The sequence below is a fragment of the Solibacillus sp. FSL W7-1464 genome (assembly GCF_038004425.1).
Lineage (GTDB): Bacteria > Bacillota > Bacilli > Bacillales_A > Planococcaceae > Solibacillus.
In genome coordinates, this window is record NZ_JBBORC010000001.1 from 744042 (window position 1) to 801712 (window position 57671).

The following is a 57671-nucleotide window of genomic DNA, read 5'->3' on the forward strand; positions in this document are numbered from 1 at the left end:
TGGTTCGAGCTTAAAAGGTGCGAAAGAAGCGGCAAAAGCGGTCCTTACCTCCAACTCAATTAACCCGATCATGATTCCGAGGTCTCCGCTAGTTCATATTTGGTTTCCGACAGAGGCAATGCGAAATATGGAAAATTGTCTGTATTTTGCATTGCATCATGTCCACGATATTGAACCATATACGGAAAATCAATCAATCGTCGTTTTAACGCATAATGAAAGAATTAAAGTGCCTGTATCGTACAGTAAACTGAATAAACAGTGGACTAAAGCAAAAAGCTATTATGCGACTGCCTTATTAAAACAATTTTACAGTCGTCATCAATATTCAACTGCCGAGCAGCAAATAATATTAAAATGTGCAGAAATAAATGAACAATATGTAATCCATTAATAGGCATAGAGTTTTACGCAACGGAGCATCCCAATGTGTGAAACTCTTTTTGTTTCTCAAATTTTTATCGGTTGCACAATCTTTTATTGCAAAAAAATAAAATTCCGGTTCGATTGTCATGAGTTTGAAGTCACAAATTCTCCTTAAAATAGCAATTAAGCACATAGACATTTAATCGCATATTGCATCATAATGTGGGTATATAAATTGTAGCAGGAATGGCTAGGAGGAACGGTTATGGCGTTTAAACGCACAGAAGGATTCCGCTTTACTTTTGGAGTCCCGGTCGAAGCAAATTTTACAGAATTGATCAATGGAAAACAGGAACAATTAGAGGTGATAAAATACCCCTGTGAAATCATCGATGTGAGCCCGCATGGCATGAAAATGTTTTCTTCTCGGGAAATTGGTGAAAATAATAATAACCTGGTGCAGTTGGAACTGGAATTCATTTTAGACGAAGTATTGATTAAGGCCATTGGAGACATCGTATGGAAGAAGAAGTACGGCAATAAGTTTCAATATGGTTTGATCTTCGAAAATCAGCCAGGTATTGAAGAACTGATCGTCAGTGAATTAAAGGTTCGCCGTAGAAAAGAAGTCGGGCGCAAGTAAATTGGTTGGTTGCGATTAGCTTAATCTATCGATGCGGTGTCTTTCTTATCGATATGTAGGACAACTTGTCGAAAAATGAAAAAAGTTTCAAGTTGTAACAGGATTTTATTTATGTATGTAGAATTAGATTAGTAAGAGCAGTAATAAAGGAGGAGTTCACATGCTAAAGTTTAACATTCGTGGTGAAAATATCGAGGTAACTCCAGCGATTCGTGATTATGTGGAGAACAAAATTGAAAAGGTAGAACGCTATTTCAATGAGGATCTAAACGCGAACGCTAACGTCAATTTGAAAGTTTACAATGATAAACAAACAAAAGTAGAAGTGACGATTCCGATGAAAAATTTAACGCTGCGTGCCGAAGAGCGTCATAATGACATGTATGCGGCTGTTGACTTAATTGTCGACAAGCTTGAACGCCAAATTCGTAAACATAAAACAAAAGTAAACCGTAAATTCCGTGATAGAGAAGGTACAGGCATCTACTTCGCCAATGTGGCATCCCAAATGGAGGCGAACACAGAATCTTCAGAGGATGAATATACAATCGTTCGTACGAAGCAATTTGATCTGAAACCAATGGATCAGGAAGAAGCAGTTTTACAAATGAACATGCTCGGTCATGATTTCTATATCTTCACAGATGCAGAAACAGACGGCACGAACATCGTCTACAAACGTAAAGACGGAAAGTACGGTCTGATCGAAACGAACTAACTCGCGAACGGATCGCCTCTAACAGGGTGGTTCGTTTTTTTAGTGTGTGGCTCGGACCAGGAAGATACTTGTAAATTCCGATTAATTATTTGCTTTTCCCCACTATTTGTAAAAACAGCGATATGCAATGCACGGGACCAAATGGTATGCCTTATTTACTGGAATAAGGGTTCATTTGCGCCTAATGCATATATAATGGTAAAATCAAGATTGAAACTATTTATTGGGTAACGAAACAGTTACAAAAAATGTATAGAAATTGATTTTTAATAATATAGATTGAACAACTGTTTTACCCTGCGTATCGTGTGAGCGGTGCGTACTCGGTGTTAATTGCTTTGAACCCCTAAAGCCTTACAACCAAAGCGGAACTAGAAATGGTAAACGTTATGGTGCGAAAGCAGAAAAAATAATAAGGATGGCATAGGCTGAAAAAAACCTCTTAGTGTCTATCGACGGGTAATCGTGAAAGATAGGAAACGGAGTGCTACGTGCTAATACAATGGGTGTTTAGCAGGGAAATCCCTAAGTCTAGCATGGATATGGGACACCTTCAACGACTATCTCCTTGAGGGAGAGTAAAGCCGCAAGCAAATGGCGGAAGAAAAATACCGCACCCCTAGTTGTAGAGGTGAACAAATAGTCTGCGCTTATGTGAAAGCATAAGAAGTCTACTCGTAAGGGAAAGACTGCGTAAAAGGTTGCGCTTTTACGTGAACGAGAAAAATTTATCGGAACAGAACATACGTTTGTATTTAGGCAAGCCTCCATGCTATATTTATGTAAATAGAGCGTGGAGGTGATACATGTGGAAATAACATCCACTGGAAAAGTCGCGAAACAAGAGAAGGTTCATTCTTCTACGATGATTCTATCGATGAAGATAAAACTGAAACCAACAAAACAACAGGAACTTTTATTTTGGCAATTTGCTGGAACGGCTCGTTGGGCTTACAACTTCTTTCTTGCTGAAAGTGAACGGCATTATGCAGAATATCTTGAGGGTAAGCATGAAAAGAACACCATTAAAGAAGGCGACGTCAGAAAATATATTAACAATGTATTGAAACCGACAACGCATTTATGGTTAAAAGAAGTTAGTAGCAACGTCATGAAACAAGCTGTAAAAGATGCAGACGCCGCTAGAAAGCGCTGGTTTGCAGGTCTATCAGATAAACCAAAATTCAAAAGTAAACGAAGAGGTAAAATAAGTTTTTACGTAAATTATGAAAGTCTTAGTCGTACAAAAGAAGGTTTTAGAGGAGAAAAGTTGGGTGTTGTGAAAACGTATCATCCACTGCCAAAGCTACCTAAAGGTGAAACCTATTCAAACCCGCGAATCTCGTATGATGGGCAAAATTGGTTTTTATCGATTGGCTATGAGGTAAGATGTGAAAACGTAGAATTAACTGGTGAGTATTTAGGTATTGATGTGGGGATTAAGGAGCTAGCGGTCTGTTCAGATGGCGCAGTCAAAAAGAACATCAATAAAACAAAAGAAGTGAAGCGATTAGAACAAAAATTAAAACGAGAACAACGTAAGCTAACTCGTAAAATAGAAGCCAATACTATTGGTCATACTAAAAATCGCAAACCACTCTACCAAAAACCATTGAAATCCTTGAAAAACATTCAAAAACAAAACGCTAAGATTAGAATGATTCATAAAAAACTAACGGATATCCGAACAAACCATCTTCATCAAGTATCCATTGAGATTGTGAAAACCAAACCATCTCGTATTGTAATGGAAACATTGAATATTAAAGATATGATGAAGAATAGGCATTTATCAAAAGCGATTGCGAAACAATGCTTATTTGAGTTTAAAAGACAGATTCAATATAAGTGCAGAAAGTACGGCATTGAATTTGTAGAGGCGGATAAATGGTATCCCTCTTCAAAAATGTGTTCTTGTTGTGGAAGTATAAAGAAAGACCTGAAATTATCTGACCGTATCTTTAACTGTTCGTGCGGTCATAAAATGGACAGAGACTTGAATGCTTCCATTAATTTAGCGAATTATCCAATCTAAAGGCTTTTCACAAATCTGAAACCTTAGATATGTACGCAACGATACTGCGGAATTGAAGCCTGTGGAGAGTCCTAGCAAATCGTAGTAGCTTCGGTGAAACGAGACTCGAAAAGTAATAATTGAAGCAGGAAGGCACAAGACGAAAATTGAAAGATATAAGTCGTGCCACAGTAAAAATTGTTTCTGTGTAGATATAACTCTATTTTGACAAATTTTTCGTATCGGAAGTGACCAATTCGATGGCAAACATATTAAATAAATTATTTGATTTCAATAAAAAAGAAGTAAAGCGTTTAGAAAAGACTGCAGATAAAGTAGAAGCATTGGCAGGGCAGTTTGAAAGCCTTTCTGATGATGCTTTAAAAGCGAAAACAGAAGAATTTAAAAACCGTTATCAAAACGGTGAAACAGTGGACTCTTTGCTGCCTGAGGCATTTGCGACAATTCGTGAAGCATCTCGCCGTGTTCTTGGCATGTTCCCGTTCCGCGTTCAGATTATGGGGGCGGCTGCATTAAATGAAGGTAATATCGCGGAGATGAAAACCGGTGAAGGTAAAACGTTAACGTCGACAATGTCCGTTTATTTAAATGCGCTTACTGGTAAAGGTGTTCATGTCGTAACGGTCAACGAATATTTGGCAAGCCGTGACGCGACAGAAATGGGAGAGTTATATAATTGGTTAGGCTTAACGGTCGGACTGAACCTGAATAGCCTGTCAAAAGAAGAAAAGCGTGAAGCGTATGCTGCGGATATTACATATTCGACGAACAATGAGCTAGGTTTCGACTATTTACGTGACAACATGGTGTTATACAAAGAAGACCGTGTACAGCGTCCGCTTTATTATGCGGTAATCGATGAGGTTGACTCAATTTTAATCGATGAGGCGCGTACACCGTTGATCATTTCCGGACAAGCAGGGAAATCTGCACAGCTTTATGTACAGTCAAATGCATTTGCCCGTATGTTAAAGCAGGATGAAGACTACAACTATGAAGAGTCAACAAAAGGCGTAACGCTGACAGAGCAAGGGATCGAAAAAGCGGAGCGTGCATTTGGCATCGACAACTTATTCGATCTGGCACATGTCCGCTTAAACCATGCAATCAACCAAAGCTTAAAAGCCCATGCATCGATGCATAAAGATGTCGACTATGTTGTGCAGGACGGGGAAGTTGTAATCGTTGACGGCTTTACTGGTCGTCTAATGAAAGGCCGCCGCTATTCGGATGGCTTACACCAGGCGATTGAAGCGAAGGAAGGTCTCGATATTCAAAATGAATCGATGACAATGGCGACCGTTACATTCCAGAACTATTTCCGTATGTACGAGAAACTTTCTGGTATGACAGGTACAGCGAAAACAGAGGAAGAGGAATTCCGCAACATCTACAATATGCAGGTTGTAGCGATTCCTACGAATAAACCGATTGCCCGTGATGACCGTCCTGATCTGATTTTTGCAACGATGGAAGGCAAGTTTAAAGCGGTTGCGGAAGATATTGCAGAACGTCACCGTAATGGCCAGCCGGTACTGGTTGGTACGGTTGCAATCGAAACATCGGAAATCATTTCAAAATATTTAACGAAATTTAAAATCCCGCATAACGTGTTAAACGCGAAAAACCATGAGCGTGAAGCGGATATTATTTTAAATGCCGGTCAAAAAGGCGCCGTTACGATTGCGACAAACATGGCAGGTCGTGGTACGGACATTAAGCCGGGTGAAGGTGTCCTTGAAATTGGCGGTTTAGCGGTAATTGGTACGGAACGTCATGAATCACGCCGTATTGATAATCAGCTCCGTGGTCGTTCTGGTCGTCAAGGGAATCCGGGGGTAACGCAATTCTATCTTTCTTTGGAAGATGAATTAATGCGCCGCTTCGGTTCTGATAAGATGAAATCGATGATGACAAGACTTGGTATGGACGATACACAGCCGATCCAGTCAGGTATGGTTTCAAAAGCGGTAGAATCAGCACAGAAACGTGTCGAAGGGAATAACTTCGATGCACGTAAACGTCTATTGCAATATGATGATGTACTTCGTCAACAGCGTGAAGTGATTTACAAAGAACGTGAAGAAGTATTGGATTCGGAAAACATGCGAGCATTGGTTGAGTCGATGATTTCTCAGGCAATCGAAAATCAAGTAGCCCTTCATACACAAGGTGAGAAGGAAAACTGGACACTGGATGCATTGGAAGACTATATCGCAGCGAATCTTTTAGATGAAGGCGATATTACGAAAGATCAGCTGGAAAATAAATCACCGGAAGAAATGATTGCACTCATCTCTGAAAAAGTGACAGCACGCTATGATGAAAAAGAAGAAGCGATGACACCAGAGCGTATGCGCGAATTCGAAAAGGTTATTTTACTGCGATCAATCGACTCGAAATGGATTGATCATATCGATGCAATGGACCAGTTACGTCAAGGGATTCACTTGCGAGCTTACGGTCAAAACGATCCATTGCGCGAATACCAGCAAGAAGGTTTCGCAATGTTCGAAGATATGGTCGCAGCAGTACGTGAAGATGTGGCGAAGTATGCATTAAAAGCGGAAATCCGCAGCAATCTGCAACGTGAAGAAGTAGCAAAAGGCCAAGCTGTCAACCCGAAAGAAGAAGGTGCAGCGAAACCGAAAAAACTGCCAACACGCAGAGCAGAAAACATTGGACGCAACGACCCATGCCCATGCGGCAGCGGCAAAAAATACAAATCATGCCACGGCGTAGGCCAATAAAAGCAACAAAACCGAGGTCATTGAAACTATGCTCAATGACCCGGTTTGTTTTATAATGATTTATATGATCTAGCGTAAATAAAGAAATGGTTTATTCAATTTACTCTAGTTGGTCGGAGTGGAAGGGTGGCGACTCCTGGGGGAATAGCGTGACGCCTGAGACTACAGGCTCAGGCCACGCCCCCGGAAAGCGTCCACCCTGGAACGGAGACCAACGGGTGACGAAGGACGATTACTTGACGCTTCAATACGGAGGAAAATATATGATGGAATTAGCAGATGTGCGTAATGCACTCGAAAATACAGCTACAAAACTAGCGGACTTCAGGGGGTCTCTTTGACTTAGAAAACAAAGAGGCACGTATCCAGGAACTAGATGAACTGATGCTTGAACCCGAATTCTGGAATGACCAGAACGGTGCACAGGCAATTATTAACGAAAGCAACGGCATAAAAGCAGTTGTCAATGAATTCAAGGACTTAGTCGACACACAGGAAAATCTAGAAATGACGCTCGAACTTTTACGCGAAGAACCAGATGCAGAACTGCAGGAAGAACTAGGCAATGAACTTGTTGAATTCCAATCGAAAATGGAAGAATTCGAACTGCAGATGCTTTTATCAGAACCATACGATAAAAACAATGCCATTTTAGAACTGCATCCAGGTGCAGGTGGTACAGAGTCACAGGACTGGGGCTCGATGCTATTACGCATGTATACACGCTGGGCAGAGAAGCACGGCTTTAAAGTAACGACAATCGACTATTTGCCAGGTGATGAAGCCGGCATCAAATCGGTAACACTGCAAATTTCAGGCCATAATGCATATGGCTATTTAAAAGCGGAAAAAGGCGTACACCGTCTCGTGCGTATTTCACCGTTCGATTCTTCGGGCCGCCGCCATACATCATTCGTATCATGTGATGTCATGCCGGAATTCAATGATGAAATCGAAATCGATGTACGAACAGAAGACCTGAAAGTCGATACGTACCGCGCAACGGGTGCAGGTGGTCAGCATATTAACACGACCGACTCGGCTGTACGTATTACCCATCTTCCTACAGGTGTCGTTGTACAATGTCAGTCAGAACGTTCACAGATTAAAAACCGCGATGCAGCAATGAAGATGCTGAAGTCGAAACTTTATCAGCTGGAAATCGAAAAGCAGCAGGCACAGCTGGACGAAATTCGTGGAGAACAGAAAGAAATCGGCTGGGGCTCGCAAATTCGTTCATACGTCTTCCATCCGTATTCAATGGTAAAAGATCACCGTACAAGTGCCGAAACTGGAAACGTAGGCGCTGTAATGGATGGGGATCTTGATATTTTCATTACTGCCTATTTACGCTCAAAAATCTCATACTAGCATCTTGTGGTTATCCGCCCAAGAAAGTGAAAGCCGTGCCTTAGTAAAAAAGCTAAGGCACGGTTTTTTTAGTGAAATTTAAGCAAGGTATTCATTTTCCACTTGTCAAATGTAAAAAAATATGTGAAAATACATATACAAACAAACGTTCTTATTAAATGGAGGTATTCGTATGCTGCAAATTCCTTCTAAAACGATTCCGTATTATGAGGCTGGGATTTATTTGCCGTTGCTGTTAATTATTCTTGGGAAAGATTACACAATAGTGGAGCAAAGTCCTGTCAAATTTAAAAATCCCTATTTGCAATTAATCGATGCTGTACGAATCAAAATAGAGCATGACTTAAAAGAAACGAAGGACTATTTTAAACTTCATCAGATGCGCTTAGTGAGAGGCAAAACGGATGATTTGTTTACCGAGTATCATTTTTACTTTGGGGGGATCATGGAGTGTAGAAGATATTCGAATATTCGCCTTCGTAATCAATGTGAGTTACTTCTTGCTGAATATTTTAAAAAAAGCTGATGCTATCATAAGATGGCATTGCGCTGTAAAAGCAGATATTTATAGTACATCGCAGCGCGTACATATTGCTGGTTGAACGATTTCATATTGATATCCAGACTAATCTCAGTATTATCCACAAAAGTAACGAGCGTTTGATCACCGTCCTCACTAATATTAATAATAGGGTTTAAGGATAACCAAATATTTTGAGGTGAATACGGCGAAAATAGCGGAAATAAAATGCACGGATCTCCGAAATCATAGGCAACCATTATCGGCAATTTATGTTTATTCTCTCCGAAGAATCGCCTCGCCTGATATTTGCTGGCGTCATAGGAACTTCCATGCAGGCGACACGTATCGCGAATAATTTTTAAAGGTTTATACGGAGAAGCAGATTGACCGTACTTGTCCGAAATGGCAGTATGAATTTTATCCCGATACTGATAGGACCTCAAACAGAAGGTAGAGTTAGAAATAATGTAATTGGATTTTTGTGTTAAATTACTAATCATTTTGTATCCCCTATCTTTCCTACTTTTTTAATCGCTTAAATTTTCACTATACATCTAAACTACTGCATAAACTGTCAAAAATCAACATTATATTTAGAAAATTCTGTCATATGATAATTTTTCAGAATATATTGCAAATTGTATGATTGTTAATTTATAATGGTTAAAAGAGGTCGAGGTGATATCGATGGATAAATATTATTCGTATACAGACTTTTTAAAGGCGGTTAGTCAGCAGTCCACTGAACATCATGCAGAGAAGCTATTGAATGAAATTTATTTAGATTTATTTATTAGTCGGTTGCAGCGGATGCAACGTATTGAACAATTAAAGTTACTTATCGATACATCGTTAGATCAAAAGAACGAACAAGCATTTCACAGCTATACTACAGAGTTAAAAGAGTTATTGGAAACCGTTTCTTAAGAGCCGCCCAATTCAGGTGGCTTTTTTTTATGCGTAAGATGCGGGTTCCGGTTATCTTCTAATAAATGATGGAAAGTTTCCAATAAAATTAAAATAGTTCTAATAAACTGGATATTTTATAATAAAAAGGATAATTCTTCTAATAAGTGCCCGGGATTTTCGAATAACCGCCCCCGATCTTCAAATAAGCATCCGATCATTTCTAATATCCGCGACAAAAGTTCTAATAAACCAAGCCCGCCGAAAACCCGCCGAAAACGACGCCAACACACAAAATTCGAATGTACGTTCGCGATTTTATCGTAAATTAAAAACGGGTATGTTAAAATAGAACATAATATAAGCGACAGAAAGGACAATCTGACTATGACAGAAACTTTTACAATACAGTCCGCCTATCAGCCTGCCGGGGATCAGCCGGAAGCGATTAAACAGCTCATACAAGGGGTTAAAGAAGGCAAGCGTCACCAAACATTGCTTGGGGCGACAGGAACGGGTAAAACATTTACGATTTCCAATGTAATTAAAGAAGTAAATAAGCCGACGCTCGTGATGGCACACAATAAAACACTCGCCGGCCAATTATATAGCGAGTTTAAAGAATTTTTCCCGGACAATGCGGTTGAGTATTTCGTCAGCTACTATGATTATTTCCAGCCGGAAGCGTATGTACCGCAAACCGATACGTACATTGAAAAGGATTCAAGTATTAATGAAGAAATCGATAAGTTGCGCCACTCGGCAACGACTGCGTTATTTGAACGAAAAGATGTCATTATTATCGCGTCCGTCTCGTGTATTTACGGTCTCGGTAATCCGGAAGAATATCGCGAAATGGTCGTTTCCATTCGTACAGGGATGGAAATCGAGCGCAATCAGCTACTGCGAAAGTTGGTCGACATTCAATATGAACGTAATGATATTAACTTTACACGCGGTACATTCCGAGTGCGCGGGGATGTTGTCGAAATTTTCCCGGCATCACGCGATGAACACTGTATCCGTATCGAGTTTTTCGGAGATGAAGTAGACCGGATCCGTGAAGTGGATGCACTGACAGGCGAAATTCTAGGGGACCGTCAGCATGTGGCTATTTTCCCGGCATCCCACTTCGTTACCCGCGAAGAGAAGATGAAAGTTGCCATTGAAAATATCGAAAAAGAGCTGGAAGAGCGTCTTGCCGTATTGCGTTCGGAAGACCGATTACTGGAAGCACAGCGTCTGGAGCAACGGACAAACTATGATCTGGAAATGATGAAGGAAATGGGGTTCTGCTCAGGTATCGAAAACTACTCACGCCATTTGACATTGCGTGAAGCAGGTGCGACACCGTATACACTATTGGATTACTTCCCGGAAGACTTTTTGCTTGTCGTTGATGAAAGCCATGTTACATTACCGCAAGTACGTGGTATGTATAATGGGGACCAGGCTCGTAAAGGGGTACTGGTCGAGCATGGCTTCCGTCTGCCGTCCGCACTGGATAACCGACCGCTCATGTTTGATGAGTTCCAGTCAAAAGTAAACCAGGCAATTTATGTATCGGCAACACCGGGCCCGTACGAATTGGAGCATACACCGGACATGGTGGAGCAGATTATTCGTCCGACAGGGTTGCTTGATCCGACAATTGATATCCGTCCGATTGAAGGGCAGATTGATGATTTGATCGATGAAATCCATGAGCGTATTCGTCGTAATGAACGGACACTCGTTACGACATTGACGAAGAAGATGTCTGAAGATTTATCAAGCTATTTAAAAGAAATGGGCTTGAAGGTCGAATACCTGCACTCGGAAATCAAGACGCTCGAGCGGATCGAAATTATCCGGGAACTTCGTAAAGGGACATATGATGTGCTGATTGGCATTAACTTATTACGGGAAGGTCTTGATATTCCGGAAGTATCCCTTGTCGCGATTTTGGATGCGGATAAGGAAGGGTTCCTCCGTTCGGAACGTTCACTCATTCAAACGATTGGGCGTGCTGCACGTAACTCGAACGGTCATGTCATTATGTACGCCAATAATATGACGGATTCAATGACGAAAGCGATCGGTGAAACGAAACGCCGTCGTGAAACGCAAATGGCCTACAATGAAAAACATGGTATTACACCGAAAACTATTATTAAAAAGATTCCTGATATTATCCGTGCTACACAAGCTGCGGAAGGGGAAGAAACATATATTACAAAAGTGACAGGCGGCAAAAAGCTGACAAAAAAAGAGCTGGAGAAGCTTGTTGCGACATTGCAGGTAGAAATGAAAGAAGCCGCAAAAGCGCTTGACTTTGAACGCGCGGCTGAATTACGTGACATGATATTTGAATTGAAAGCAGAAGGGTGAACAATGTGAAAAATACAGAAATTGTCGTACAGGGTGCACGAGCGCATAATTTAAAAAATATTGATGTCACAATTCCTCGCGATAAAATTGTCGTTGTGACAGGGCTTTCAGGTTCCGGTAAATCATCACTGGCATTCGATACGATTTATGCGGAAGGGCAGCGCCGTTATGTCGAATCATTGTCTGCATATGCACGACAATTTTTAGGGCAAATGGACAAGCCGGACGTCGATACAATTGAAGGACTGTCACCGGCAATCTCGATTGACCAGAAGACGACGAGCCGTAACCCGCGCTCGACGGTCGGGACAGTAACAGAGATTTATGATTATTTGCGACTGCTTTTTGCGCGTATCGGAAAACCGTATTGCCCGACACATGGGATTGAAATCACATCACAGACAGTTGAGCAAATGGTCGACCGTCTGATGGAATATCCGGAGCGCACGAAAATGCAGCTGCTTGCTCCAGTTATCGAAGGGAAAAAAGGAACGCATGTAAAGCTGCTGGAAGACTTGAAAAAGCAAGGATTTGTAAGGATTCGTGTAAACGGGGCACTGCGTGATCTCGATGACAATATCGAGCTCGATAAAAATAAGAAGCACACAATTGAAGTAGTCGTGGATCGTGTTGTCGTAAAAGAGGGCAATGAAACACGATTTAGTGATTCCCTTGAAGCCGCGCTCAGAATTGCGGATGGTCGAGTTCTGGTCGATGTAATCGATCATGAGGAGCTGTTATTCAGTGAGCATCACGCATGTCCGCTTTGCGGCTTTTCAATCGGAGAACTCGAACCGCGCATGTTTTCATTCAACAGTCCGTTCGGGGCCTGTCCTACATGTGACGGACTTGGAAGTAAGGCAAAAGCCGATATCGACCTGGTTATTCACAACTGGGATTTAACATTGCTAGAAAATGCGATTGCACCATGGGAATCCGTATCGTCCAACTATTACCCGCAGCTGCTGGCATCTGTGTGCAAGCATTACAATATACCGATGGATGTACCGGTAAAAGATATTCCTAAGGAGAAAATGGATAAAATTTTATACGGTTCAGGAAAAGAAAAGATGCTATTCGAATATACGAATGATTATGGCAGTGTGCATAAGAAAAATATTGAATTTGAAGGTGTCATCGCAAATATCGAGCGCCGCTTCACAGATTCATCTTCGGATTATGTGCGTGAATCGATGCGAAAGTACATGACTGAACAGCCGTGTGCTACTTGTAAAGGGCACCGTCTGAAAAAGGAAACGCTGGCAGTGAAAATTAAAGACCAGAACATTTCGGAAGCGACACGCCACTCCATTCAGGAAATGTATGATTTCTTTAGTTCAATAGAGTTAACGGAGAAAGAACGCCAGATTGCGAAATTAATTATTCGTGAAGTTATTGAACGATTGAAGTTCCTATTGGACGTCGGTTTAAATTACTTAACACTTGCACGATCTGCCGGAACTTTATCCGGCGGGGAAGCACAGCGTATTCGACTGGCGACACAGATCGGCTCCCGTTTAACAGGTGTTCTTTATATTCTGGACGAGCCGTCAATCGGGCTGCACCAGCGTGATAACGACCGTTTAATCCATACACTTGTAAATATGCGCGACCTCGGTAATACATTAATTATCGTTGAGCATGATGAAGATACGATGATGGCAGCGGATCACCTGATCGATATCGGACCGGGTGCCGGTGTACACGGCGGTCAAGTCATTGCACAAGGTACGCCAAAGCAAGTAATGAAAAACAAAGAGTCGATTACCGGCCAATATTTGAGCGGGAAGAAATTTATTCCGCTGCCGCTTGAACGCCGTAAATCCGATGGCCGAAAAATAAAGATTAAAGGTGCTTCCGAAAATAACCTGAAAAATGTCAGTGTCGATATTCCATTAGGGCAGTTCATTGCTGTAACAGGTGTATCAGGTTCCGGTAAATCAACATTGATCAATGAAATTTTATATAAATCGCTCGCCTCAAAACTGAACCGGGCAAAAGTGAAGCCGGGCAAGCATAAAACAATAGAAGGTCTGGAACAGCTGGAGAAAGTAATCGATGTGGACCAATCGCCAATCGGCCGTACTCCGCGTTCTAATCCTGCAACCTATATTGGTGTATTCGATGATATTCGTGATGTTTTTGCCATGACGAATGAAGCGAAAGTGCGCGGCTATAAAAAAGGACGTTTTTCGTTTAATGTAAAAGGCGGACGTTGTGAAGCCTGCCGCGGGGATGGCATTATTAAAATCGAAATGCACTTCCTGCCGGATGTTTATGTGCCATGTGAAATTTGTCACGGGAAGCGTTACAACCGTGAAACACTGGAAGTAAAATACAAAGATAAAAATATTTCCGATATTTTAGAAATGACAGTAGAAGACGCGTTGGAGTTTTTCGGGAACTTGCCGAAAATCCAGCGTAAACTGCAAACGATTGTCGATGTGGGGCTAGGGTATGTGAAACTTGGCCAGCCTGCGACAACATTATCCGGCGGGGAAGCACAGCGTGTAAAATTGGCGTCGGAGTTGCACCGTCGTTCAACCGGGAAGTCATTTTATATTTTGGATGAGCCGACGACCGGTTTGCATGCGGATGATATTTCCCGTCTGCTGCTTGTACTGCAGCGCTTAGTTGAAAACGGGGAGACCGTGCTTGTTATTGAGCATAATCTCGATGTGATCAAAACAGCCGACCATATTATTGATTTAGGTCCTGAAGGCGGTGAAGGTGGCGGTACGATTTTAGCGACTGGTACTCCGGAAAAAATTGCTGAAGTGGAAGAAAGTTATACAGGACGCTACTTAAAGCCGATTTTGGAACGCGATCGTGAGCGGATGGAATCAAGAATTAAAGAAGCGCAAAATAAATAGATTGAAAAACTAAGAGCGCAAACGAAACTTTTCGTCCTCCCTCCTCGTATAATAACTATATACGAAGCAGAGGGAGGAATTTTTTTATGCAAGAAGAACGTAAACGCATTTTAAAATTAGTTGAAAGCGGCACAATTACGGCAGAAGAGGCAATTGTATTATTGGAAAAATTGTCGTCGGAAAAGGAATCCACTCCATCACAAGCAGCACCAGTTGAACAACCGGTTTTTGAAGAAAAGTTTGAGGAAGAACCGCATGAGGCAGAACCGGTTTTTGAAGAGCAAAAAGAAAGACGTAAAACAACAGGATTTGAAGATGTTTTCGGCAAGTCATTTAACGATAAAGAATTCAATAAAAAAATGGACGAGTTCATGGGCGATATTAAGCAGGATTTATCACAGTTCAGCACGCGCATGACAGGATTAGTCGGTGCGGCATTGTCGAAGTTTAAAGAACTTGATATTGATACACCGTTTGGAGAGAAAGTGGAATTCACTAAAACGTATGCGTACCCTGTAGCAGATGTAAAAGGGGTAGAGCTAGAAATCGCCAATGGTAAAGTTGACATCGTACGTGCTACGGATGACTTAGTTACTGTAAATGTGACGGGGAAAACACCGTTAAAAGGTACTGAGGAAGAAACGATTACACAGGCAACGGAAAATATGTCGAAGCTGACAAATGACAAATTATTTATCCAGTCTACGAATAAATTTGCGCAAGTGAAGGTGCAAGTTGCTATTCCAGAAAAACATTATGATGTAGTCATTGCGAAATTATTAACAGGCAGTGTTTCAATCGAACAGATTGATGCGAAGCTAGTTAAAGCGCGTACTCATAACGGCGTAATCCGTCTGGAAAATGCGACATTTGACCATGCGGAACTGCAAACGAGCAATGGTGCAGTAGAAGCACGTCAAATTAAAGGTGAAGATTTGGAAATCGGTACAGCGAATGGTCGTATTTACGTTGACGGCGAATTAAAAGAAGTCGAAGCTGAATCGATGAACGGACATGTTGTCATTACAACAACAAGTGCGGAAGCGCATAAAATCAAGGCCCGTGCACTATCGGGTTCAGTAGAAATTTACGTGCCGAAAACAGTCGCACTGGATGGTCAGGTATATTCTAACTTCGGAAAAGCAGATATCGGTTTAAGTGATGTACTGGTTACAGAAGAAGAGGAACAATTCCTGTCAAAATCGGTACGCTTCACAAAAGAAGTGGAAGGCGCGAAACTCCTGAAATTAGTAGGAGAATCCCGCACAGGTACAGTTCTGGTACGCTATACGCTGCAATAGGCACCGGATTTTAGTTTCAGTTTTTCAGTAAGGTTTTAAAGCAACAAACTCCTTTATAAAATCAGGCATCCATCTTCTCATAAAGAATTTGGGTGCCTTTTATTTTGTTTTTCGCCAAATCTCCAATAAAAAGTCACAAACTGCCGCAATCCTACATAGAAAAATGCTCTTTCTAAAATATCTCCTTTAAATTCCAAATTAATCCAAATAGTGAGAAGGGTTTTCACTGAAAACGTCGAATAATTAAAAATAGTGTAGAGTATTTTATTATATTAAGAACATTTCATACTTTAACAAATACATTACGAAAACCAAAAAATAAGCGTATTTCCATGAAAATTTAGCTACAAACGAATTTTTATAATGTTGTCATGGCAGTTCCGAGAGCTAGAAAACGAGACAGGGCTTACATTGAAAAGAAAATGTAATAAATTTTAAGCCTGAAAATGCTATAATGGGTAAGACTAAAATATAAAATTCTAGATTTAGAGCTTAGGTGGTTTCGTGAATGATAGAAATGAATAATGTAGTGAAGAAGTATCCTAATGGGGTTGTCGCCGCAAACGGGATTACGGTTCATATAAAAAAAGGTGAATTTGTGTATATTGTCGGCCCGAGTGGAGCAGGGAAATCGACATTCATCAAGTTGATGTACCGTGAAGAAAAACCGACTTCCGGCGATGTCATCATTAATGGCATCAATTTGAGAACGCTAAAAAATAACCGCGTACCCCATTTGCGCCGTCATCTTGGTGTTGTCTTCCAGGACTTTAAATTATTGCCGCGCTTAACAGTGTATGAAAATGTAGCGTTCGCGATGGAAGTAATTGAAGAACAGCCAAGCGTCATCCGTAAACGAGTAATGGAAGTACTCGAACTGGTTGGCCTAAAGCATAAAGTGCGAATGCTGCCGAATGAACTGTCAGGCGGGGAACAGCAACGTGTAGCCATTGCCCGTTCGATTGTAAACCGTCCGAAAGTGATGATTGCGGACGAGCCAACAGGAAATTTAGACCCGGAAACTTCATGGGAAATTATGAATATTTTTGAGGAAATCAATCGACAGGGTACGACGATTTTGATGGCAACACATAACCGTGAAATCGTAAATACAGTGCGTAAAAGAGTTATTGCCATTGAAGGCGGAATGATCGTCCGTGATGAATACGGAGGTGACTACGGCTATGAAAACTAGAACAATTGCCCGTCATTTCCGTGAAAGTTTTAAATCATTAGGCCGTAACAGCTGGATGACACTGGCTTCGATCAGTGCGGTAACGGTCACATTATTATTGGTTGGTGTATTTGCTGCGATTATGATGAATTTAAACAAAGTCGCTTCCGATCTGGAAAACGATGTAGAAATTCGTGTCATGATTGATATTATTCCGGAAGCGGAAGAAGCAAAGCTTGCAGAAGAACAGCTACTTGGCAAGATTCAAAATATGCCGGATGTCGAGGAAGTTACATATTCTTCAAAAGAACAAGAATTAAGTAAACTGATCAAAGATTTTGGTGATGAATTAAGTTTATTCGAACAGAACAACCCGTTATATAATGTGCTGTATGTCAAAGCTGTAGATCCTTTGAAAACAGCGGATGTTGCTAAGCAGATTGATAGCTTGGAAAATACTTTTGAAGTAAAATATGGCGAGGGTAAGGTAGAAAAACTATTTAACTTCCTGGAAATCGCTCGTAATGTCGGACTCGTATTAATTTTAGGACTGCTGTTTACAGCGATGTTCTTAATCTCAAATACTATTCGCATTACGATTATTGCACGTAAAGATGAAATTGAAATTATGAAGCTTGTAGGGGCTACAAATTCTTTCGTCCGCATTCCATTTGTATTGGAAGGAATGTGGCTTGGTTTGATTGGATCTATTATTCCGGTCGCAGCCGTTACAATTGCTTATTACAAAATTTATGATTTATTGGCCCCTCGATTAAAAGGGGAGCTATTCCAATTGTTAGAAATAACACCACTTATGTACCAGGTGAACGGATTAATAATCTTCATCGGGATGTTCATCGGTATATGGGGAAGTTTCATGTCAGTTCGTAAGTTTTTAAAAGTATAACTTCTTTCAGCGACTGTCAAACATTGCCAAGGCAAAATCGACAATGACGAAAATAATGGAAAGTGGCTCATTTGAAACATCTAAGAGAAACAAAAAGAGCCACTATTATCCATGCATTTAGGGGGAAAAGTTTTTGAAGAAGCTAACGACGCGTTCATTTAAAATCATTGCAGCAATACTTGCACTAGTGTTATTTGTTCAAATACCGGCAGCATATGCAGCATCATTAAGTGAACTGAAAAAAGAGCGCAGTCAACTCGAAGCAGAAAAAAAATCAATTAACAAATCACTTGAAATAAAATCAAATGAAATTCAAACAAATCAAAACAGACAGCAAAAAATTATCTCACAACTAGAACAACTTGGCGCAGAAATTAACAAAACAAATCATAATATTGCCGTTGTTGAATTGGATATTGAAATTGCAAATCAAGAAATTTCGGTTTTAGAAAAGGAAATTGCAGAATTAAAAGAGAAAATCGAACAGCGTAATGAGCTGTTGCGCGATCGTGCACGCGCGATTCAGTCATCAGGTACAGTGAGCTACCTGGATGTCCTGCTCGGAGCAAATAGTTTCGTAGACTTTATCGATCGCTTTTCCGCTGTAAGTACACTTATGGATGCAGACCGTCAAATTATGCGTGAGCAAAAAGAAGACCAGGAAAAGCTGGAAGTTCAAAAGCTGGAGCTTGTGAAGAAAAAAGAAAATCTTGAAGCGAATAAAGCAGAATTAAAAAGTTTGATGGCTTCTTTAAATCAACAAAAGCAAGAAAAGAAACAGTTAGTAGCAGAGCTTGAAAAAGAAGAAGCTAAACTGCATGCTGAGAAAACGCAACTTAAAGCAGAGTACGATGATAAAGTAGAATTAAGTAAAGAGCTGGAAGAGAAGTTTCTTAAAGAGCAGCGCCGATTAGCGGAAGTTGCCCGTCAAAAAGCATTGGAAGCAGCAGCAGCTAAGAAGAAAAGACAAAGCAGCAGCAACAGTGCTGTCAGTTCCGGAAACTTGCCGGTTGTTTCGGCAGGACATTGGACAAGGCCTGCAGCAGGCCGTTTTACATCAGGGTTCGGCCGACGTGATATCGGACCGATCGGAAGTAAAAATCACTTAGGCGTTGACATTGCCAACTCAATCGGTACACCGGTTGTTTCAGCAGCAGATGGGGTTGTTTCTTATGTTGGTTCGATGAATGGGTACGGCAATGTTGTGATGGTTACCCACTCGATTGAAGGACAATTATTCACGACAACATATGCCCATTTAAGCGGGTTTAATACGAGTGTTGGTGCATCCGTTTCGAAAGGTCAGCAAATTGCTCGACTTGGGAATTCAGGTAACTCAACTGGACCGCATGTTCACTTTGAAATCCATGTAGGGGAATGGAATGGCAGCCGTTCAAATGCCGTTAACCCATTAAATTATATTTCATTGTAAAATAGGGAAAGACCGAACTTTAACAATTAAAGTTCGGCCTTTTTATTTTGCTTATAAGGAACAATGGTAAAATTCTTAAAGGGTAGTAGGGGGATTTTTATATAATTTATAGCAATTTCTCCCGCTTTCTTTGGCTTCGTATAATGCAATGTCAGCTTTTTTCATTAAATCCGATTCAGTAAAATTCAGTTGACTCGAGGCCGTCGCAATTCCCATGCTTGTTGTAACCGTTAAAGTATGACCGTTCATTACCCAAGGCTGATGGATCGTATGCTGAATTCTTTCAGCAATTTCTACGGCATTGTTAGAGCTTTGAATATTTGAGAGCAGAATGACAAATTCATCTCCGCCTAATCTTGCCACCATATCATGATCCCGGATAGAAGCTTTAATACGAGATCCAAATTCTTGTATAACCGCATCGCCAATATCATGGCCATAAGTATCATTAATCAGTTTAAAATGGTCAATATCCAATAGAATAAGAGCTGGAGCAATATTATTAGTTAAAAATTGTTCTTTTGCAAAGGCAAATTGTTCTTTGAAAAATAATCGATTTGGAAGGTCCGTTAATGTGTCGTGATATGCAAAATATTTTAATTTGGATTCATATTCTCTTCTTAGAGTTATATCTCGAGTGAGTACGACCATATATTGGAAGGAATTTTTGTGGTTGAACACCGGATTTCCGATGGATTCACACCAGATCATATTTCCTTCAGCATTTTTTTGTCTAAATTGAATCGTAAAAGGTTCACCTGAATTTATCGAATTTTGAACAATTTCTATCAAGCCTTCCTGATCATCTAAATGAACATTATGAAGGAAGTTTTTCTTAAGGTATTCTTGATGGTAATACCCTAATATATTTTTATAGGAAGGGGAAACATACATGATTTCTCCGTCTTTATTGATAAGTGTAATTAAATCCTGTGCGTTCTCTGCAATTATTCGAAAACGTTTCTCACTTTCTTCCAGCTTGTTAATGCTTTGCAGCTGTTCCGTTACATCTTTCAAAATTCCATATAGTCCAATCATTTTTTCCTCAATGAAAAGAGGAATGATTTTAAATAGAGTGCTAACCTGCTCGCCATTTTTATTTTTGAAGGTTAAATTGCCACTATTATTAGTTCCTTTCACTGCTTCATTTATAAGAGTATCCAGATTATCTTTATCTTCCGGGTCAACTAACTCATTAAGTGATTTACCAAACAGCTCTTTAATTTTATAGCCGGTAATCTGTTCACTTGCTTCGTTTCCATCAGTGATATAACCCATTTTATTTAGAATAAAAATGCCATCTGTATTATGGAAAAATAAAGAATGGTAACGCTCACTGCTTTCAGCGAGGCTGTTCACCATTTTCATTGCATCGGAAAGAGCATTTTTTTCATGTGTAATGTCTCGCACAACTGCTATGATATGATCAACTTTTCCGTTATCGTCAAAATAGGGGCTTAAAATGGTTTCAGCATAATATTTATTACCATTCTTTTCATAAATATCTTCATAAGTATAGCTTTTTTGGCTCATAACAACTTTCTTATATTGTTTATATAAAAATTCTGCTTTTTCCGCAGGTTCAATATCCATAATGCTGGAGCCAATCATACCGTTAAACCAATCTAAACGTTCCATTACAGCAGTATTAATGAATTGAAAAAGAAAATCATCGTTCTCAACTTTAAGAATAAAAATCATATCTTTCATAACGTTCATTAAAACTTCTTTATAAAAGTTTTCCATAAAAGTTCCCCTTGTTTAAACTGAACTAAAATTTATTTCTCCTGAAGTAAGTATGGGCATCTTCATAGATAAATTCAGTGTTTGGAATTTTTTCATTACTCCTAATTATGGTGCTTAATTTATTTATAATAGAAGCTAATCGATTTTCCGTCAATTGATTAACTTTAGTTGGCATAGAGTAGACTTACTCCTTTCCCAATATAAGATACGTAAATTCCAAAAAAGAAATTAATCCGGTTTGAATAATTATCTAAAAGTTATGATAATGTACTAGTAGGAAGAAATGATGGGGTGAAGCTGATGAAAAAGAATATTGGAATCGGTATTATTTTAGTGCTTGTCATCACGATGCTTGGCACTTACATAAAAGCTGAAATCGATCAAAGTACTGCAATCAACGAACAAGCATTAGGGAAAGAAGTTGAACTGGGCGAAGAAGTGGGCCTTGAAAAAGGTCAGTTTGCACCGGATTTTACATTATATAGTTTACAGGGCGAGCCATTGACATTGTCGGAGCTAAGAGGGAAGCGTGTCGTACTGAATTTCTGGGCGACCTGGTGTCCTCCATGTGAAGCGGAAATGCCGCATATGCAAAAATACTATGAAAAATACCGTAAAGAAGACAATGTGGAAATTGTCGGTGTTAATATGACCTATGCAAACGAAAAGCTGGAGCGTGTTGAGCAGTTTTTAAAAAGCTATGATATCACCTTTCCGATCGTTTTGGAACAAACCGAAGCAGTCGCCTTTCAGTATGAAATCTTGACGATGCCAACAACCTATATGATTGATACAGAGGGGAAAATACAGAAGCAGATCATTGGCCCGCTGGATTTGGACGCATTACGGGAAAATGTGATGCAACTGGATTAAGGTTCGGGTTCGCATACTTGAAATCTAAAATTATCTTCATTTTGTTACGTTTAAATTCGACTTTATAAGTATGAATCTTTCATTTGCTTCATAAATTTTATGGAACGGAGGAGAATTCGTGCGGAAAAGTCGGATTTTTTTATTAGTCGTTGTGATGGTGTGTATTGGAGTGATTGTTTATGGCGTGTTGAAAATAAAGGCGCAGCCACAGGAGGAGCAGGCAGATTTTGCGGTAGTCAATGAACTGCATCAATTAATAACGAGCGAATCTGTTTATGATGTCAATTCTGAAAAGTTGGTGGAAGGTGCACTGCGAGGGATGGCAAATGCAATAAACGACCCCTACAGCACTTATTATTCGGAGCAGGAAGCAGCATTACATAAACAGACACTCGCAAGTGAACGAATTGGCATTGGCGTTGAATTGGCAGAAGCAAACGGCAAGATTATCGTCGTGGCTCCGATTAAAGCCTCGCCTGCAGAAAAAGCGGGTATTCGACCATTGGATGAGCTTGTACAAATTAATGAGGTACGACTTGACGGAAAATCAATGGGGGAAGTTCGTAAACTGATGTATGGCAAAGAAGGGGAAGCAGTAGAACTTGTCATTTATCGCCCGGATATGGATCAGCATTTAAAGTTGGTCATGAAAAGGGAACGCTTGAAAAATGATACGGTGGAAGCTGAAGTCCTCGAGGTAGAAGGAAAAAAACTCGGCTATATAACGATCAATCTATTTGGCGAAAAAACAGCAGAGGAGTGGAAAGAGGCTCTTGATGGTGTAATTAAGGAGGAAGTGGAAGGGTTAATCATTGATGTGAGGGACAATCCAGGTGGCTATTTACATAGTGTTACCCAAATGATGAGCATGTTCGAGCAAAAAGAAAAAATCTTTGCGTACATGCAAAATCATGACGGTGTAACAGAGCCGCTGAAAACAAAGAAAGTCGAGCAGTTCCAGCCTTACGCAAATTGGCTGCGCGACACGCCTTTAACACTTATCCAAAATGAAGGAAGCGCATCAGCCAGTGAAGTGTTTGCGGGTGCCCTGCAGGACTGGAAGCGTTCGGTCATAATTGGGGTGACGAGCTTCGGTAAAGGAACGGTTCAGCAAACATGGGACCTTCAAAATGGCGGAGAAGTAAAATTATCGACGAACAAATGGCTTACTCCTTCTAAAAAGTGGATTCATGATGTTGGGATCGAGCCGGATGTCGAAGTGACACAGCATCCTCTTTACAGTGTGGAAACAAAAATTCTGAAAGGGCGCTATGAAGAGGGAGAATACAGTGAAGAAGTTGCCTACAGCCAGCGTATTTTAAGTGAACTGGGCTACGCTATCAGCCGGACAGATGGATTCTTTGATAAGGATACAGCTCAGGAAGTGGAAAGCTTCAGACATAAGCATGATATTGCAGAAGGAAGCTATATGGATGAAGTATTTTTCAATGAATTAACGAAAGAACTGCAGACATTCAAACAGTCGAAAGTAAACGACATGCAGCTGCAGATGGCGATTAGTTATATTATGCATCAGTTTGAGTGATGGATAGTGTAAAGGAGATTGGGTGCTCATTTCTTAAACGAAATGGGCTTTTTTTATTTGCTGAATATTTTATTTAGAAAACAGTCTGAAAGATACCCGTCTTATTTAACTCACCCCCTAGATCGCCAATTTTCCCATCAAGCCTTTATTTCATTTCCGGTACAAATGGGACTACGCATTACGGAAAGGATTTGGTACAATTATTCGTACGGTAGGTGAGAATATGGATGGAACAGTTTTGATTGAAATTTTAAAAGGGATTGGCCGGTTTTTTATAAATCCTTTGTTTTATGTCGCCATCATTTCCGCAGTATATTTAGGGTATCGCCGAGTGAAGCGCGAACGAAGGTATTTTAACCGACGGATACTAGGTGGCTGGTCCGAGCTGAATAATATGCTTGCGATGGGTTTTATGCTGTCCGTGATTATTTCCTTATTTAGTCTTGTTATAGGCTTAACAGTATCACTCGAATTATTGACAATTGTATTTATTGTAAGTTTCGCAGGTTTAATCATTTATATGTATCAATTATTATCGCCGGCGATTGTGATGGCGGTTGCGTTTTGTGGAATCGTTTGGATGCAATGGCAGGATTGGTCATATACACTCGGACCTATCGAACTGGCAGGCAGAAATGTTACGGACGAACTTGTTATGACCGTTCCGATTATGACGGGGCTCTTGCTCATGGCGGAAGGAATTTTAATTCGCCGTTATGGTGCCCGTTTTGCTTCACCGATTGTGGAGAAAACAAAGCGTGGATTAAACGGGATAGGGTATTTTAGTAAACAGCTTTGGATTTTGCCGGTATTTACTGTTATTCCAGGTGAAGGCATTCAAAATTTTGCGCCATATTGGCCACAGTTTACAATCGGGGCAGACCAGTTTTCAATCATTGTTTTCCCGTTTATTATCGGCTTCCAGCAGATGGTGCGCCAAAAGCTGCCGATGAATGTTTATCCTCAAATGGGACGTGTAATAATAATGATAGGGCAATTTGTGCTCATCGTCGGGTTGGCCGCATACCTTTTACCGGTACTCGGTGCTGCTGCATTAGCAATAGGCGCGATTTCCCGTACAATTATTGGTATACATTATAGCCGCTCAGAGGACCGCCACAGTTATGCGGTTGTACGCAGTGATAAAGGTGTGATGATTGCCGGCATTTTACCGGATTCTCCGGCAGAAAAAATGGGACTTGTCGCAGGTGAAATTATTAAACGTGTGAATGGACAAGATGTTTTTACAGAAGAAGATTTGTATAAAGCACTGCAGATTAATGCTGCCCATTGCCGTTTGGAAGTGCTTGATCATTCCGGCGAGTTGCGTCTTGCCCAGCATGTTGTCCATCGTGATGATAACCACAAAATCGGGTTATTAGTTGTTAGTTAATTTCAATAGAATCTCGCTAAAACGAGGTTCTTTTTTTTTGTTGAAACGGGTATAAACAATTTATGTTAATATAAAATTGTACAAAGACAGCATTGTTGTAAATTCAGAAATTTTTATCGTTTTTGGTAGGGGTGAGCGGTTATGCTAGATTGGCTGACAATCGATAATATTGAAACAATTGTAGAGAAATATAAGTTGTTAGGTCCGTTTTTCGGGATTTTATTAACTTTTTTAGAATCATTTTTGCCGATATTGCCGCTGTTTGTAATCATCATTGCTAATGCTGCAGCTTACGGTTTGTTTTGGGGCTTTTTACTGTCCTGGCTTGGAACGGTCGCAGGTTCCTATATGTTTTTCCTAATGATTCGCATGTTCGGAAAATACCGCCTTTTCAGACGGATTAAAGAGCAGAAGCAAGTGAAGAAACTGATTAACTGGGTGGATATTAGAGGATTTACACCATTGTTTGTACTGCTGTGCCTACCATTCACACCTGTTGTAGTTGTCAATACGGTTGCAGGTTTATCCAATATAAAAAAGAAATATTATTTTTTGACACTCCTTATTTCAAAACCGATATTAATCTTTTTAATAAGCTATTTAGGCAGTGATCTACGTGATATTTTAACCTCTCCTGTAAAACTTATTATTTCAGCTGTCATTATTTTAATCATTTGGGGAATCGGCAAATTGATCGAACACATTTTAAATAAGCGTGTGGAAAGGGATTTGCGTGAGATTGGAAAGTTACGAAAACAAAAGTGAAAAACTATAAGTCTTGTCTTTTAACAAATTGTGAAAAGACAGGGCTTTTTTGTATGGTTGCAATTAATGCGCGAACATGCATTCTTATATTATAATAGAAGAAAGAAATAGAAGTGAGGTGGGATTTGTGACGTTACGAGTCATATCAGGACGGGCAGGCACGGGAAAAACAACATTGATTCACCGTGAAATTGTCGATGATTTAAAAACAAATATATTTGGACATCCAATTTTTATATTAGTTCCTGACCAAATGTCGTTTACAACGGAATATGAGCTAACAACGAATTATGACATTGAAGGAATGATGCGTGCGCAGGTTATGACATTCAAACGACTGGCCTGGTTTGTACTGCAAAATGAAGGCGGTATCGCCCACGAACGGATTGATGGCACAGGTTACCGCATGCTGTTGCGACGTATTTTGGAAGAACATCAGGAAGAGTTCCTGTTATTTAAACGCGCTGCAGGTAAACCCGGTTTTACGAAAGAAGTCGAGCAAATTCTAAAGGAATTCAGTCAATATCATATCGATGTGGAAACAATCGACCCGCTGATCGAATCATTAAGATTAAATGGTGCAAGTGAAGTACTGTTGCATAAGCTGCATGATCTGAACATTATTTTAAAGCAGCTGCATGAGCGCATCGGGACGGAATATATCGATGGCGACGGCTATTTCCCGCTTTTAATTGAGCGTATACCGAAAATGGAAAGCTTGCGCAATACCCACATTTATTTGGATGGGTTTGTATCTTTTAATGGACAGGAATTTGCCATTTTAAAAGAGCTTCTTATTTATGCAAAACGTGTCACAATTGTTTTCCCAATGGAAGACCCGCAAATGGATTTACTGGAAGGTTCCGTGTTTTACAGAGCAGCAATGACATATGACAAAATAAAGAATGAGTTGCAAAAACTGCGATTCGAACGAGGGATTGATATTGAAGAGGAGCCGCGTGTTCATTTAGAAGTAAACTACCGTGCGACAAATCGGGACTTGCTGCATATTGAACATCGGTTCGACAAAATTACGGATACACCTGTCGAATCAACGGGACATACGAAAATATTGGAAGGTGTAAACCCGCGTGCAGAAGTGCAAGGTATTGCCCAGGAAATTAAACAGCTTGTTCTGGAAAAGGGGCTGCGCTATAAAGACATCGGGATCATGTACCGCCAGGCAGATGTATATGATGCGATTATCGGCACGACCTTTACCCAATACGAAATTCCGTTTTTCTCAAATGAGAAGCGGGCGATGCTTTATCATCCGCTGATCGAATTTAGTCGATCCGTAATGGAGATTATTACGACAAACTGGAAATACGAGCCGGTTTTCAGAAGCATTAAAACAGATCTGTTTTTCCCCTATGGAGCGAATTTAGTCGCAATGCGGGACAGAGCGGATATTTTGGAGAATTTCGTCATTGCAAAGGGCATTGTTCATGACCGCTGGATGAAAGATGAAGTATGGCATTATCGCCGTTTTAAATCACTTGAAAAAGTAAATGCGATTCAGACAGAAGATGAGCTGGAGCACGAGCAGCTTTTAAAATCGGTACGTGACTTAATCCGGGAGCCGGTACTGGCATTGCAGAACCGGTTGAAAGGTAAAAAAACAGGCCGTGAAATTGTAGTGGCACTGTATGAGTTTATGGAGCAGCTTGATATTTATAAGAAACTGCTGAAAATGCAGGAGCAGGAAGAGCAGGCCGATTCACTTCATCAGTCATTGGAGCATGAACAGGCTTGGAATGGCTGGATTCATATTTTGGAGCAGTTTGACCTGATGTTCGGCGATAAAATTATGCCGTTGGAACAAGTTGCACAAATTTTGGATGAAGGCTTTGAAACACTGGAGTTTGCAAGTGTGCCGCCGACATTGGATGAAGTGACCGTTTCGACAGTCGAGTTTGCGCGTTTTGACAATAAAAAGGCAATTTTCGTAATCGGTGTTAATGACGGGGTATACCCGATGCGTATGGAAGCGGGAGGACTGCTATCTGATGACGAGCGTGAAACATTTGAGAAAATCGATGTGGAATTGGCACCGGGTATAAAAAGCAGACTTCTGCAGGAAAGTTTCCTGTTTTACCGGGCGATTTCTTCATCGACTCAATATTTATATATTACGTATGCCAATGCAGACGAGGAAAGTAAAAGTAAGCTTCCATCGCTTTATATTAACCGCCTGCACAATATGTTCGAAATTACCGAAAACCGTGGCACCCCCGAGGAAAAAACAATTCGCACACTGCCGCATCGGCAAATCGTGATGGACCCGCTTGATGAGCTTCAACACGATAATGTGCTCAATTATTTACAGCATCCGTCACCGGCAATCGGCTTTTTGATGACCCAGCTGAAGCAGGCTCAGCATGAGGGACGTCCGCTAACCGAAGAATGGGCGGCATTAAAAGCATTTTATGAACGGGAACAGAACTGGAAAGATGTGCTGAACGTCGTGGAAAAACCGTTATATACGACGAATGAAGCAGAACCGCTAACCGAAGAAGTAGCGACGGCATTGTATGGAGAAGACTTTTTGGCAAGTGTATCTCGTATTGAACGCTTCTACAGCTGTCCGTACTCACATTTTGTATCCTATGGGCTGAAACTGCAGGAGCGTACGGAATTCAAGCTGGAAACATTCGCGATGGGCGATCTTTTCCATGAGGCAATCCGGACGATTCTATCCGAGAAAGAGCCATCGATCCCGCTTACGACATATGCAGCGTGCTATAAAAAGGCGGATGAAACGATTTCAAAACTGGCGGATTATTTTTCGTACAGCATTTTAAAAAGCAGTCACCGCTTTGAATACATTAAAACGAAACTTGTGAAAATCGTGGCACGTACAATTTATGCACTTATTAATCAAAGTGAGCTGTCGAAGTTTAAAGCGATTGCCCATGAAAAACCGTTCGGGAAGCGCGACGACAAAAATACGGAACAGGATGACCGCAATCCGCTGGAAGCACTGAAAATCGATCTGGAACATGACCGCAAAATGTATGTGCGCGGGCAAATTGACCGAATCGATGCGTATAAAGATGCGGAAAACCTGTATTTGCGTGTAATTGACTATAAATCTAGCGGACGCAAGCTTGACTTTACCGAAGTTTATAACGGAATTTCGCTGCAGCTGCTGACATATTTAGATGTAGCAATGAAAAATATCCCGATCATCGCACGTGAAGGTAAGTTCATCCAGGACTTATCGGAGCTGGAAAATATTATTGTCCAGGCAGCCGGGATGTTCTATCTGCATGTGCACAATCCGCTCATTCCGACAGAGGACTATGAGCAGTATGACCGCGTGGAAAGTTTGCGTCAGGAGAAGTTCAAGTTAAGCGGCTATATGGTAAAAGATGTGGAAGTGGCGCAACTGATGGATAAGTCACTCGAGCCGAGTAAAACATCGATTATCGTACCGGCAGCGTTTAAAAGCGGAGAGAATCCGGAATTTAACAGCCGTTCCTCAAAAGTGATCGAGCAGGAGCAGATGGAAAACCTGCAGGAATTTGTGCACTATAAATTCCGCCAGGCGGGCAATGAAATTTACCGCGGTAATACGGAAATTAAGCCGTACAGCTTAGGCAATCAAAAAGCTTGTACGTATTGCAGCTTTAAATCGGTCTGCCAGTTCGACCAGTCGGAAACAGGCAACAGCTACAACGAAATCAAGAAACAGCCGGAACAGGAAGTATTTGAAAACATTAAAAAGGTGGTATGTGCAGATGACAATTCCAGCGAAGCCGAGTGATGTTCAATGGACAGATGTGCAGTGGAAAGCCATCTATGCATCCGGTCATGACATATTAGTATCGGCAGCGGCCGGTTCAGGAAAAACGGCGGTATTGATCGAGCGACTGATCCAAAAGATTTTAGCGCCTGAAGACAAGCGAATTGATGTGGATGAGCTGCTCGTCGTAACGTTTACAAATGCCTCGGCTGCGGAAATGCGCAACCGGATGGCAGAAGCGCTTGAAAAGGAACTTGCCCAAAATCCGGGCAACCATTTTCTGCGCCGTCAGTTAAGTTTATTGAACAAAGCGCAAATCTCAACGCTGCATTCATTCTGTCTGTCGATTTGCCGTGAATATGCATACACGATTGACCTGGACCCGGGTTTCCGTCTGGCAAGTACAGAGGAGGCTTCGTTATTGCAGGATGATGTACTGATGGATGTGCTTGAAAAGGCATACCGGGGCGATATGGAAACTTTGTTCACGAAAGAGGAGCTTTACACATTGGTCGACAGCTTTGCATCTGACCGCAGTGACCAGGCGATTGAACTGTTGCTGCAGGAAATGTATAAAGTATCCCGTGTTCAGCCAAACCCGTATGAATGGCTGCGTGCATTGCCGGAGAAATACGATATTGATCCGGAAAGTCCGATCGATGAGCTGGTTATCGCAAAGGAAGTTCGTCCGTTTATTATAGGAAGCCTGAAAGAAATTGCCACACGTCTTGAAAAAGGCTTGCAAATTGTATCCGTTACACCTGCTTTAGAGAAAAACAAGCCATTGTTTGAAGCAGAATATACTGGGGTTAAGCATGTACTTGAAGCGATGAAAGAAAGCACATGGGAACAGGCATATGAGCTAATTCCCGCTGTTGAGTTCGGACGGATCAAGCCGTTGACGAAAAAGGATACTGAGGAAGATAAGCAATATTATGCGGTAGCGAAAAATCATCGTGATACAGCAAAAGAAATGTTGACGGATTTGAAGGAAACATTTTTTGCACGTCATCCGAAGCTGTATGTTCAGGAAATGGCGGCGACGAAACCTATTTTGGAAACGCTCGTAAAACTGACGATCGAATACAGTGAAGCGTTTAAAAAGGCGAAGCAAGAGCGCGGCCTGCTTGATTTTTCGGATTTGGAGCATTATGCATTGGAAATTTTGACAGATGAAGAAAGCAGGTCGACACCACCACAGCCATCCGATGTGGCATTGAATTTCCAGAAGCGTTTCAAAGAAGTGCTTGTTGATGAGTATCAGGATGTCAATTTCTTGCAGGAAACAATTTTGCAGCTTGTGAAAAATGGCGGTGAGCAGGACGGGAATATGTTTATGGTCGGCGATGTGAAACAGTCGATTGTGCGCCCATAAGGGTATTGTATATTTCACCATTTGGCGGTGAATAAACTACAGAAACGGTTTATATATCAGCCGACTTATCTTGGCGGGAAACCAAAGAGGGAGTGTAGCATGTCGGTTAAAGTCATAAGTTAGCCTAAACGGAAAGGTTACGACTGAATGGCGAGATAGAAAAGATTCATATGAGGAAGAAGGCTAAACTGCTTGAAGAACAGTCCAAGTGGGGTCATGTTGAAACCATCCAGGAAACCGTTTGAAGCCTGGAATCTATTCTGTTCAGCGTATTAGATGCTTGCGACTGAACATGGACGAGTGCTATAGATTGAGGCATGAGTCTAGTTTCTGATTTATAAAGAATAGACACACTTCAAGATTGAAGAAAAGGATGAACGTTCCTTCCGACAATGAATCGAGCCTGTATACAATATACTAAATGGGGATTACCTAAGTTGGAACGCCAAAAGGCTATGTACAGAGGTACTGAATATCCAATATGGTAACGGAGCTCCCGTAGTAGTCCGAGATAGGGAAAGCCTATTACATGGCGAAGGGGAGCAGCTTATAACGTATAAAACAATAAAGAAAGGAGCGAAATGCTCTATGCAAAGTTCAGAAATTGTCTTATACAATCTATCGAAACAAGCAATGAAGGACGGGTTTGAATTTGACCGTTTGTACAGACATTTATACAACGAAGATTTTTATATAAAAGCCTATACAAAGATATACAAAAACAAAGGTAGTGCAACAAAAGGTATCGACGAAGAAACGGCAGACGGGTTTGGGGAAGAAAAGATTCAAACAATTATTGAGTCGCTAAAAGATGAAAGTTATCAACCAAAACCAGTACGTCGTATTCATATCCCAGAGAAAACTGGTGATACAAGACCACTAGGTATCCCTACATTTACAGACCGTTTAGTACAAGAAGTATGTCGTATGATTATAGAAGCAATCTATGAGCCTAAATTTTCAAATCATTCTCATGGTTTTAGACCAAAAAGAAGTTGTCATACAGCGTTAGTCGAAATTAAGAAAACCTTTACTGGTGTCAACTGGTTCATCGAAGGTGATATAAAAGGATTTTTCGATAATATTAACCATCAAGTACTCATTAATATTTTGCGTAAAAGAATTAAAGATGAAAAATTTATTCGTCTGATATGGAAGTTTTTAAAAGCAGGTTTCGTTGAAGATTGGCGATTCCAGAAAACGTATAGCGGAACTCCAAAAGGTGGTATAATTAGCCCGTTACTCGCAAATATTTATTTAAATGAATTTGATGAATACGTCGAAAATGAATTAAAACCTTCATTTGATTTAGGTGAACCAAAAAAGCGTAAACGTAATACCGAATATCGAAAATATGATATGCGAAATCAACGTTTGCATAAAAAGATTAATGCAACAGAAGATGAAAGTTTACGACAACAAATGATTGAAGAATACAAGGCAAATAAGAAAATATTGCTTAATTTACCGTACTATGAACCAAATACCGATACGTATAAAGCAATGGAATATGTGCGTTATGCAGATGATTTTATAGTCGGTGTAAATGGGAGTAAAGAAGACTGTGAGCGCTTAAAACAAGCGATGAAAGACTTCTTGAAAGACTATTTACAATTGGAGTTATCGGTAGAGAAAACACTGATTACACATAGTACAAAGTTTGCAAGATTTCTAAGCTACGATATTTCGATTAGCCAAGATTTAAGCATGGCAAAGGACAAAAACGGTGTAGTAAAACGTAAATATAGAGGATATGTACAATTACGGATTCCTAAAGGAACGATTGAAAAGGTAATTGTGAAAAATGAAATGGTCAAAGATATTGATGCGAAGCAATGGGATATGCTGCATCGACCAAGACTTGTCGGTTTATCTGATTTAGAAATCATTGAAACATATAACGCGGAACTACGAGGCATTTATAATTATTACGCTTTAGCTGAAAATGTAAATCGAAAAATGTGGCAACTGCGTTATGTAATGGAGTATAGCTGTCTGAAAACACTTGCGAATAAATACAAATCCACAGTTTCGAAAATGAAGGTTAAGTTTAAGCAAGGCAAGTACTGGGGAGTAAAGTATGAAACAAAGCAAGGTGAAAGAATAGCCTATTTCTATAAAGATGGTTTTGAAAAGAAGAAGGAAATCTTCCAATCAGAAATGGACCAACTACCAAATTTGTATGTATATCAAGGCAGAAATGATTTAGAAAAACGACTTAGTGCAAAACAATGCGAATTATGTGGAGACAACCACCCAGATACAAAGTTCGAAATTCACCATGTGAATAAAATTAAGAACTTAAAAGGCAAGGAATACTGGGAATGGACAATGCTCGCAAAGCAACGTAAAACACTTGTTGTATGTATAAAATGTCATAAAGAAATTCATAAACAAAGATAGATTTGTTATAAGTGGAGAGCCGTATACTCTGAGAGGAGTACGTACGGTTCGGGGAGGGGTTCTCCGGAAACCTGCTGCAGCAATGTAGCAAGGCGCTGGGTTCCTACTCTACTACGCATTCCGTCTTGCAGAACCGCGCCTATTCCTTGATAAATATAAGCGGTTTGAAGAAGACCCGTCAGGCACAGGAATGAAAATTGACCTGAATGCCAATTTCCGCAGTCGCTCGGAAGTGCTGGAAGGTACGAACTATGTATTTGAACAAATAATGGATGAAGAAGTAGGCGAAATTGCATACGATGAACAGGCAAAACTTAAGTTCGGGGCGAGCTATGATGAGCAGCAAGTGCCGATTGAATTAGTTTTACTGGAAGGTGATTCAAAAGCGCAAATCATTCCGGGAAGCGAAGATGGTTCCGAGGAAGAGAGTATTAGCGCGGCACAGCAGGAAGCGCGTTACATTATTCAGCGCATCCGTGATTTAGTCGAACATGGTGGACAAGTGTACAATCCGAAAACGAAATCGATGCGCCCTGTCAGCTACCGCGATATTGTCGTATTGATGCGTTCTCGCACATGGTATACGACATTTGCAGAGGAATTCAAATTGGCAGGTCTGCCTCTCTATGCCGAAACGGATGGCGGTTATTTTGAATCACTAGAAGTAATGATTATGATCAACACATTAAAAGTTATCGACAATCCGTATCAGGATATTCCGCTTGCTTCAGTATTGCGAGCACCGTTTATCGGATTAACGGAAAACGAACTGGCGAAAATCCGCTTAATTAACGGAAAAGTACCTTTTTATGAAGCATTAAAGCAGTATAAAGAAGATGCAGCGGGTGACATGCCAATCGAAACAGAGGCTAAGATTGATAAATTCTTTACGATGCATCAGAAATGGCGCCAATTCTCACGGCACGGGGCATTGGCCGATTTAATATGGCAAGTGTATTTAGATACGAATTATTACGAAATGGTCGGAGCGATGGCGAACGGCAAGCAGCGCCAGGCAAACTTACGGGCACTTCATGACCGTGCATTAAGCTATGAAAAATCATCATTCCGCGGATTGTTCCGCTTCCTTCGATTTATCGACCGGATGAGTTCACGTGGAGATGATTTAGGAATTGCGAAATCAACAAGTGAAGCAGATGATGTTGTCACGTTACTCACAATCCACAAATCTAAAGGATTGGAATATCCAGTCGTATTTGTAGCGGGGATGAGCCGGACATTCAATACGAAAGACCTAGGCAGCCGCTATATTTTCGATCAGGATTTCGGTTTGGCGATAAAATCGGTCAATCCGGATTTAAATATCATTTCGACTTCTTTACCGCATTTATATGTGAAAGAGAAAAAGCTTGCGAAAATGAAGGCAGAAGAAATGCGCGTCCTATACGTAGCGATGACACGTGCAAAAGAACGCCTCATTTTAGTCGGCTCGATTAAAGATTGGGAAAAGCAGAAGGAAGAATGGGCATTTTATCAGGAACTGGAGGATACGGTGCTCCCTGCATACATTCGTTCCAAAGCGAACAGCTATTTAAGCTGGGTCGGTCCTGCTGTTGCCCGTCATAATGATTTCATGTTTGCCAATTACGGCTATTCGATTGAAGCGGCAACAACGAAAGAATGGACGGTACGCATCATTCCAAACTATGACTACCTGCTTGCCAATGAAGCGGAAACGGAGGAGCCTGAAGTGGTTGAACAAGCAGTGAATGAAGATCTGGTTCAGCTGCTGACGAAACGCTTTACGACACCGTATCCATATGCAAATTCGGTTACGAAGAAATCAAAGACATCTGTATCGGAGCAAAAACGTCTCGAAAGTTTGCAGCGAATGGAAGACGAGCAGCTTTACAATATGGAAGCGAAGCGCTATGTAAAAACCGATGTACCAAGCTTTATGCTGAAAGGGAAAAAAGAACGCAAGCTTTCGGCAACCGAAGTCGGTACAGCTGTCCATGCGGTGATGCAGCATATCCCGCAGCAAGGGTTTACATCGCTTGAAGAGACGGAAAGTTATATTCAATCGCTTGCAGATCGTAAGCTGTTACAGCAAATTGAAGCGGATGCCGTATCAGCGGAAAAAGTTTTTGCCTTTTTCCAAACGGAAGTCGGTGAGCGTTTTAAAAAGGCGAAGCAAGTACTAAGAGAAGAACCGTTTACACTTAGTTTGAAAGATCAGGAAGGGGATGCTCAAATTGTACAGGGTGTTATCGACTGTATTTTTGAAGATGAACATGGTAACTGGGTACTTCTAGATTATAAAACGGATTATATCGAACAGTATGTACTAGGCGATTTTGAGAAAATTAAACAAAAAATGACAAAGTCGTATCAAATTCAATTAAACTATTATCAGCATGCTGTCCAATCAATTAAGCGTATTGAAATAAATGAACGCATTTTATATTTATACAGTATTGGACAAGAAGTGAAAATAGATTAGGGGGATGAACGGTGGAATTTCGCCCAGTAGGTACGAACGAGCGTGTTGCAACACTGGATATATTACGCGGGGTAAGTTTACTCGGCATTTTATTGGTGAATATGTTCGGGTTTTATTTACCGATGCCGCATATAGCGGATTTAAGCAGCTGGTTTAATGAAGTGCAGGATATTGTACTCCAGCAGCTTTTGGATATTTATGTGCAAAGCAGCTTCTATCCGTTATTTTCTATGCTGTTCGGGTATGGATTAGCGATGCAGTATGTAAAAGCAAAAGAGACGGGCGCAGATTTTTACCGGTTTGCGCCGAAGCGTCTATTTTTGTTATTTTGCATTGGGATGTTTCATGCAATTGTCATTTGGTGGGGCGATATTTTGGCTACGTACGCATTTTGCGGAGTCTTTTTAATCGCGCTAATTCGGATGAAGGCAAAATGGCTCCTGCTTGTGGCGGTTGCGGTAAATGCTTTGTATCATGGTTTTAATTTAAGTTTATATGCAGCGGCAGGTTTTTTTAATGCGTCAACGGATAGTTTTTCTGTCGATATTGAAGCAATTCAAAGTGCCTTAACAGCATACGGTATCGGGAACTGGATGGATGCATTTATGCAGCGTCTGGACGATTTGTCGATTCAGATGAGTGTCATGATGTGGATTTCATCTTTATTTACGATATTACCTTATATGCTGTTTGGCGCTGCACTTGCGAAATGGCGTCTGATCGAACGGGCAAAAGAAAAGATCGTTGTCTGGATTATTTTGGCTGTAGCCGGTATTGGTGGCGGACTTTATATGAAGAGCTTGCCGATAGCCGGTGACCAGACATTCGGCAATGAATACTTGCAAGTTTATATCGGCGGACCGCTACTTGCGATTGGCTATATGGCAGTCATCACATTGCTGACACAATTGCCGTTCATTATAAAACTGTTATCGCCGATCGCGAAGGCTGGCCGTATGTCTCTTACACTCTATCTGATGCAGTCTGTTATTTGTACGATCTTGTTCTACAATTGGGGCTTTGGTTTATACGGAAAAGTCGATGTGCAAATGGGAATTTACTTGGCTGTCGGAATTTTCATCATCCAAGTATTATTTGCGGAAATCTATTTCTCGAAATATAAACAAGGACCGATTGAAGCATTGCTGAAAAGATTTACTTACGGTAAACCTGCAGAACGTAAAGCGTGAACAAAGAATACGTGAGTAAAATTTTATGCACCGAACGCTTAGTTTTACGAATTAAGTCCCTTTTTGTCAGAAAAGTAAGGCAATTGTTTATATTTTAATGTATGATGTAAAAAAACAGAAGGAGTGCTCCACGTTATGAAATTGTTATCATTTAAAGTAAACGAACAAGTAAAGTTTGGTCCAAAAGTGAAAAAAGAAGAGGCAGTTTGGGATGTAATCGAAATCCAAAACCAACTTAATGTACTAAAAGACTTTCCGAAAACAATTATTGACGGGATTGCACATGGCTACGAATTTGTTGAGCAAGTTCGTAAATTAGTAGAGGCAGCTCAAAATCATGAAGATGGAGCTCAGTTTAAGCTGGCCTATTCCGATATTGAATGGCTGTCGCCAGTTCCTCGTACACCGAAAAATATTTTATGTGTTGGTAAAAATTACAGTGATCATGCCCGTGAAATGGGTGCAGAAAAGGCACCGGAACATATCGTTGTCTTCACGAAGTCGCCAACTGCAATTGCTTCGGATGAATCGACATTACCTGTGCATGCAGATGTGACAGATTCCCTTGATTATGAAGGGGAGTTAGCTGTCGTAATCGGCAAGCGCGGAAAAAATGTTCCGAAAGCAATGGCTTTTGACTATGTATTCGGTTATACAATTGCCAATGATCTTACAGCCCGTGATGCACAGGAAAAGCATAAACAGTTCTTCCTAGGCAAAAGCTTGGAAGGCAGCTGTCCAATGGGGCCGTATTTAGTAACGAAAGATGAGATTCCTGATCCGCATACATTATCAATTGTGACGAAAGTAAATGGTGAAGTACGCCAAAATGGATCAACAAAAGATATGCTGTTCTCTGTTTCCGAAATTATTGAGATCGTTTCAAAATATGTAACATTAGAGCCGGGCGATGTTATTTTAACAGGTACGCCGGCCGGAGTCGGAAAAGGAATGAACCCGCCGCAATTTTTAAAAGCAGGCGATGAAGTGAAAATTGCAATTGAAGGAATCGGAACTTTAGCAAACCGATTTGCTTAATATGTTCATTTTTCCCGCGGATTGCTAGTTTCCGGTATTAATAGGCAGTAGATTTCCGGTATAAGGGAAATCTACTGCTTTTTTGCCTCAAAGTTTATCTTTTTTATGACAACTCATTGAACATGGAAGATTCAATTGAATTAATAGGGCTTTACATGGTAGGATATTGCCTGTAGAGAAAAAATAGAAGAGGTGGAAAATTCGTGGATTTCTTAACTAGTACGACACATATGCACATTACGACTTGGGTAATAGCATTAATATTATTCTTTATCGTTGCATTATCCGGTAAAAAGCTGAAAGCAGTACACATGATTTTACGTTTAATGTATATTTTAGTAATCGTTACAGGATTGTCTTTATTCCTTGAATGGCGTGACAAAATTTCTGAAAGCGGCATGAACTATGATATGAAAGTATTATTTGGTATCTTAGTAATCGGCTTTATGGAAATGGTATTAGTACGCAAAAGCAAAGGCAAATCTGTCAATATGTTCTGGGTACTATTTGGTATCGTTCTATTAATCACATTATACTTAGGCTTAAGCATGGGTATCGGTGTAAACTTCTAATTAAAGATTGGAGCGTGTAAAAAGCGGAGGTGGCTTTTTACACGCTTTTTTATTTGAATTCTATAATCTCAGAAGTCCCTTTCAAGATCTCCCTTGAACCCTTCTATGTAAAAGACACCGCGTCGTCAATTCCTAATTATATCAAACCCTCTATACACATTTCTGTCACGTATTTGTTGAATTTCCTATAAATAACTATTTAAGCTAGCTACGTTTATATCTTTTTTGGTAAAATGACGTTGGACTGTATTTGAAAGTGGGGGAAATGAATGGGATTTAATAAATGGTTTCGTACATTGGCTGCGGGTGTGCTGCTTTCGACTTCATTGTCAGTTGCTGCTGTTGCAAATGCGGAAGAGCGTACGATTGCAGATGAAAGTATATATGATGTTTTAGTGGACCGTTTCTTTAATGGTACCGGTAAAAATGATGATGATACAGTAAATACACAGGACCCGACAATGTTTGCTGGCGGGGATTTCAATGGGTTGCTGAAGAAAATCGATTATGTGACAAATATGGGCTATACGATGCTGTCGATTGGCTCTGTATTTGAGACTGAGAAATATGATGGGTCGATGCCAACAAGCTATACCATGTTTGACCACCGTTTTGGTACAGCGGACGAATTTAAAAAAATGGTCGAGGCTTATCAAAAACGCGACATCAAAATGATGATTGATTTCCCGATTTCCAATGTAAGTCCAAACCATGAACTTGCTGAAAAAGAAGGATTTGTGGCATCTGAAAACGATGGGAAAACACAGTGGGACTTAACGAATGCAGAAGTACAGGATGAGCTGATCAACAATGCTGTACAATTTGTGAATACATATAAACTGGGCGGGGTTCGTCTGACAAATATTGAACAAGCCGATACTGCTTTTCTAAATCGCTTTATCGAGCAGTTAAAAGCAGCGGGTGCCTATGTTATTGCGAATGCGGAAAGTGATGCGGACTTTGATGCGAAGTTTTACAGTGATACTGCTTCCAACTTCACGAATGCATTCAAAAATGTCGATTTAAATACGGCAGTACTGGAGCCTCATATCGAGGAAATGCTTACAGGAACTCCGGTATTATCAATGACCGATACAATCTGGTCGGACCGCTTTACATTGGCGGCAACAGAGGAAGGCATGTATCCGCCGACACGCAGTAAAATTTCCATTGCGAGCACGTTTTTACTTCCTGGTGTGCCGATCGTACAATATGGATCTGAAATTGCGATGAATGGGGAAGCGGGTGTTGAAGCGCACCAGTACTACAATTTTAAAACAGACTCGGAATTAGCCGATTATGTCGGAAAGCTCCAGTCATTACGAAATGATTCCGATACATTGCGCAACGGGGAATTTAAATGGCTAGAAAATGAAGACGGCTATATTGTATTTGAACGCAAATCCGATGAGGAAACATGGATTGTTGTCATTAATAATAGTAGTAAAACAAAACGTGTGCATATTCCGGTCGCTGAGCTAGGTGAGGGAAAAGAAGTTCGCGGGATGTTCAACAGTGAAATCATCCGTGAAAACAAGGACGGCAACTATGCGATTATTTTGGACCGTGAAATGGTGGAAGTATACCAAGTGATAGAAGCGCGTGGTATTAACACATCTTACATTGTTGCACTTGGATTAGTCGTTGTACTATACACAGCATTTATGATTGTTATTATGAAACGCGGTAAAAAGCGCCGTGCCGAGAATTTATAACACTAGATAAAAAGCCTGGAGAAGCAGACAACATGCTTTTCCAGGCTTTTATAGTTTATTACAGTTTTAATCGGTCCTGCAGAAATTTCCCGATGCCGTCTTCATTGTTCGATAGTGTAATTTCATTGGCAATTGATTTCAAATCGTCTATACCGTTACTCATCGCAACGCCAACGCCTGCGTATTCAATCATTTCCAAGTCATTGTCCTCATCGCCAAATGCAATGATACGGTCGCGCGGAATGCCCATTTCCTTTGCAATATAGTCGATGCCTACAGCTTTACTTAACCCTTTATGGACAATTTCGATAATCGGGAAAGGTGCTCCCCAACGTCGATGCTCGATCAGCTCAGCATGAACATCCTGTAAATGTTTGCGGATAATCGGTGTATTGACATCATCTGCTTGAATAAGCAAACTTGTCGGGTCTTCTTTTAATGTATTTTTCAGATCGCCTGTTAAAATATTGGGGTTGCCCATATGCAGCAACTGAAGCACGCCTTCATCTTCACGATGGAGATATACATCATCCATTACTTCGGCGATTAAGTTGTCGTATTCATATTTATGAACAGATTCTACAACATCATGGACTACACTTAAATCGACTGTTGTATGAATCGTTTTCCACATCGGATTTTTAGGATGGTGGATGAGGGCTCCGTTGAAATTGACAATCGGAGTTGTTAAACTCAGCTCCTGATAATAAAGCTGACTCGCACGGTACGGACGTCCTGTCGCAATCATCACCTGATGACCGGCTTCTTTTGCTTTCAACAAAGTTTCCTTTGTCAGCGCAGAAATCTTTTTCTCGTCCGTCAATAAAGTGCCGTCTAAATCTAATACTATTAAATGTTCATTCATGAGAGTAAGCCTCCTTTAGCCTGGGTATAATTGTAACGTGCAAAAATAGCATTCGTCAAAATTTTGAAACATAGACCAATTTTTGCTAATGTAAACAAAGAGGTGAGAAATTTGATAGTAGATAAAGAACAATGGAAGTCCATTCCATTACTGCATGTATATGATGAAACGATGGATGAGAAAACACCGGTCGTTATTTTTCTTCATGGTTTTTTAAGCGCAAAGGAACATAATCTGCATTATGCTTATCAGTTTGTGCAGCAAGGTGTACGCGTTATACTACCGGATGCATTAATGCATGGTGAACGATCGAATCAATTGACGGAAGACCAGATGAACTTCAACTTCTGGAAAATTGTATTGAAGTCAGTGGAAGAAGTACATACTATTTATGAAGAATTGAAGCTGAAAAACTTGGCGGGCACTAAAGTTGGGATTGCCGGAACTTCAATGGGCGGAATCGTCACATCTGGCTGTTTAGCGATCTACCCATGGATTGAAACGGCAGGTATTTGCATGGGAACGACAAGTTATACAAAACTGGCTCTCCATCAAGTAGAGGATTTAAAGCAAAAAGGTATATCATTTCCGCTGTCTGATGAACAGCAGACAGGCTTGCTTCAAATGCTGCAAAAATTCGATATGGAGCAGCATGAGGAATTATGGGCAAACAAACCAATTATTTTCTGGCATGGGGAGCGCGATACGGTCGTTCCTTATCATATGAGCCGAGATTATGTTGAACAACTGGAAAAAGAAAAAAAAGCAAAACATATTACTTATCTGGCAGAACGAAAAGCAGGGCATGCCGTATCGAGAAACGGGATTTTGCAAGTCACGCAATTTATGGCGCATTGTTTGGCATAAAGCATACGTTCTGCTATGATTAACAATAACACCATGGCGAAAGGGGAAATTTAAAATGGCAATTGATCACGATATGAAAGAAAGTATGTTAGGTGCATTGGAGAACGTAATCGACCCTGAGTTAGGCATTGATATCGTCAACTTAGGTTTAGTATATGAAGTGGATTTAACAGACGAGGGCTTAGCAATCGTTACAATGACACTAACATCAATGGGTTGTCCGCTTGCTCCGGTTATCGTTGACCAAGTTACAACGGCACTTAGCGAATTACCGGAAGTAAAAGAAGTAAAAGTGGATATCGTATGGCAACCGGCATGGTCTAAAGACAATATGTCCCGCTATGCAAAAATGGCATTAGGTATTCGTTAATAATAAGTAAATAAATGAATTAAGATTCGGTCATTTTGCGTATAGGCAAAGTGATCGTTTTTTTTTAGGTACTTTTTGGGGAGGAAACGGGGCGTAATTATTTGTTGTTTGACCAACTTTGACTTATAATAAAATTAATCAATAAAGGTCAAACTAATTGAAAGGGTGTACTCTATGCAATTTAACCAAACACAAGATAATCGTCCGCCATTAGAACAATTTGGACGTAACTTAATCGAACAAGTAAAAAACGGTAAGATGGATCCGGTTATTGGACGAGATGAAGAAATTCGGAACGTCATTCGTATTCTGTCACGTAAAACCAAAAACAATCCGGTGCTCATTGGTGAACCGGGTGTTGGTAAAACAGCGATTGTCGAAGGGCTGGCACAGCGTATCGTAAGACGGGATGTACCGGAAGGATTAAAAGATGCGGAGCTTTATGAACTGGACATGAGTGCACTAATCGCAGGAGCATCCTATCGCGGACAGTTTGAAGAGCGGCTGAAATCAGTATTAAAACAGGTGAAAGAGTCAGAGGGGCGCATTATTTTATTCATCGATGAGATCCATACAATTGTCGGTGCAGGGAAAACGGACGGGGCAATGGACGCTGGAAATATGCTGAAGCCAATGCTTGCGCGTGGTGAACTGCATTGTATCGGTGCAACAACATTGGATGAATACCGCATGTATATTGAAAAAGATCCTGCATTGGAACGCCGCTTCCAGCAAGTAATGGTACGAGAACCTTCTATTGAAGATACGGTCTCCATTTTACGCGGAATAAAAGATCGTTTTGAGGAACATCACCGTGGTGTCCGCATTCATGACCGCGCAATTATTGCAGCGGCACAGTTGGCGAACCGCTATATTACAGACCGATTTTTACCGGATAAGGCGATTGATCTGGTCGATGAGGCATGTGCCATGATCCGCATTGAAATCGATTCAATGCCACAGGAACTGGATCAGTTAACGCGCCGCCTCACTCAGCTGAAAATTGAACAGCAGGCACTGAAAAAAGAAAAAGATGAGGCAAGCAAAAAACGTCTTGAAATAATTACAGACGAAATTGATTCATTGGAAGTATCAATCAAGTCAATGAAAGAACAGTGGGAACTCGAGAAAAACGGCCTGCAAATTGTTCGTGATAAAAAAGATGAGCTGAAAAAAATGGAAGCCGAGCGCGATGACTTATTTATTTCAGGCAGTAATTTAGCAAGGGCAAGTGAGCTTCAATACAGTAAAATACCACAGCTTGAAAAGGAAATTGCCGAGCTGGAGCAGCAGTTGAAACAGTCGGAAGGTAACCGCATGCTGCGTGAAGAAGTAACTGAAGATGAAATTGCTAAAATTATTTCACGATGGACAGGGATTCCGGTAACGAAGCTTGTTGAAGGTGAACGCGAAAAACTGCTCCGTTTAAAAGATACACTGCATGAACGGGTAGTCGGTCAGGACGATGCGGTAACATATGTAACGGAAGCAGTCTGGCGTGCGCGTTCCGGTATTAAGGATCCGAATAAGCCGATCGGAAGCTTCCTGTTCCTCGGTCCAACAGGTGTAGGGAAAACGGAATTGGCAAAAGCATTGGCTGCACAATTATTTGATTCAGAAGACCATTTCATCCGTATTGATATGAGCGAGTATATGGAGAAACATTCTGTATCGCGGCTTGTCGGAGCTCCTCCAGGATATATTGGTTATGAAGAGGGCGGTCAGCTGACAGAAGCGGTTCGTCGTAACCCGTATTCCGTTGTATTGCTGGATGAAATCGAAAAGGCACATCCGGATGTCGCGAATATTTTACTGCAAGTACTTGATGATGGCCGCATTACAGATAGTCAGGGACGGATCGTCAACTTTACGAATACCGTCATCATCTTGACATCGAATATCGGCTCGCAGTTTTTACTGGAAGCATCTGAAGAAGCGGAACAGCTTGTCCAAGCGGCATTGCGCCAGCATTTTAAGCCGGAGCTGTTAAACCGGATGGACGATATAATTATGTTCCACGCACTATCGAACGAGCACTTCCATAAGATTGCCCGGAAATATGTAAAGCAGCTTCAGGATCGGGTAGCGGAGCAGGAAATTACGTTGTCTGTGGACGCAGAAGTTGTAGATTGGATTGTGAAGCACGGGATTGACCCGCAGTTTGGTGCACGACCGCTTAAACGCTTCGTTCAACGCCATTTGGAAACGATTGTTGCCCGTGAGCTGTTAAAAGGAGAAGTAACAGCAGGCGGAAGTTTATCGATTGCACTGGAAAATGAAGAGTTAGTCATAAAATCAAATTAAGTATGAAAAAAGCTTGTACATGAATGCGTACAAGCTTTTTTGTTTGGCGTGTAAATGTTCTAATAAGGATGAATAAAGTTCTAATAAAAATGAAAAGTTCTACTAAAAGCCGGAAGTTCTAATATAAATGTCAGTTGTTTTAATAAGAGGTGCAACTGTTCAAATAAACGTGTCGACTATTCTAATATGAAATATAAAACTTCTAATATTGTATGGAAGTTTTCTAATAAAATCAGCGCCCAGTCAAACTAGGCGTAAATAACAAGGGGCTGTCCAGTAGTTTTACCGGACAGCCCCTTGTTATCTATTAGTGATGCTCTGCTTCTGCTTCTGGAGTTGATTCGTTTGGAATGATTGCAGCGATAATAATAACTAATACGCTGAATACTAATGATACGATTACGCCATTCATGAAGTTAAAATCTACACTTAATACAGAACTTACTACATAGTTTAGCATTGAAACTAATAAGAATGACCAAAAGAACGTAATGATATATTGCATCAAATTCACCTCATTGAACTTATTTATAACGTTATTGTGAAATTACATCTTCAATATCATACCACAAGCGTTCATGAAATTAAAAGGGCGAATCAAATTATTCTTCAAGTTGTCATAAATGCTTGTTTTTATTGCTTTTTTAAGTAGGAATTAACAAGGAAAACGTGAAAATTAGCTGGAAGCTGTATGTCTAATATTTGAACGATTTTGTCCATTTGCTGTTTAACATTAAATGTAAGAAACGAACTGGAAAACTTCATATGCCATTTAATTTCATGAAGATGTTTTACCAAATAGCATAGCCATTTTTTTCGTAAAAAAAACAATTATAATTCCCAATCCCTCGTTTTCCAGAAATTTTAATTGTGTTCAAAATAATTATGCTCTATAATTAGTACCAACTACTAATAATTAGTTATATTTTTTGAGTGATGAAAAACAAGGGGGCTATTATATGAATGCCGGTATTATAGGGATGGGGAAATATGTTCCGGAAAAAGCTATAGCAAATAAAGATTTTGAAAAAGTATTAGATACATCAGATGAGTGGATTCGTTCTCGTACAGGAATTGAAAACCGTTTTATCGCCGAGAATGAAGAAACATCGGATTTAGCATATAAAGCAGCAGTGCAAGCGATTGAAAATGCAGGTATTACGCCAGATCAAATCGGTTTAATTGTTGTTGCGACAGTTACACAGGATCAGAATTTCCCGAGTGTAGCGTGTCAAATTCAAGAAAGACTAGGAATATCGGGATGTGGCGCGATGGATGTTTCCGCTGCATGTTCGGGATTTATTTATGGAACGGCGATTGCAAAACAATTTATTGAGAGTAATAGCTATGAATATATATTAGTAGTAGGTGTTGAAAAACTGTCGAAAATTGTGGATTGGGATGACCGCAACACTGCTGTTCTTTTCGGAGATGGTGCAAGTGCAGCTGTTCTCGGTAAAGTTTCGGAAGGGCGCGGGATTCTGGCGTTCGAACTTGGTGCTGACGGAACAGGCGGTAAGCATCTTTATTTAAATCCTGAAAACCATATTGAGATGAATGGCCGCGAAGTATTTAAATTTGCGGTTCGTCAAATGGGCGAGTCGGCTGTAAGTGTGCTCGAAAAGGCAGGCCTGACGAAGGAAGATGTCGATTATTTAGTGCCGCATCAGGCAAACATCCGCATTATGGAAGCCGCAAGAGAACGTCTTGACCTACCGGAGGAAAAAATGTCGAAAACAATCCAGAAATACGGCAATACATCTGCTGCTTCAATCGGTATTTCAATCGTTGAAGATTTGGAGTCAGGGAAGATCAAAGATGATGATATTGTTGTTTTAGTCGGTTTCGGCGGAGGGCTTACATGGGGAGCACTCGCAGTAAAGTGGGGTAAATAAGAACGTTGATTGGAATATGGGGAGCTGGAACGAATGCTGAAAACCGTTACGATCTGTGACAACGCATTCATGGCCAACATCGTATTACCCCGACCGAAATGAAAATCAACTTTTATATAGGAAAAGAACTTAACTTAGAAAAGGGTGTTAAATAATGGAGAAAAGAAGAGTTGTTGTTACAGGAATCGGTGCAGTAACGCCAGTAGGAAACAGTGCAGAGCAAGCATGGGAAAATGTAATTGCAGGCAAGTCTGGTATTGGACCATTAACACGTGTAGATGTAAGCAAATTTCCGGTATCTGTAGCGGCTGAAGTTAGAGATTTTAACATAGAAGAATATATCGAAAAGAAAGAAGCGCGTAAAATGGACCGTTTTACCCATTATGCGATTGCTGCTTCAATGATGGCTGCAAAGGATGCAGACTTGACAATTACCGAAGAAATGGCACCGCGCGTAGGTGTGTGGATCGGTTCTGGAATCGGCGGAATGGAAACACATGAACAGCAGTTTCTAACATTCCAGGAGCGCGGTGTTCGCCGTGTAAGTCCATTCTTCGTACCGATGATGATTCCGGATATGGCTTCTGGACAAGTATCGATTTACCTTGGTGCAAAAGGGGTAAACTCTTGTTCTGTAACGGCTTGTGCATCAGGAACTAACTCAATTGGTGACGCGTTTAAAGTAATTGCACGCGGAGATGCGGATGTGATGATTACCGGTGGAGCGGAGGCGCCAATCGTAACTATGGCGGTAGCTGGCTTCTGTGCAAACACGGCTTTATCGTTAAATCCGGACAAGGCAACTGCATCACGTCCATTCGATAAAAACCGTGACGGCTTCGTTATTGGCGAGGGCGCAGGGATTTTAATTTTGGAAGAGTATGAACATGCAAAAGCGCGCGGTGCGAAAATTTACGGTGAAGTTGTGGGCTATGGCTCAACAGGGGATGCCCATCATATTACAGCACCGGCTCCAAATGGTGAAGGTGCAGCACGTGCGATGCAAATGGCAATCGATGATGCACAAGTATCGCCTGACCGCGTTGGTTATATTAACGCACACGGTACGAGTACACCATATAATGACTTATTTGAAACACAGGCGGTCAAAACTGTTTTTGGTGACCATGCCCATAAATTGGCGATGAGCTCGACAAAAAGTATGACAGGCCATTTACTAGGTGCAGCAGGCGGTATTGAGGCGATCTTTACGGTGCTTGCATTGAAGGAAGGTATTTTGCCGCCGACAATGAATCTAGACGAACCGGATCCGGAATGTGATTTGGATTATGTGCCAAATGCCGCACGAAAAGCAGAAGTTGAATATGCGTTAAGCAATTCACTTGGTTTCGGCGGTCATAATGCTTGTTTATTGTTTAAAAAAATTACAGATTAATAAAATGACAAAAAACGAACGTGCTTCTTCTATCGCACGTTCGTTTTTCGTATAGTTGTACGAAGGATGGTGTTTTGTGACACGTTTCGTACTTTTTTTATTTTTTTATGGGCTCAGTGTCATGTCGATCAGTAATATGATTTTATACTTGAACTACCGCACGCTCGGTTATTCATGGCATGCTGTATTAATGTACATTGTACATGGAGCAGAGCTTTATATGCTGCTTGTTGCTATTGGCGGGATGATTAGCGTCGTTTACGGCCTAAGCCCATCGCGTTCTCCATTTTCTTGAGTGTTTTAGAGGCAATGGCATTCGCTTTTACTGCACCCTCATCCAAAATTTCATCAAGCTCCGGTGAGTCAATCAGTGCATAATAGCGTTCTTGAATTGGTGTTAAGTGGTCAATAACAGTCTGCGCTACTCCAGCTTTAAAATCACCATAGCCTTTGCCTTCATACTTTGCTTCCAAATCTGCGATCGCTGTTCCGGATAAGGCAGATTCAATAATAAGCAAGTTAGATACACCTGGTTTGTTTTCAATATCAAATTTAACGATTCCCTCAGAATCTGTTACGGCAGATTTAATTTTCTTTTCAATTTCTTTTGCTGTATCAAGCAGGCGGATCGTCGCTTTTGAGTTCGTATCGGATTTTGACATTTTTTTCGTCGGCTCCTGCAATGACTTGATACGAGCGCCTTCTTTCGGCAATTGAATATCAGGGATTGTTAGGACATCATTGTAGCGTTTATTGAAACGCTCGGCTAAATCGCGCGTTAATTCAATATGCTGCTTCTGGTCTTCGCCTACTGGTACGATGTCTGTATTATACAGAAGAATATCGGCAGCCATTAACGGCGGGTATGTTAATAGTGCGGCAGAAACGGATTCTTTACCTGTTGATTTGTCTTTGAACTGTGTCATACGCTCCAATTCGCCGATAGAAGCGACACATTGCAGCATCCATCCGGCTTGTGCATGTGCAGGGACTTCCGACTGAATAAATAAAATAGATGTTTTCGGGTCAATGCCACATGCAATATACATTGCTGCCAATGAGCGGATATTTTTACGCAGCTCCAGGCGATCCTGTGGAACAGTGATTGCATGCTGATCCACGATGCAATAAATGGCGTTATTGTTTTCTTGTAGAGCAGGGAATTGTTTAATCGCTCCAATATAGTTCCCTAAAGTAATAGTTCCTGTTGGTTGTACACCTGAAAAGATTGTTTTCATTGGGTGCTCCTCCTTAAAATCAAATGAAAATAAAAAAACATCATGCGTCCTCTATTCGAAAATAGAAGGGACGAATGATGTTGAAATCCGCGGTACCACCCAGCTTGCCTTAATTGGCCACTTTACTTCGTAACGTGAAGGCGACGAGCTGGACTACTAATAGAAACGTTCATCAAGCTAACTCGGAAGTCCATTCCATTTAACGAATGGTCTGTTTGCACCAACCACAGACTCTCTAGGCATTCTCATTAAATGTACTACTCTTCGTCATCGTTTTTCATAATCTTGAAAGGATTATAACGTAAATAATCTAAAGAAAGCAATCGTTTTATTTAAAGAAAAAGGAATAAAACGAAGTGGAAATGGAAATAGTAGTAAATAGATAATTATATTTAAGGAAATATCATAGTATTATCTGAATGTTTCTCAATTACTATTTGATAAATGAGAAAAAATTATGTAAAAACATTACGTTTTGATTCAGTATTTTACGGGTAAATTTTGTTATGGCATAAAAATATAGAAAGTGCGCTTATTAGAGAGAAATAGGTAATAAAATTTATTGCGTGAGTTGAATTATTTGTTGACATTGTATATTCAAACATGGGATATTCATGTATAATGGTAACAGAATCTTAAATTAAATTAATTCTAAATTAAGTTTTACTTATACATTTGTGCTTCATGTTTTCAGGAAGCAATATTTAGCAATTGAATTGAAATCAATTAGAGAGGAAGTGAGCCAATGTTAGTAACATTATTTACTTCACCAAGTTGTACTTCATGTCGAAAAGCAAAAGCATGGTTAGAGGAACATGATATCCCATATACAGAACGTAACATTTTTTCCGAGCCACTTACAATTAGTGAAATCAAAGAGATTTTACGAATGACAGAAGATGGTACCGATGAAATTATCTCGACGCGTTCGAAAATTTTCCAAAAGTTGAATGTTGATGTTGAAACATTGCCATTACAACGATTATATGAGCTTATTCAGGAATATCCGGGACTGTTACGTCGTCCGATTATTTTAGATGAAAAACGTCTGCAAGTCGGCTATAACGAAGATGAAATTCGTCGATTCCTGCCTCGTAAAGTACGAGCATACCAGTTGCAAGAAGCCCAACGCATGGTTAACTAAATATACCGCTCATGATGTTACGGATGCATATTGTGCAATTGTAGCATCTTTTTTTTGTTTTCGAACATATTAGTAAGAGACCTTAAGTACTTGATTTAAATTGATTCCTGCAATACAATTTCAATTATTCAAATAATTTCGGATGAATAATGTTTTTCCTTTTCATTTTAATCCAATCCATCATACAATAGAGTTATAGATACTTCTAATATTTAAAAGTATCTAAGTTCCGATGCAATAGAACGCCATATTGTATGCCACTTGGAAATAAAGCGACGTTCTATACAATGACTGTGAAGGGAGTTGAGGTCTAATGGACATCGAACGCATTAATGAAAATACGCTAAAATTATTTATTACGTATAGTGATATCGAGGACCGCGGTTATACACGTGAAGAAATATGGTACAATCGCGCAAAAGGTGAAGAGCTTTTCTGGGATATCATTGGTGAAATAAATACAGATGATTATTTCGATTTAGATGGTCCGATCTGGATTCATATTAACGCTTCAGAAAGTGGGTTGGAAGTCGTTGTTACACGCGCGTCTGTAGGTAATGACTCCGAAACTTCTTCAATGGCTGGCAACTTTGAGGATGACCTTCATATATCAGATCAATTAAATGAAATGGAAGAATCGATCTTCAATGCGATTGGCAAAGCGGCAAAAGAAGAAGAACAATCGCTTGAAAACGCCCGATTCCGATTTAAAGATATTGACGAACTAATACCTCTTGCAAAACGCGCAGCACCTTTAGGAATAGAGTCCGTGTTGTATAAATGGGAGGATTACTACTATTTATATGTAGATTTAAAAGATTTGGAAAGCCAGGAAGCGAGGAATATCATCGCTTTATGTACTGAATATTTAACGGCTTCCAAAATTACTGCGCACCGCCTTGAGGAGTATGCGGAGACAATTATTGCTGAAGACTGCTTCGAAACAATCATTACGTATTTTGAGTAGGAAAGCAGTTACAAAAGCCACCTGAAATCAGGTGGCTTTTTTGTGTGCACTGAGCTAATCTGAGAGTTGAAGAGCGCTTGAAGAAATTGGAACAAAAAGGTAGAAGAACCCTAGTGACGGAAAAGTGGAAAGTTCATTTTAAGAGTAGAATACCTTTAAAAAAGAAGTTTCCAATAGTTACCGATCGTAAGTTGAAAGTGAAAGCTGATTTCATTAAGATGGATAAAAAGGAGTGGAAGCAAATGCTGGTCGCGATGACAGAACAACAGCAATTATTCTATTTGACGCCGAAACTGCTGCCGGGTGAGTTACAAAGGTTAAAAAAGCAGCAATCCTTTTATTGTCCCCAATGTAAAGAACGGCTTTTGTTAAAGGCCGGACAAATAAAAATCCCGCACTTTGCCCATCAAAAAAACAGTGATTGCGATTCTTTGTTTTCGGAAGGGGAATCTGCTGCACATCTCCTTGGGAAACAACACCTCTTTCAACTTTTTACGAACCTTCAGGTAAGTCCCGTTCTTGAACCTTTTTTGCCGCAGCTTCAACAGCGGCCGGATCTTCTCATCACAGTTAAAGATTTACAATATGCTATTGAATTTCAGTGCAGCCCAATTGTGCCTTCGTCTTTTCAGCAACGTACAACGGGCTATTTGAATGCCAACATAACACCGGTATGGATATTGCACACTCCTGAAAAATTTAAACTTACCGGTATCGCGAAAATTTCAATCAATCATACAAACGGCCAGTTTATCCAGCAATATAAAAAACAGAAATTCCTCATCACCTATGATGTTGAAAGCAAAACATTCTACTATATAAGCAACTTAATCCACCTTCATAAATTGCAGTATTTTGCTGTCGTCAAGTCATTGCCCCTCAGTCAACAACGTTTTCCATTCCTGATCCCGGATAAAGTATCCAAGCCCCAATTTCATCTGCTTCTGAAAAAATACAGGAAATATCGGGAACACTATATCCACCCCCGTCTACTACTGAGCAAAAAGGGGGTAAACGATCGATTTTTCCGTGCCATTTATGAATTAAGGTTAACGTTGACAAATCTACCGGCATTTTTAGGGATTCCTGTCCATAATACGCATGCTTTTAACCGATTCTGTATAGAATGGCAAGTAGGGCTTTTTCATTTTATGGACTGCCATGCGCTCACTCCGGAAACGATGAATGTAAATGCAATTCCATATTTTTTCGAATGGAATCAAATGGAGCTGACGGGTGAGCGGAAAGCAGCGGTGGAACATTATTTAGCAATTTTGAGACATCTAGGTATTGAGCAATCGGATGAAAATATAGACGAAGTACAACTTTTTAATGTTCTGTACGACGAATTGGTTGCATTTGGATGTTGAAATTGTTTAAATAGATTTATAATTTCGAATTTCGGAATAGTAGGAGGCAACTAAATGGCAAAGCAAATTTTAACGCGTGAAGAAGTACCTGAGCAATTAACATGGGATTTAACAACAATCTTTGAATCCGATGATGCGTGGGAAGCTGAACTGAAGGAAGTGGAGCAATTATCAAAACAAGCTTCAGAATATAAAGGAAAAGTAGCGGAAAGTGCTGAAAGCTTATACAAAACATTGCAGTTTAGCGATGCATTATACGAGCGTCTGCACAAATTATACGTATATTCACATTTAAAACATGACCAGGATACTACGAACGGCAAGTATCAGGATTTGGATGGGCGTGTGCGTTCTGTTCTTACAAATGTAGGCGCGGCATGGTCATTTATTACGCCTGAAATTTTAGCGTTGGACGAAGCGACGTTAAACAGCTATGTAGAAAGCTATGAACCGCTTTCACTATACGAACAAAGCTTAAAAGAACTGAACTTGGGCCGTCCTCATATCCTTTCAGCTGAAAAAGAAGAATTACTTGCACAATTTTCTGAAGTGACTTCGACAGCCGGCAAAACATTCAGTGCATTAAATAATGCAGACTTGGAATTCCCTAAAATTAAAGGGGAAGATGGCGAAGAAGTACAAATTACGCACGGTAACTATATTACAATGCTGGAAAGTGACAACCGTGAAGTACGTGAAGCAGCATTTAAAGCAGTATATAAAACTTATGGTCAATATAAAAATACATTTGCAACAACTTTAGCAGGTAATGTAAAAGCTCATAATGCGAATGCAAAAGTTCGTAATTACAATTCAGCGCGCCATGCAGCACTGAGCAATAACTTCATCCCTGAAAAAGTGTATGACCAGCTTATTTCAACAATTCATGACTATTTACCGGCACTGCACCGCTATGTAGAGCTTCGCAAAAAAGTGCTTGGTTTAGATGAACTGCATATGTATGATCTGTTTACTCCGCTTGTTAAAGAGGTGAAAATGGAAGTAACATATGATGAAGCCAAGAAAACGATGGTAGAAAGCTTTGCGCCACTTGGTAAAGAATATCAGGAAATTGTACAAAAAGGTTTGGAAAGCCGTTGGGTGGATGTGCTTGAAAACAAAGGAAAACGCAGCGGGGCCTATTCTTCGGGAACGTTCGGTACAAATCCGTATGTGTTAATGAACTGGCAAAATAATGTGAATAACCTTTATACACTGGCACATGAATTCGGACACTCAATGCATAGTTATTACTCACGTGCCAATCAGCCATACCAATATGCAGATTACTCGATTTTCGTTGCAGAAGTGGCTTCAACATGTAACGAAGAACTATTATTTGACCACTTAATGAAGACATTGGATGATGATAAGCAGAAAATCTATTTATTAAATCAATGGTTGGACGGTTTCCGTGGTACGGTATTCCGTCAAACAATGTTCGCTGAGTTTGAGCATATGATTCACGAATTGGATGCAAAAGGCGAATCGATCACATCGGAAAAATTGACATCGATTTATTATGATTTAAACAAACAATACTTTGGTGATGCAATGACAGTAGATGAGGAAATCGGTCTGGAATGGGCACGTATTCCACATTTCTACTACAACTATTACGTATATCAATACGCAACAGGTCAATCAGCAGCAACAGCATTATCTAAACAAATTCTGGAAGAAGGCGAACCGGCAGTTGAACGCTATATTAACAACTTCCTAAAAGCAGGCTGCTCGGACTTCCCGATCGAAGTATTAAAAGCTGCAGGTGTAGATATGGAATCTCCGGAACCGATTGCATTGGCATGTAAAGTATTCGAAGAGAAGTTGGAAGAGCTTGAAAAATTATTATTGAATAATTAATAGTTTGTGAAAACGCATCTGTTTCAGGTGCGTTTTTTGCTTGAAAAAATTAAATTTTACTTTATTCTGGAGGTTGGCGAGGGTTGGATACAAGCCGTTGCTCTAGTAGATAAGGCTTTAAGAATGTTGATATATCGGCGTTTTAGGCAAGGACTTAAATAAGAATTCAGTTAAATTTATTTTAAACCTCGATTCTTTATATGGAAACGCTTACTATATGACGAATTTGTGAAATTGCGCAAGATGCATTGCAAGAAATATTATTCCATGATAGAGTAATAATCGTGAAATAAATCACATAACAAACATACACCCCTTTGTTTGAACGTGAACATTTCTCCCATCCCCTTTGTGAAAAAGAGGCGTCTTATTTCTCGAGAATAAGGCGCCTCTTTTGTTTTTGTTTACAGGTTTTGTGTTTTTTCAATGAATAGGGAGAGAACACTATACTAAAATGGGAATTTCCATCTTCTTCCGTATTTCAAGGCAAAGGTTTCAAATATATTCTAAAAATTTCCATTTCACTGTTCCAAACGTCGACTAAAAGGAACGCTGCACGATGTCATCCAAAAACAGCTGTAAATCCCTCACAACAGCTTCTGTGTTTCCTCTACCTTATGGGCTAATGTTTTCTTTTTCAAGTGCTCCAGAACGTACAGGGGGTTAAAATGCCTATGTCTATCCTCACACACGTAATAATTCCATTTTTCCTTTCCCTACTCGGAACATCTTGCGTAAAACACAAAAAAACCAGCCTGCATGGATGCATAGCTGGTCAAAATATTGTATAAGTGCGTTATATAAATTATTTAGTAGGTCGTGCGTTCTTTGGCACGCCAAAGTGTAATTTCATCCGTCATGATACGTTCTACTTTTTGCTGAAGCATGCGTTTCTTTAATTCACGTTCTGCCAGTTGTTCATTGATCGAATAGATTTCGGCTACTTCAGCTGTTGTTAAGGTGCTGAACCGATTGAATAAATCATCTAATGCGGGGACCGGTTGGCGAATTAATTCTTCTCCAAGCAATTCTGCTAAAATATGCTCGTATACTTCATAATTGTAAGAACCGCTAACTTTCAGCCCTTCATCTTCAATGCATTCATTGAAAAATACGATGCTTGGAATTTCCTCAACTTCCATTTCACGTGTTAAGTATAAATCGCATTGGAAGGCACGAGCCGCTTCCTTTGAACCGAAGTCAGATACGAACTCATCCATATCCAGATTGACTTGCTGTGCGATTTCAATTAACGTCGCATGTGAATTGATGTTGCGTGTATTAAGTGTCGCTACTTCCTGAACTTTGTTTAAATAGCGGAAACCTGCACGTTTTCCTTGAAGTTCGGCCGCTTTAATTGCAATTGAAGGTAATGCTGGATGTGTAATATCCAATTCCGCTCCGGAAACACAGCCTTTCATCCGGCTCGTCATGCTGTTAAGAGCAGCGAGTTCCGTACTAAGGACATATCGACATGTAAAGTAATGACCGTATTCTACTTGCAGTTTCCGCATTGTCATTTGCATGGATAATGCTTTTTCGCAAAGAGGGTCAATAAAAATATAAAGCTCAATCGGTTTATTACATGTAGATGGTGCTACAGGTTGCTGTAAAAGTTGGACATTATTCACTCAAATCCCTCCTCATCATTTGGGGCATTGACCATATGGTGAGCAGTCATAACAAGACGCTTATAGTAAACTTCACGGAATTTACCGTTCAAGCCCACTTCGTCCATCGCTTCTGCCATACATTCAAGCCATGCCTGGGCACGATCGGGTGTAATTTTAAAATGCATATGTCTAGCACGCATCATCGGATGGCCATGTTCTTCTGAGAAAAGGTTAGGCCCCCCAAGATACTGTGTTTGGAATTGTATTTGTTTACGAATTGTTTCCGTCAGATCTTCTGGGAAAATTGGAATTAATAAAGGATGCTTCGCCACTCGAGAGTAGAACGCGTTAATTAATTCAGAAAGCTTTTCAGCACCGAGTTCCTCATAAGGAATCGTATATTTTCGATTCATTAGTTATACTCCTTTGTGTCTTTCTCTGCCAGTATATGAAATATGAATGTTATGTAAGTAATGTAAATTTCATTTAGGCGATACAATCATTCTAGCAACGTAAGGCCGTTTTAACAAATAAAGTGCCCTGCCAAAAAATTTGAAGGGCATTTTACAAGTTATAACATGGCAGTGGAAATGTTGATTCAATACGTATCCACAACGATTTTCCAGCAAATCCAAATTAGAACATTTCAGGAGCAAATCCAATCAATTCTAGAAATCCATTTTGGCCTTCGTCTACAAATTCCTACTGCAAGTACATCAAAAATTTACACATTCATGAAGTTCATTATTTTTTTAACATAATTTTGAGTTTCCTGAAAAGGTGGGATACCCCCATATTTTTTTACATTTCCAGGGCCTGCATTATAGGCGGCAAGGGCCGTTTCTACATTATTATCAAACTGATCGAGCATTTGGCGTAAATATTTTGCACCACCCATAATATTTTGGGCAGGGTCAAAGCGGTCGGACACCCCTAAATGGCGCGCTGTTGCGGGCATAAGCTGCATTAATCCCGATGCCCCGGCAGCACTAGTGGCAGACGCATTGAAATTCGACTCCTGTTTAATAACGGAAGTGATCAGTTTTTCAGGTAAATTGTATTTCTTAGCGGCAGCAGCAATTTCTGCCTGATAGGTCTCAGCACCGGCAAAGAAATTTGCTGCATCGGTCTTTCTTGTAAAATCCGTCATATACTGTTCAATTGTGGGTGTTTCATTACTTGCTGAAAAGCTAGTGAATGTACCCGGTAAATTCGTCAAGTTTGTTGATTGATTCAACAAAAATGGTGCGATATAGTTTTGAACAGCCAAGTTTTGCTGCTGCGAATTGGAAGTTTGACCGGAGTCCGTTAACTGCTGGAAAGTGCTCACATCACCAAGTCCGGTTAGCGAACTTGATAAAGATTGTCCATTTAAAATGTCGCTCATTAAATCTGAAAATAAAGTCGACGCAGAAGATGATAATTCACTTGAGCCTGACTGATTGGATGAATTTAAATTTTGAATTGCCTGAAGTTCAAGCAATGTTTTCATTGATGAAATATCCATCACAGCACCTAGCCTTTCTGATTGTTTAAAGCCGTCATAAAGCGCACAATTTTCTTTTGCGCAGGCTGTGGATCA

43 protein-coding genes, 2 pseudogenes and 1 other annotated feature (2 of these 46 cut by a window edge) are annotated in these 57671 nt (G+C 40.4%); of the genes and pseudogenes, 36 read left to right on the plus strand and 9 right to left on the minus strand.

The genetic code is table 11. The features are described 5' to 3' along the window. The 7 genes from MKZ25_RS03515 to MKZ25_RS03545 all read left to right on the plus strand — a co-directional run. Window positions 1–394, plus strand: partial view of a competence protein ComK gene (locus MKZ25_RS03515; protein WP_340800165.1) — the 3' portion only. It extends 149 nt beyond the left edge of the window; the window shows 394 of its 543 coding nt (coding positions 150–543); its start codon lies beyond the left edge, outside the window; the stop codon is at window positions 392–394. A 237-nt stretch (window positions 395–631) separates the two neighbouring features. Further along, the gene (locus MKZ25_RS03520; RefSeq protein WP_340800166.1) at window positions 632–1009 is read left to right on the plus strand and encodes a PilZ domain-containing protein; all 378 of its coding nucleotides are present in this window, start codon (window positions 632–634) and stop codon (window positions 1007–1009) included. Window positions 1010–1169: 160 nt separating this feature from the next. After that, on the plus strand, window positions 1170–1727 hold the full coding sequence (gene hpf, locus MKZ25_RS03525) for a ribosome hibernation-promoting factor, HPF/YfiA family (RefSeq protein ID WP_340800167.1): 558 nt from the start codon (window positions 1170–1172) through the stop codon (window positions 1725–1727). 865 nt (window positions 1728–2592) lie between these two features. Beyond that, window positions 2593–3762 carry an RNA-guided endonuclease InsQ/TnpB family protein gene (locus MKZ25_RS03530; protein WP_340802966.1) on the plus strand — a complete coding sequence of 390 codons (1170 nt, stop codon included), beginning with the start codon at window positions 2593–2595 and terminating at the stop codon, window positions 3760–3762. Between the two features lie 239 nt (window positions 3763–4001). After that, the gene (gene secA / locus MKZ25_RS03535) at window positions 4002–6512 is read left to right on the plus strand and encodes a preprotein translocase subunit SecA (RefSeq protein WP_340800168.1); all 2511 of its coding nucleotides are present in this window, start codon (window positions 4002–4004) and stop codon (window positions 6510–6512) included. Between the two features lie 266 nt (window positions 6513–6778). Next, window positions 6779–7883 (plus strand): peptide chain release factor 2 gene (gene prfB / locus MKZ25_RS03540; RefSeq protein ID WP_340802967.1). Its coding sequence is split into 2 segments (ribosomal slippage): window positions 6779–6850 and window positions 6852–7883, totalling 1104 coding nucleotides; the frame shifts between segments, so codons are not numbered across the junction. A gap of 172 nt (window positions 7884–8055) precedes the next feature. Then, the gene (locus tag MKZ25_RS03545; protein ID WP_340800169.1) at window positions 8056–8409 is read left to right on the plus strand and encodes a hypothetical protein; all 354 of its coding nucleotides are present in this window, start codon (window positions 8056–8058) and stop codon (window positions 8407–8409) included. A gap of 5 nt (window positions 8410–8414) precedes the next feature. Here the strand turns inward: MKZ25_RS03545 and MKZ25_RS03550 are convergent, their stop codons facing one another. Further along, window positions 8415–8906, minus strand: coding sequence for a competence protein ComK (locus tag MKZ25_RS03550; RefSeq protein ID WP_340800170.1), 492 nt, complete (start codon window positions 8904–8906; stop codon window positions 8415–8417). 187 nt (window positions 8907–9093) lie between these two features. On the opposite strand from MKZ25_RS03550, the gene MKZ25_RS03555 reads away from it, so the two are divergent. The 7 genes from MKZ25_RS03555 (at window position 9094) to MKZ25_RS03585 (ending at window position 19369) form a co-directional block, all read left to right on the plus strand. Further along, window positions 9094–9333: an IDEAL domain-containing protein gene (locus MKZ25_RS03555; protein ID WP_079524745.1), complete on the plus strand. Its 240-nt coding sequence runs from the start codon at window positions 9094–9096 to the stop codon at window positions 9331–9333. Window positions 9334–9699: 366 nt separating this feature from the next. Further along, window positions 9700–11682, plus strand: a complete 1983-nt coding sequence (gene uvrB, locus MKZ25_RS03560) for an excinuclease ABC subunit UvrB (RefSeq protein ID WP_340800171.1) — start codon at window positions 9700–9702, stop codon at window positions 11680–11682. Between the two features lie 5 nt (window positions 11683–11687). Next, the gene (uvrA, locus tag MKZ25_RS03565) at window positions 11688–14555 is read left to right on the plus strand and encodes an excinuclease ABC subunit UvrA (RefSeq protein WP_340800172.1); all 2868 of its coding nucleotides are present in this window, start codon (window positions 11688–11690) and stop codon (window positions 14553–14555) included. A gap of 86 nt (window positions 14556–14641) precedes the next feature. Further along, window positions 14642–15856: a DUF4097 family beta strand repeat-containing protein gene (locus MKZ25_RS03570; RefSeq protein WP_340800173.1), complete on the plus strand. Its 1215-nt coding sequence runs from the start codon at window positions 14642–14644 to the stop codon at window positions 15854–15856. 508 nt (window positions 15857–16364) lie between these two features. Next, on the plus strand, window positions 16365–17051 hold the full coding sequence (gene ftsE / locus MKZ25_RS03575) for a cell division ATP-binding protein FtsE (RefSeq protein ID WP_008403596.1): 687 nt from the start codon (window positions 16365–16367) through the stop codon (window positions 17049–17051). Then, the gene (gene ftsX / locus MKZ25_RS03580) at window positions 17041–17937 is read left to right on the plus strand and encodes a permease-like cell division protein FtsX (RefSeq protein WP_340800174.1); all 897 of its coding nucleotides are present in this window, start codon (window positions 17041–17043) and stop codon (window positions 17935–17937) included. Before ftsE ends, ftsX begins: the two co-directional genes overlap by 11 nt. 133 nt (window positions 17938–18070) lie before the next feature. Beyond that, window positions 18071–19369, plus strand: coding sequence for a murein hydrolase activator EnvC family protein (locus MKZ25_RS03585; protein WP_340800175.1), 1299 nt, complete (start codon window positions 18071–18073; stop codon window positions 19367–19369). 75 nt (window positions 19370–19444) lie between these two features. On the opposite strand, the gene MKZ25_RS03590 is transcribed toward MKZ25_RS03585, so the two are convergent. Continuing rightward, a complete protein-coding gene (locus MKZ25_RS03590; protein WP_340800176.1) occupies window positions 19445–21115 on the minus strand; it encodes a sensor domain-containing protein in 1671 nt (556 codons plus the stop codon). A gap of 300 nt (window positions 21116–21415) precedes the next feature. On the opposite strand from MKZ25_RS03590, the gene MKZ25_RS03595 reads away from it, so the two are divergent. From MKZ25_RS03595 to MKZ25_RS03650, 12 genes and pseudogenes are all read left to right on the plus strand, one after another. After that, on the plus strand, window positions 21416–21988 hold the full coding sequence (locus tag MKZ25_RS03595; protein ID WP_340800177.1) for a peroxiredoxin family protein: 573 nt from the start codon (window positions 21416–21418) through the stop codon (window positions 21986–21988). 118 nt (window positions 21989–22106) lie between these two features. Next, a complete protein-coding gene (locus MKZ25_RS03600; protein ID WP_340800178.1) occupies window positions 22107–23534 on the plus strand; it encodes a S41 family peptidase in 1428 nt (475 codons plus the stop codon). Between the two features lie 223 nt (window positions 23535–23757). After that, complete coding sequence (locus tag MKZ25_RS03605; protein WP_340800179.1) at window positions 23758–24927, plus strand: PDZ domain-containing protein; 1170 nt, start codon at window positions 23758–23760, stop codon at window positions 24925–24927. Between the two features lie 141 nt (window positions 24928–25068). Then, window positions 25069–25692 (plus strand): TVP38/TMEM64 family protein, encoded by a 624-nt coding sequence (locus MKZ25_RS03610; RefSeq protein ID WP_340800180.1) that lies wholly within the window; start codon window positions 25069–25071, stop codon window positions 25690–25692. Window positions 25693–25819: 127 nt separating this feature from the next. Next, window positions 25820–29461 carry a helicase-exonuclease AddAB subunit AddB gene (gene addB, locus MKZ25_RS03615; RefSeq protein ID WP_340800181.1) on the plus strand — a complete coding sequence of 1214 codons (3642 nt, stop codon included), beginning with the start codon at window positions 25820–25822 and terminating at the stop codon, window positions 29459–29461. After that, window positions 29436–30803: pseudogene (locus tag MKZ25_RS03620) on the plus strand (UvrD-helicase domain-containing protein); the annotation flags it as partial. The gene addB and the pseudogene MKZ25_RS03620, both read left to right, overlap by 26 nt. A 600-nt stretch (window positions 30804–31403) precedes the next feature. Further along, a complete protein-coding gene (gene ltrA, locus MKZ25_RS03625; RefSeq protein WP_340800185.1) occupies window positions 31404–33218 on the plus strand; it encodes a group II intron reverse transcriptase/maturase in 1815 nt (604 codons plus the stop codon). A 124-nt stretch (window positions 33219–33342) separates the two neighbouring features. After that, window positions 33343–35682, plus strand: a pseudogene (gene addA / locus MKZ25_RS03630) (helicase-exonuclease AddAB subunit AddA); the annotation flags it as partial. 11 nt (window positions 35683–35693) lie between these two features. Then, window positions 35694–36872 (plus strand): DUF418 domain-containing protein, encoded by a 1179-nt coding sequence (locus MKZ25_RS03635; protein WP_340800186.1) that lies wholly within the window; start codon window positions 35694–35696, stop codon window positions 36870–36872. A gap of 135 nt (window positions 36873–37007) precedes the next feature. Continuing rightward, complete coding sequence (locus tag MKZ25_RS03640) at window positions 37008–37910, plus strand: fumarylacetoacetate hydrolase family protein (RefSeq protein WP_340800187.1); 903 nt, start codon at window positions 37008–37010, stop codon at window positions 37908–37910. A 203-nt stretch (window positions 37911–38113) separates the two neighbouring features. After that, window positions 38114–38482 carry a YisL family protein gene (locus MKZ25_RS03645; protein ID WP_340800188.1) on the plus strand — a complete coding sequence of 123 codons (369 nt, stop codon included), beginning with the start codon at window positions 38114–38116 and terminating at the stop codon, window positions 38480–38482. A 269-nt stretch (window positions 38483–38751) separates the two neighbouring features. Then, window positions 38752–40197 (plus strand): alpha-amylase family glycosyl hydrolase, encoded by a 1446-nt coding sequence (locus MKZ25_RS03650; protein ID WP_340800189.1) that lies wholly within the window; start codon window positions 38752–38754, stop codon window positions 40195–40197. Window positions 40198–40255: 58 nt separating this feature from the next. Here MKZ25_RS03650 and MKZ25_RS03655 read toward each other — a convergent pair whose 3' ends face one another. Further along, window positions 40256–41062, minus strand: a complete 807-nt coding sequence (locus MKZ25_RS03655) for a Cof-type HAD-IIB family hydrolase (RefSeq protein WP_340800190.1) — start codon at window positions 41060–41062, stop codon at window positions 40256–40258. 102 nt (window positions 41063–41164) lie between these two features. On the opposite strand from MKZ25_RS03655, the gene MKZ25_RS03660 reads away from it, so the two are divergent. From MKZ25_RS03660 to MKZ25_RS03670, 3 genes are all read left to right on the plus strand, one after another. Then, entirely contained in the window at window positions 41165–41929 is a 765-nt protein-coding gene (locus MKZ25_RS03660) for a prolyl oligopeptidase family serine peptidase (protein ID WP_340800191.1), read from the plus strand. Window positions 41930–41990: 61 nt separating this feature from the next. Beyond that, entirely contained in the window at window positions 41991–42299 is a 309-nt protein-coding gene (locus tag MKZ25_RS03665) for a metal-sulfur cluster assembly factor (protein ID WP_039966323.1), read from the plus strand. Between the two features lie 174 nt (window positions 42300–42473). After that, window positions 42474–44603: an ATP-dependent Clp protease ATP-binding subunit gene (locus tag MKZ25_RS03670; RefSeq protein ID WP_340800192.1), complete on the plus strand. Its 2130-nt coding sequence runs from the start codon at window positions 42474–42476 to the stop codon at window positions 44601–44603. A gap of 307 nt (window positions 44604–44910) precedes the next feature. On the opposite strand, the gene MKZ25_RS03675 is transcribed toward MKZ25_RS03670, so the two are convergent. Then, window positions 44911–45108, minus strand: a complete 198-nt coding sequence (locus tag MKZ25_RS03675) for a YjzD family protein (RefSeq protein ID WP_008403579.1) — start codon at window positions 45106–45108, stop codon at window positions 44911–44913. Window positions 45109–45562: 454 nt separating this feature from the next. Between MKZ25_RS03675 and MKZ25_RS03680 the strand changes: the two genes are divergently transcribed. The 3 genes from MKZ25_RS03680 to MKZ25_RS03690 all read left to right on the plus strand — a co-directional run bounded on the left by MKZ25_RS03680 (window position 45563) and on the right by MKZ25_RS03690 (window position 48189). Further along, window positions 45563–46498: a beta-ketoacyl-ACP synthase III gene (locus MKZ25_RS03680; protein ID WP_340800193.1), complete on the plus strand. Its 936-nt coding sequence runs from the start codon at window positions 45563–45565 to the stop codon at window positions 46496–46498. Between the two features lie 154 nt (window positions 46499–46652). Continuing rightward, the gene (gene fabF / locus MKZ25_RS03685) at window positions 46653–47894 is read left to right on the plus strand and encodes a beta-ketoacyl-ACP synthase II (protein WP_340800194.1); all 1242 of its coding nucleotides are present in this window, start codon (window positions 46653–46655) and stop codon (window positions 47892–47894) included. A 76-nt stretch (window positions 47895–47970) separates the two neighbouring features. Further along, window positions 47971–48189, plus strand: coding sequence for a hypothetical protein (locus MKZ25_RS03690; RefSeq protein WP_079524771.1), 219 nt, complete (start codon window positions 47971–47973; stop codon window positions 48187–48189). Here the strand turns inward: MKZ25_RS03690 and trpS are convergent. Then, a complete protein-coding gene (gene trpS / locus MKZ25_RS03695; protein ID WP_340800195.1) occupies window positions 48143–49132 on the minus strand; it encodes a tryptophan--tRNA ligase in 990 nt (329 codons plus the stop codon). The genes MKZ25_RS03690 and trpS overlap by 47 nt on opposite strands. A gap of 63 nt (window positions 49133–49195) precedes the next feature. Beyond that, window positions 49196–49412, minus strand: a binding site (T-box leader). 465 nt (window positions 49413–49877) lie between these two features. Here trpS and spxA point away from each other — a divergent pair. The 4 genes from spxA (at window position 49878) to pepF (ending at window position 54476) form a co-directional block, all read left to right on the plus strand. After that, window positions 49878–50276 carry a transcriptional regulator SpxA gene (gene spxA / locus MKZ25_RS03700; RefSeq protein ID WP_008403575.1) on the plus strand — a complete coding sequence of 133 codons (399 nt, stop codon included), beginning with the start codon at window positions 49878–49880 and terminating at the stop codon, window positions 50274–50276. A gap of 313 nt (window positions 50277–50589) precedes the next feature. After that, window positions 50590–51243 (plus strand): adaptor protein MecA, encoded by a 654-nt coding sequence (mecA, locus tag MKZ25_RS03705; RefSeq protein WP_340800196.1) that lies wholly within the window; start codon window positions 50590–50592, stop codon window positions 51241–51243. 242 nt (window positions 51244–51485) lie between these two features. Beyond that, window positions 51486–52613 (plus strand): competence protein CoiA, encoded by a 1128-nt coding sequence (locus MKZ25_RS03710; protein WP_340800197.1) that lies wholly within the window; start codon window positions 51486–51488, stop codon window positions 52611–52613. Window positions 52614–52667: 54 nt separating this feature from the next. Continuing rightward, window positions 52668–54476, plus strand: coding sequence for an oligoendopeptidase F (gene pepF / locus MKZ25_RS03715; protein ID WP_340800198.1), 1809 nt, complete (start codon window positions 52668–52670; stop codon window positions 54474–54476). An 809-nt stretch (window positions 54477–55285) separates the two neighbouring features. On the opposite strand, the gene MKZ25_RS03720 is transcribed toward pepF, so the two are convergent. The 4 genes from MKZ25_RS03720 to MKZ25_RS03735 form a co-directional block, all read right to left on the minus strand. Next, window positions 55286–56107, minus strand: coding sequence for a DsbA family protein (locus MKZ25_RS03720; protein WP_340800199.1), 822 nt, complete (start codon window positions 56105–56107; stop codon window positions 55286–55288). After that, window positions 56104–56502 (minus strand): globin domain-containing protein, encoded by a 399-nt coding sequence (locus MKZ25_RS03725; protein WP_340800200.1) that lies wholly within the window; start codon window positions 56500–56502, stop codon window positions 56104–56106. Before MKZ25_RS03725 ends, MKZ25_RS03720 begins: the two co-directional genes overlap by 4 nt. Before the next feature lie 311 nt (window positions 56503–56813). Further along, complete coding sequence (locus tag MKZ25_RS03730) at window positions 56814–57596, minus strand: lytic transglycosylase domain-containing protein (protein WP_340800201.1); 783 nt, start codon at window positions 57594–57596, stop codon at window positions 56814–56816. Between the two features lie 8 nt (window positions 57597–57604). Continuing rightward, a protein-coding gene (locus MKZ25_RS03735; RefSeq protein ID WP_340800202.1) for a CYTH domain-containing protein crosses the window boundary here: on the minus strand, window positions 57605–57671 show its final stretch. It continues 521 nt past the right edge of the window; the window shows 67 of its 588 coding nt (coding positions 522–588); its start codon lies beyond the right edge, outside the window — the gene reads right to left on this strand; its stop codon occupies window positions 57605–57607.

Excerpts from the sequence above, each read along its gene's own strand:
- hpf (WP_340800167.1), top strand. The coding sequence starts at position 1,170 with ATGCTAAAGTTTAACATTCGTGGTGAAAATATCGAGGTAACTCCAGCG.
- MKZ25_RS03710 (WP_340800197.1), top strand. The coding sequence starts at position 51,486 with ATGCTGGTCGCGATGACAGAACAACAGCAATTATTCTATTTGACGCCG.
- MKZ25_RS03650 (WP_340800189.1), top strand. The coding sequence starts at position 38,752 with ATGGGATTTAATAAATGGTTTCGTACATTGGCTGCGGGTGTGCTGCTT.
- MKZ25_RS03655 (WP_340800190.1), bottom strand. The coding sequence starts at position 41,062 with ATGAATGAACATTTAATAGTATTAGATTTAGACGGCACTTTATTGACG.
- MKZ25_RS03605 (WP_340800179.1), top strand. The coding sequence starts at position 23,758 with ATGGATGGAACAGTTTTGATTGAAATTTTAAAAGGGATTGGCCGGTTT.
- MKZ25_RS03595 (WP_340800177.1), top strand. The coding sequence starts at position 21,416 with ATGAAAAAGAATATTGGAATCGGTATTATTTTAGTGCTTGTCATCACG.
- MKZ25_RS03725 (WP_340800200.1), bottom strand. The coding sequence starts at position 56,502 with ATGAATCGAAAATATACGATTCCTTATGAGGAACTCGGTGCTGAAAAG.
- MKZ25_RS03555 (WP_079524745.1), top strand. The coding sequence starts at position 9,094 with ATGGATAAATATTATTCGTATACAGACTTTTTAAAGGCGGTTAGTCAG.
- secA (WP_340800168.1), top strand. The coding sequence starts at position 4,002 with ATGGCAAACATATTAAATAAATTATTTGATTTCAATAAAAAAGAAGTA.
- MKZ25_RS03730 (WP_340800201.1), bottom strand. The coding sequence starts at position 57,596 with ATGGATATTTCATCAATGAAAACATTGCTTGAACTTCAGGCAATTCAA.
- MKZ25_RS03545 (WP_340800169.1), top strand. The coding sequence starts at position 8,056 with ATGCTGCAAATTCCTTCTAAAACGATTCCGTATTATGAGGCTGGGATT.
- uvrB (WP_340800171.1), top strand. The coding sequence starts at position 9,700 with ATGACAGAAACTTTTACAATACAGTCCGCCTATCAGCCTGCCGGGGAT.
- spxA (WP_008403575.1), top strand. The coding sequence starts at position 49,878 with ATGTTAGTAACATTATTTACTTCACCAAGTTGTACTTCATGTCGAAAA.
- fabF (WP_340800194.1), top strand. The coding sequence starts at position 46,653 with ATGGAGAAAAGAAGAGTTGTTGTTACAGGAATCGGTGCAGTAACGCCA.
- MKZ25_RS03675 (WP_008403579.1), bottom strand. The coding sequence starts at position 45,108 with ATGCAATATATCATTACGTTCTTTTGGTCATTCTTATTAGTTTCAATG.
- MKZ25_RS03610 (WP_340800180.1), top strand. The coding sequence starts at position 25,069 with ATGCTAGATTGGCTGACAATCGATAATATTGAAACAATTGTAGAGAAA.
- MKZ25_RS03590 (WP_340800176.1), bottom strand. The coding sequence starts at position 21,115 with ATGGAAAACTTTTATAAAGAAGTTTTAATGAACGTTATGAAAGATATG.
- MKZ25_RS03520 (WP_340800166.1), top strand. The coding sequence starts at position 632 with ATGGCGTTTAAACGCACAGAAGGATTCCGCTTTACTTTTGGAGTCCCG.
- ftsE (WP_008403596.1), top strand. The coding sequence starts at position 16,365 with ATGATAGAAATGAATAATGTAGTGAAGAAGTATCCTAATGGGGTTGTC.
- pepF (WP_340800198.1), top strand. The coding sequence starts at position 52,668 with ATGGCAAAGCAAATTTTAACGCGTGAAGAAGTACCTGAGCAATTAACA.
- MKZ25_RS03680 (WP_340800193.1), top strand. The coding sequence starts at position 45,563 with ATGAATGCCGGTATTATAGGGATGGGGAAATATGTTCCGGAAAAAGCT.
- MKZ25_RS03550 (WP_340800170.1), bottom strand. The coding sequence starts at position 8,906 with ATGATTAGTAATTTAACACAAAAATCCAATTACATTATTTCTAACTCT.
- MKZ25_RS03640 (WP_340800187.1), top strand. The coding sequence starts at position 37,008 with ATGAAATTGTTATCATTTAAAGTAAACGAACAAGTAAAGTTTGGTCCA.
- MKZ25_RS03670 (WP_340800192.1), top strand. The coding sequence starts at position 42,474 with ATGCAATTTAACCAAACACAAGATAATCGTCCGCCATTAGAACAATTT.
- ftsX (WP_340800174.1), top strand. The coding sequence starts at position 17,041 with ATGAAAACTAGAACAATTGCCCGTCATTTCCGTGAAAGTTTTAAATCA.
- MKZ25_RS03570 (WP_340800173.1), top strand. The coding sequence starts at position 14,642 with ATGCAAGAAGAACGTAAACGCATTTTAAAATTAGTTGAAAGCGGCACA.
- trpS (WP_340800195.1), bottom strand. The coding sequence starts at position 49,132 with ATGAAAACAATCTTTTCAGGTGTACAACCAACAGGAACTATTACTTTA.
- mecA (WP_340800196.1), top strand. The coding sequence starts at position 50,590 with ATGGACATCGAACGCATTAATGAAAATACGCTAAAATTATTTATTACG.
- ltrA (WP_340800185.1), top strand. The coding sequence starts at position 31,404 with ATGCAAAGTTCAGAAATTGTCTTATACAATCTATCGAAACAAGCAATG.
- MKZ25_RS03530 (WP_340802966.1), top strand. The coding sequence starts at position 2,593 with ATGATTCTATCGATGAAGATAAAACTGAAACCAACAAAACAACAGGAA.